Genomic DNA, 55,437 nt, shown 5'->3' on the forward strand with positions numbered 1-55,437 from the left:
GCGTGGTGCTTGTCGTGGTGCAGCTCCATGATCTTGCCGGAGATGTGCGGCTCGAGGGCGGCGTAGTCGTAGGGCAGTTCAGGCAGCGTGTAGACGGACATGGGTGTTCCTCTCGATGGCCCCGGCCGGGTCGCCGGCGGGTGGGTGGCGAATCAGATGTCGAGCGTGTGGAATCGGCGATCGAGGTAGATCAACGGTCGTGCGGGGTCGGTGACCGCGATGCTCAAGACCCGGGCGAGCACGAGCGACGACGTGCCTGCGGGCACGATCCGCTCGATGCTGCAGCGCAGGGCGGCCCGCGCGTCGGGCAGGTAGGGCTCACCGGTGTCGAGCACGGCCCACCGCTGTTCGTCGGAGAAGCGGGCGGTGCCCGGTCGCGCGAAGGTGTCGGCGATCTCCCGGTGGGTGTCCGCGAGCAGATGCACGACGACGGTCGGGGAGTCGAGAACCGCTGTGGCACTACGGGAGGCGTGCATGACCGAGAAGGCGACCGTCGGTGGGTCGATGCTCACCGACGTGACGCTCGACGCGGTCAACCCGACCGGTCCCGCAGGGGACGCCGCGGAGATCAGCGACACCCCCGCGGGGTGGTGACGGAACGCCGTCGCGAAGGCCTCCGCCGTCGCCGCGGAGAAGCCGCGGGTGTCGGTCCGGTCGGCGTCGCGGTGCCCGGTCGGCACTGCCGTGCGGTGCGGTGCGGTCATGGGTTCCTCCGTCGTGTCGATCACGAGGCCGACGCTAAAAGCTTAAGTGGACTTGAGGTCAAGGAGATGTGGTGGGACACACACGTCCGTCCGGGATCGTGGCCAAGATTGTTGGCAATTGTTCCCGGATCCGCCGCATGACTTCCGGCGGTCTCCAACTCGGCCGAAGTGGACCGGCGCCACTGACTGCCCGCAGCAGTGCAGGGTTCGGGTGTGCCCGGGGACGGGCTCACCCTGGCCAGAATCCCATCTCCATCGACCACGTCACCGGGTTGACGGCCATTCGTTCTACTGCCACATCAGCTCCATTTCATCGAGAGTTCGTGTGTGCCCGATCCTGGGGTCACCTTGGCGTGCAGCTCGATTCGCATCCCGCGTGCGCGGTGCGCCAGCGGGGTTCGCTTGACCGCGGACATGCCCGCTCGCGAGGTGGAGGTAATCCACTGCACTCTTGTGATCGGTGGCCGCTCGCCTGGACGGTGTGTTGAGGCCGGTCATAAATCGTTGGCGGGTACTGCTGCCTGGTGTTAGGGTCGAGCTTCCGAGTTTGAGTGGTGCGAGAGATGGGAGGTGAGTTGATGATCGCGGTGAAGACCGCTGCCCTGTGCAGCGCCCGGACCATCCTCACGTCCCGGGCTCCGGTCTGATCGATTCCCACCGCCGGTAGCGGCGCGAACCGCACGTCGGCTCGTGGCCGCGGTGGCTTCGGTGTCCGAACGGGGCCCCTTTCCCAAGGGTCTGACTATGCATTCATCTCAACCCCTCTCGTCCACGTTCGATCTGTCCTCGCTCGGTTGGGACGACTCGTTCGCAGCGCTGTTTGTCGAGCATGCGGCCGTCGGTCTCCTTCCGGCCCGCGTCGTGCGGGTCGACCGCGGCTGCTGTGACACGTTTACCGCATCGGGTCCCGTCCGCGCGGATAGCGGGGCGGTCACCTCCCTCGACCCGGCCCATACTGTCTGCACAGGTGACTGGGCGGCGCTGCGCCCGGGTTCGGAACCGGAACTGGTGGCACTGCTGCCACGGCGCAGCGCAATCACCAGGGCCTCCTCGGATCGCACCTCCCACCAGCAAGTGTTGGCGGCGAACGTCGACTCTGTCATCATCGCGGTATCGCTTGCGGCACCGCTGAACGCGGGCCGGGTGGAGCGGCTGCTCGCGCTGGCCTGGGACAGCGGCGCGAAGCCGGTCGTGGTGCTCACCAAAGCCGACGTCGTCGACGACCCAGGTGAGGCTCTGGCCGCCATCACCGACCTGGCTCCCGGTGTGGACATTGTCACCACCAGTTCCACGACAGGTGCAGGTCTGGACGTTCTGTCGGAGGTGGCGACCGGGACCGCGGTCCTGCTCGGCCCGTCAGGGGCAGGAAAATCCACCCTAGCCAACGCTCTCATCGGCCGAGAATATATGGGCACCAAAGCAATTCGGTCCAGCGACGGCAAGGGACGGCACACCACCGTGCACCGCGAGTTGCTGCCGCTACCCGGCGGCGGAGTGCTCATCGACACCCCGGGTTTGCGAGGTATCGGCTTGCAGGATGCCGCCGACGGAATCGAGCGGGTGTTCTCCGAGATCGAGAGCTACGCCCGGGACTGCGCCTTCGGTGACTGCGAACATCGCAGCGAACCCGGCTGCGCCGTACAGGAAGCCATCGTCGTCGGCATGCTGGATGTGGGCCGACTCGATCGGTACCGCAAGCTGCTGCGTGAAAGTGAGCGGGCGGCGGCCCGGGGGAGCGCCCGTCAGTCGAGCAAGGGCAGCAAGACCCAGAAGCAGATCACGCGGGACCTCCGCGCGACCTATCGATTCCGCGACCGCCAGCGCTGACGCCGCGGAAAGTGCACGCATCCGGGGGCCTCCCGGCGGCGTGTCCGTCGGCTTGCCGCAGGCACCTCCGCCAGCCAGCCTGCCGACGCCCGCACCGTGCAACTCGCCATCGCAAAAGGAGAAGAACCGCTTTGAGCACTCACACCAACTGGATCACTCGCGCCGAAACCGATGCCGACATTCCAGCAATCCGCGAGATCAACCTCGGCGCATTCGAAACCGCTGAGGAGGCCGACCTCGTCGATGCCCTGCGCGTCGATCCGGCGTGGATAGCCGACCTGTCCATCCTTAGCGCAGGCCCGGACGGCAAGCCCGTCGGGTACGCACTACTGACTCGCTGTCACGTCGACGACACCCCGGCACTGTGCCTTGGGCCGTGCGCGGTCCGGCCCGAGTACCAGAAGACCGGGGCGGGTTCCGCCGCGATCCGCGCCGCTCTCGAGGCCGCCGCGCAGGCGGGCGAGCGCTTCGTGATCGTTCTCGGGCATCCTGCCTACTACCCGCGGTTCGGCTTCACCCGCGCCTCGGAGCACCGCATACGGCTGAGTATCGATGTCCCCGACGAGGCATTGATGGCACTGAGCCTCGACTCCGAACGGCTGCCCAGCGGCACCGTCCGCTACGCAGCACCCTTCGGCATCTAACGAGCCGAATTCTGCACCCTGGGGTCGCCCGCAGTCACGCAGGCGAGCCCAGGGCCCGTCGATATTCCCTGCCTCCGCGGGGTTCCCGCGTGGCACAAGCCAGATCCGACCCCGTAGCGCTTTCGCTCTGCACCACAACCTGCGCCGGCAAGTTCGCGCTCGTCGGTGCCGTGCCGCTGAGCAACATGACTGGTCGATCGAGAGCCGACGCAACCTCAGCCTTGAGGCCACAGGTTCTGATCACTTCTCCACCGAAGGCCGTTCCACCGTAAGCGATTTGCGGATAGACGAGTGCCAGGTACGCAAGGATGTCGTCGCTGACGCGCGCTTCGGGAATCCGCCGCTGGGACTGGAACGCGATGTGCCAGCTCAGTGAGCGCGTTTGGTCAGCGCCCGGTGGTGGCGTCGATGAGTTCGCGGAGAATGTCGGCGTGGCCGGCGTGGCGGCTGGTCTCCTCGATCATGTGGGTCAGCGCCCAGCGGACACTGGGTGCGGGCCTGCTCGACTGCGGCCGAGGGACGGGTGCGCCGAGGTCGGTGCACCCGTCGAGAACTCTGTTCGAGGCCGCAACCGCTTCCTGGTAGCGGGCGATGACGTCGGCCACACTGTCTGTTGGTGAGGCCCGGAAGGTGGCCTGCCAATCGGTGACGTTGTCCCCGAGGAACATTGAGCGCTCGACGAACGTCAGGTGATTGAGCAGTCCGAGCAGGTTCGTGCCCGACGGCACTGCCGCTGTTCGAATCTGTGGTTCTGGGGCACCGTCGACCTTCGCGGCGACCGCCGATCTGAGGTAGTCGAGGAATCCTCGCAGGGTCTCGGATTCACTGTTCCCGGTGCGGGGCGGCGGGGTGTCACGGCGGCGCATGCGATGGGAGGTGGGCACGTGGTCTCCTTCGTCAGGTCTGGTCAGATGGCGCGGCGGATGAGCAGGACGTGGTCGGTCACCTCGGCGGTGCGCCCATCGGGTGCGGTGGCGATCCGTCGGCGTGCTTCGGCACGCTCGATCGTCCACCCAGCCGGTTCCAGATCGATCCCCGCGGCAACCTCCTGTGGGCTCGGGAATCGGTGGTCGGGATCCTGGCCCCATGACCACGGCGCGGTGGAGCCGTGGTCGACGACCAGCAGTCGCCCACTCGGACGCAGTGCGTGCGCGGCCGTGCGCAGGATGGAGCTCCTGTCCAGATCGAAGGGGGTGTGCAGGTAGTGGGCGCAGACCAGGTCGAATCGACCCTGTGGGAAGGATTCGTGCAGGTCGTAGCGCCCGGCGAGGACGCGGTCACCCAGACCGTGCGCGACGGCCGCATCTGCCAATCGGGCGACTGCCACGGCCGATATATCGACGGCGGTGACCCGCCATTTCTGCCGGGCGAGCCACAGCGCGTCGCCGCCGTCACCACATCCGAGATCCAACGCGAGGCCGGGGGACAGACCCTCGACCGTTTCGGAGAGGACTTGATTCGGTTGCGGATCAAGGGCTTTCGGACGGTGTCCATAGACCCCGTCCCAGAAGGTGACCGCATCGGTGGTACTCATCAAGGCTCCGTTTCGTTCGGTGCGCACAGTCTCGCCGCGCTCCCCACGACCTGGCACCAAAACTTGCGGTTCTGGCACGATGGTCTCGTGGATCGCGAAACGGAAGATGTGCTCGACGTGGTGGGCCCGCGGCTGCGTGCACTGCGCCGCGAGCGGGGCCACACCCTCGCTGACCTCGCGGTGAGGACCGGGGTGTCGGAGAGCACGCTGTCGCGCCTCGAGAGCGGACAGCGAAGGGTGACACTGGAGTTGCTGCTGCCACTCGCCCGTACCTACGACGTCCCGCTGGACGATCTCGTCGGTGCGCCACGCACCGGCGACCCGCGGATCCATCTGAAGCCGATCCGACGGTCCGGGATGACCTTCGTGCCGCTGTCGCGGCGGCCGGGTGGGGTGCAGGCATTCAAGATGATCATCCCCGCTCAGCCGACGCTGCTCGAACCGACGCCGCAAACCCACGACGGCTTCGAATGGCTGTACGTGCTCAACGGTCACCTTCGCCTCGTGCTGGGCGAGCGTGACCTGACGCTACCGCCCGGTGAGGCCGCCGAGTTCGACACGTCCTTGCCCCACTGGCTCGGCAGCGCAGACGGCGGTGTGGTCGAGCTGCTTATCCTGTTCGGTTCACACGGAATGCGTGCGCACGTGCGTGCCGACGCTGAATACTCGTCTCATCGCAAGGGACGGCGTTGAGCCAGGGCGCAGAAACCTCGACGGACCGGACCGCTACGGTCGCCGTCTCGAGGCTCCGCCGACCGCGAGGCGTGATCCGCGTGGGAAGTACCTTCCCGACGGGCGCCTCCGCAGGCCCTGTCGCAACCAGGTCACTCTCCGCGACCGCGCTTGACGGATTGACGCAGTGACTCGCTGTCCTCCTCGAGGCAGCGGAGATGTTCCAACGCGAAGGCGAGCAGCAGTCGACGCAACCGCTTGTGGGCACTGCTACAGTGGCGGCCATGCAGCGCGCATATTTCTGGTTTAGCAGGCCGGCCCCGGGTGGGTCGGTCGGCGTAACCACGCGCTGACCTCTCCACCCCGAGCCGGAATCGACCGGCTCGCGGATGCGTCACACGTCCTGGGTCGGCCGCAAGTCCGTCACCGACGAACAGGACACGCAATGACCCTCACGATCGACACCACCCGCGATCTCGACGACCAGCGGACCATCTCGATCTCCCCGCTGGCCGCGCCGAGTGTGATCCGCGGTGAGCACCCCGCCGATGACGCGGTCGCGGCCACGGTCCGGGCAGGTCGCGGCGCTACCGTCGACATCCTCACCGGCCGCGACGACCGGCTGATGGTCGTGGTCGGGCCGTGCTCCGTGCACGACACCGAGGCCGCCCTCGACTACGCCCGCAGGCTCGCGGCCAAGGCCGACGAGCATCGCGACACCCTGCACGTCGTGATGCGGGTGTACTTCGAGAAGCCGCGCACCACCCTCGGGTGGAAGGGATTGATCAACGACCCGCACCTGGACGGCACCTTCGACATCAACACAGGGCTGCGGATGGGCCGCAAGTTGCTCGTCGACATCACCGAGATCGGCCTCCCCGTCGGGTGCGAGTTCCTCGACCCGATCACCCCGCAGTACATCGCGGACCTGGTCAGCTACGGCTCGATCGGTGCCCGCACCGCCGCCAGCCAGGTGCACCGGCAGCTGTGCAGTGCGCTCTCGATGCCGGTCGGCATCAAGAACTCCACCGAGGGTGACGTGCAGGTCGCCGTCGACGGCACCCGCGCCGCCGGCGCCAGCCACGTGTTCCCGGGCACCGACCTGGGCGGTCAGTCCGCGCTGATCCGCACGGTCGGCAACCCGGACTGCCATGTCATCCTGCGGGGCAGCAGCGCCGGACCGAACTATGACCGCGAGTCGGTCGCGGACACCCTTGCGCGGCTTGCCAAGGCGGGTCTGCCCGAGCGAGTCGTCGTCGACGCCAGTCATGGCAACAGCCAGAAGAACCACGAGCGTCAGGTCGATGTCGTTACCGACATCGCCAACCGGATCGCCGGCGGCGAGAAGGGTGTCGTCGGGATCATGCTGGAGAGCTTCCTCGAGGCGGGTAGGCAGGACCTGACCCTCGGCCGCGCGGACGAGCTCGCCTACGGGCAGTCCATCACCGATGCCTGCCTCGACTGGGGCACCACGGCCGCGCAGCTGGACCGGCTCGCCGCGGCCGTGGTCAGCGCACGCCGCGCGTCCGGAACTGCACGCTGATTCGCGGACCGGTGGGGCGCGTCGTCTTCGGGACGGCGTGCTCCCAGGTGCGTTGACAGGATCCGCCCATCACGAGCAGGTCGCCGTGGCCGAGGGAGAACCTGGGAGCCTCGCCACCACCACTGCGGGGTCGCAGTGCCAGTGGACGCGCCGCACCGAGGGACAGGATCGCGACCATCGTGTCCTCGGTGGCGCCGCGCCCGATGGTGTCACCGTGCCAGGCGACGCTGTCGTGACCGTCCCGGTACCAGCACAGTCCGGCGGTGGTGAATGCTTCGCGCAGCTCCGGGCGGTAGTGCTCGCTGAGGAGGTCCCGCGCCCGAGCCAGCAACGGGTGGGGGAGTGCGACCTCCCTGTCGTAGAACGCGACCAGGCGCGGGACGCTGATCACGCGGTTGTACATTCGGCGTTGCTCCGCGCGCCACGCCGCCGAGGTCGTGAGGTGGGTGAACAGGCTGTCCGACCCGCTGAGCCAGCCGGGGAGCACGTCCACCCAGGCGCCGCCCGCGAGTTCGCGGCGGCGCACACCGGTCAGTGACGCGAACCGTGGACCGGCGGTGGGATCGTCGAACAGCGACGCCTGCAGGGCCTGTTCCATGCGACCGATGCTACCCCGATGCTCGAACAGATGTTCCCATTCTTGGGGCAGGCTCGGTGTCGTCGAAACGCGTGCGGGCCGATTCGATCGCGGGCAGGTGCTCGTCGGCCCATGCGAGCAGGACATCGACCGGGTGGCGCAGGGTCTTTCCGAGCGGCGTCATTCGGTACTCGACCGCCACCGGGCGGGACCCGATCACCGTGCGCTCGATGATGCCGTTGCGTTCGAGTCGCCGCAGGGTTGCCGTCAGTGACTTCTGGGTCACCGCCGGGATCGCGCGTCGCAGTTCGTTGAACCGGTGGGGGCTCTCGCACAGCTCGTTGCACACCGCCAACGACCACTTGTCGAGGACCTGGTCGAGCAGTTCGCGGTGCGGCGCGGTGACTCGCAGTTCGTCCGCGGGCGGTGGGGTGGTTTCGTGCATGCAACCTAGTCTCGTTGAAGTGCCCTTCGGGAACCAAGTATCACTGAGATACCAACCGGAGAATTCGAGGAGACAGCCATGACCGTTCGGTACCTCAGCCCCGAGGGCATGACCCGGCCCGCCCCCTATCACCACGTCGCGGTCGGCGTCGGCAGTCGCCACGTCCACGTCGCGGGACAGATCGCGCGACGTGCCGACGGCACGCCGGTGTCGCCGGGCAGCCTGGATGGGCAGGTCGCGCAGGCCTTGCGCAACACGGCCACCGGTCTGGCCGGCGCGGGAGCATCTTTCGCTGACGTTCTGCGACTGACCTTCTACGTCACCGGATGGGCGCCCGAGAGGATCGGTGACTTCATGGCCGGCGTGGAGCAGGTTGCCGCCGAAATCGGACTGCCGTCGCCGATGCCGCCTGCCTCGCTCATCGGCGTCGACTACCTCTTCGAGCCCGACGTTCTCGTCGAGGTGGAGGCGACAGCCGTCCTCGACTGAACCTCGGTCCTGTAACGGCCCGGGTTTCGCGAACGGTCCGGGTGAATCACGGCCGACCGGGGAGGAACGACACACGGACCCCGCCCCGGAGGGGCGCCGGGTGTCGTGGGCTCACACGGGACCGGCCTGCTCCCGTAGATGCACGATCGCCGCCGCCGTCGCCGCGACGGTCCGGTCGGCATCTCCGGTGAGTCGGAGCAGGGCCTGGTGTGCCGTGGTGCCGGGAGTCTCGGCCAACGCCTGCGTGATTCGGAGTCGGGTGGGTCCGTCGGCGGAGGAGTCGACGTCGCCCTGCAGGGCCCCGACGATCTCGTCGCCGACCCCCGCGACCTCCGCGAGCCGGCCCAGCACCTCCGCGGCCTCGACGTCACGACCACCGGCGACGACCATCCCGAGGAGGACGGGAATCGCGTCGACGCCACCGCGGGCGCCGAGTTCGAGGGCGGCGCGGCCGCGGACGGCACCGTCCGCGTCGCCGATCGCCCGCCGCAGTAGGGCGGTGGCCTCCGCGGCGGGTACCGACGCGATCGCCTCGACGGCGCGGCGCCGCACCTCGGCGGCGTCGGCGTCCAGACCGACTGCCAGCTCCGCCAACCCTCGACCGTCCGCCCGCGCCAACGACCACCTCAGCGCCCCCGCGACGTTGGCGTCCTCCTCGGTGAGCGCCGCCTCGGCCAGGGCCCGGGCGGGCACCGGCGCCTCGTGCGATAGCACCGCCTGCTGGCGGCGTCCCCCGGACTCCGATTCCAGCGCACGCAGCAGTGCGACCAGATGCAGGACATCACCCCACTGTGCAGGCGCGGCGGCGTCCACGCGTTCGAGCCTGGTGAGCAGTTCCTGCTCGGCAGCGATCCGCTGCCGGGTGTGCCGGATCAGCTCACCGACCAGGTCAGCGGGGGCGAATCCGGGCTCGTCGAGGGCCCGCCGTGTGTTGGTGAGGGATAGGCCGAGCGTCCGCAGGCTCTCGACGTGGAAGAGCCGGCGGATGTCGTCGGCGGAGTACTCGCGGTAGCCGCCCGCGGTGCGGCCGGTCGGCGTCACCAGCCCCAGCGCGTCGTAGTGCCGCAGCACGCGTGCGCTGAGGCCAGTGAGCCGCGAGACCTCTCCGATCAACATCGCGCCGCCCTATGCCTCGCGGCCGACCGCGACGCGTTTCGCCGCCGCGACCGAGACGGTGAAGCCGCTGTCCGGGTCGCGATGCAGCCGATCGGTGGCCTCCGCGTGCGCCCGGACCAGCGGATTGGTGCTCGTGGCCGCCTCACCCAGGACCGGGAGGATGGCGTCCCCGAGCGCCACCAGCGCGCGGCTCAGGCTCAGCTGCACGTCCCGGTCGCCGCGCCCCAGCGCCCGCGCCAGCGCGCCGGCGAGCCCGGCCTCGTCGCCGGGCGGGACGAGCGCGACCGCCGCCCGCCACGCGGCCCGCGCCACCTCGTCGTCATCGTCGTGCAGCAGACCCGACACCGCGGGCCAGGCCCGACGGTCCCCGACCTTGGACAGCGTGTGCAGCGCCTGGCTCCTGGCCTGCCCGAGGTCGGAGCCGAGTTCGCGGATCAGCAGGGGCACCGTGACGTCGGCGGGCAACCGGCACAACGCCCAGGTCAGCATGTCGCGGACGAAGAAGTCCGGTTCGACGGCACACCGCGCGATCAGGGCATCTGCCGTGCCGGGGTCGGGCTGGGTCCCGGCGGCGAGCGCGGCCCGCAGCCGCCGCGACGGGTGCGGGTCGGCGAGTACGCCGATCCCGGTGACGGCCTGCCCACCCCCGTCGGTGCTGGTCGTGTCGGTGCTGGTCGTGTCGGTGGTGTTCGGGTTGGTCGGGTTCACGTGCAACCACCTCCTTCGTCCGCCACTCCAGTCTCTGACACTGTGTCAGGGTCAAGGGCGCTGTGTCGCGGATCACCGAGAGTGTCGGTGTGGCGTCGTACCGTCCTCGCATGAGCTACGAAATTCAGGTGACGGTGGATTCGAGGCGGCCGCACGATCAGGCGAAGTGGTGGGCGCAGACCCTCGGCTGGCGGGTGGAGCCCAGCGACGAGGACTTCATCCGCGGGCTCGTGGCGGCCGGGCAGGCCCGTGAGGAGGACACCGAGGTCTACGACGGGGTGCTGGTGTGGCGGGTGGGGGCCGGGATCTCCGACCCCGCGCACCCGGACCGGCCGCGGGTGCTGTTCCAGTTGGTTCCCGAGGGCAAGACGGTCAAGAACCGGATGCACTTCGACGTCCGCGCCGGGGACGACCGGGAGGCCGTCGCGCAGGCGCTCGTCGCACGCGGGGCGGCGATCGCGCACCGTGGGGAGCAGGGGCCGTTCCGGTGGATCACGATGACCGACCCGGAGGGCAACGAATTCTGCCTCACCTAGCGAAATGCGCCCGGGGTGCTGCCGGTCCACCGCTTGAACGCGCGGCGGAACGCACTTGGCTCGGAGAACCCGAGCCGAGTCGAGATGTCGTCGACGGAGTCGCCGCGGGCGAGCCCGGAGATGGCGGCGTCCCGCAGCACCTCCTCGCGCAGCTGGTTCAGTGACGTCCCCTCGTGCCGGAGCAGCCGCCGCAGGTGGGCGGCGCTGATGGAGAGCATCTCGGCGATGTCCTCCGCCGTCGCCGCCCGCCCGGCCGCGCCGCGTTCGAGCGCCTTCCGGACCTGAGTTGCCGCGCTGCTGTCGTAATCGCGTTCGGAGAACAACAGATTCGGTGATTCGCGCAGGTACTCCTCGAGGGTTTCCTCGGTCTGGATGATCGGTGCCCGCAGCACCGCGTTGTCCAACTCGATCGCCGCATGGTCGGCACCGAAACTGACCCGCACCCCGAAGATCGCGTCGTAGCTGCGGGCCAGGGTCCGGTCCGGCTCCGGATACGGCAGCCGGACCGCCACCAGCTTCACGCGCCTGCCGACCAGCCATGCCGCGAACCGGTGCAGCAACATCAGAACGAAGTCGGTGAGCAGTTGATCGGCGGCGTCGGCGATCTCCGGCCGCAGCGCCGCGTCCCGTTGCGGGATCTCCACGTGCAGCACCGTGGTCGTCGGCGTGGCCTCCAGCCGCAGCGGCGATAGTCCCGGCAGCACCCGGATCACGTCGGCGAGCCGGTCCAGCGCGGCACCGAGGTCGGGACGGTGGATCAGGGTCAGGCACACCACACGGAACGTGCCGCGCGGCACCGGGGCGGTGCCGAGCCCGAACAATTCGTCGTCGGTCAGCCGCCACGCGGCCTGCGTGAACCGGGTCAGCTGCGCGGGCGTGATCCGGCCAGCGCCCTCACCGAGCACCGCAGGGGGGATGCCCGCCGCGGTCAGCGGCGCGCCCATGTCGAAACCGGCGCCAGCGGCGAGGGTGGCGGCGCGGCGGACGAAGTCCGCGGGGACGGTCCGCCCGCTCATCGGCCGGTCACCACCGTCCCGCCAGCTGGTGGAGACGGGCGATCGCCTCGGTCAGCACGTCGTCCCGCTTGCAGAAGGCGAAGCGCACCAGTCGGTTCCACGGCTCCCTGTGATCGGTGAACACGCTGACCGGCACCGCGGCCACCCCGACCCGCTCCGGAAGTGCGCGACAGAACTGCACGCCGTCGTCGATCCCCAACGGGGAAATGTCCGCGCACACGAAGTAGGTTCCCGCGCTGGCACGGACACCAAACCCGGCCTCGGCGAGTGCGGCCGACAACCGGTCACGCTTGTGCTGCAACACCGCTCGCTGCTCGGTCACCCAGGGCATTTCGAACCGAAGCGCGTGCGCGACCGCGGGCTGGAACGGGCCGCCGGCGACAAACGACATGAACTGCTTTGCTGTGCGCACCGCGTCGACGAGTTCCGCTGGGCCGCAGACCCATCCGGTCTTCCAACCGGTGACCGCGAACGTCTTCGCGGCACTCGACACCGTCACCGTCCGCTCCGCCATCCCCGGCAGCATCCCGATCGGGCTGTGGGCTGCGCCGTCGAACACCAGATGCTCGTACACCTCGTCGCTGAGCACCAGCACCTCGTGCCGGACCGCGAGCTCGGCGATCGCGGCCAGCTCGGCGTCGGACAGGACGGTGCCCGTCGGGTTGTGCGGGGTGTTCACCACGATCATCCGGGTCCGCGGCCCGACCGCCGCCCGCAACGCGTCCAGATCCAGCGCGAACCCGTCCCCGTCGGCAACCAGAGGCACCGTCCGCCGCACCCCGCCGGCGAGCGCGACGGCCGCGGCGTAGGAGTCGTAGTACGGCTCGATCAGCACCACCTCCTGACCCGGTTCCACCAGCCCGAGCAGCGTCGCGCTGATCGCCTCGGTCGCACCGACCGTGACCAGCACCTCGGTGTCCGGGTCGAAGACCTGCCCGTACCGGGCGGCGCGGTCCGCGGCGATCGCCTCCCGCAGCACCGGCATCCCCGGCCCCGGCGGGTACTGGTTCAGTCCGTCCGCGATCGCGGTGCGGGCGACCTCCAGCATCGCCGCAGGCCCGTCGGTGTCGGGGAAGCCCTGCCCCAGGTTGATCGCGCCGGTCCGCACCGCAAGAGCCGTCATCTCCGCGAAGATCGTCGAGGCGAACGGTTGCAGGCGGGTCACCGTCTGACTGTGGCGTGCGGCGGGCATTGCCCCAGCCTAGCGACGCGCACCCGAAACACTCGCCCCCGGTTGGGCTCGGCCGTACGGTGGTCGAATGACCCCGGCAATCGAAATTTCGAAGCTGGTCAAGACGTTCGGCCGGACCGCGGCGCTCGACGGGCTAGACCTGACCGTCGAGGCGGGGGAGGTGCACGGCTTCCTCGGGCCAAACGGGGCGGGCAAGTCGACAACGATCCGGGTGCTGCTCGGTCTGCTCCGCGCCGACAGCGGCACCGCCCGACTGCTCGGCGGCGACCCGTGGCGCGACGTCGCGGACCTGCACCGTCGGCTCGCCTATGTGCCCGGCGATGTGAACCTGTGGCCCAACCTGTCCGGCGGCGAGGTCATCGACCTGCTCGGGCGGCTGCGCGGCGGCCTCAACGAGGCCCGGCGGGCCGACCTGGTGGACCGATTCGACCTGGATCCGACGAAGAAGGGCCGCACCTACTCGAAGGGCAACCGGCAGAAGGTTGCGCTGGTCGCCGCGCTCGCCTCCGACGCGGAACTGCTGATGCTCGACGAACCGACGTCCGGGCTGGATCCGTTGATGGAGGCCGTCTTCCAGGAATGCATCGAGGAGGTCACCCGGCAGGGCCGCACCGTGCTGCTGTCGAGTCACATCCTCGCCCAGGTGGAGGCGCTCTGCGGTCGGCTCACCATCATCCGGTTGGGTCGGACGGTCGAGACCGGCTCCCTCGCCGAGCTGCGGCACCTGACCCGCACCTCGATCGCGTGCCAGACGGCCACCCCCGCCACCGGACTTGAGGCGCTCACCGGGGTGCACGACCTCGTCGTCGACGGCACCAGGGCGCGTTTCCAGGTGGACACCGCCGAGCTCGACGCCGCGGTCCGGCACCTGTCCGGGTTCGGCATCCGCACCCTCACCAGCCAGCCGCCGACACTGGAGGAACTGTTTCTGCGCCACTACGGGGACGAACTCGCCGCGGCGGGGGTCGACGAATCGTGAGCGCACTGGCCGGGACCGGCACCCTCACCCGGTTCGTGCTGCGCAGGGAACGCGTCGCGCTGGTCGGGTGGCTGCTCGGCGGCGTCCTCGTGTACTACTCACAGGCCGTCGGCGTGGACATCGCCTACCCGACCCAGGCCGACCTGGACGCCGTCGCCGCCAGCATGGAGAACAATGCCGCGATGATCGCGATGGCGGGCCCGCCGCGCGTACTGGACACCATCGGCGGCCAGGTCGCGTTCCAGGCCAGTGCCTTCGGGATGATCGTCGCCGCGTTGATGGCCATGTTCCTGATCGGCAGGCACACCCGCGCAGACGAGGAGAACGGCCGCGACGAGCTGATTCGCTCGGGCGTGGTCGGCCGGTACGCGCCGGTCGCGGCGGCGGTGATCGTGACCGCCGCGGCGTGTGTCCTGTACGGCGTCGTCGTCGCGGCAAGCCTGATCTCCTACGGGTTGCCGGTTGCCGGGTCGGCGGCGCTCGGGGTCGGTGCCACCTGCGCGGGACTGGTGTTCGCCGCGGTCGCGCTGCTGGCGGCGCAGGTCACCGGCAGTACTCGGACGGTATACGGGGCGACCGGTGCCGCGATTGCCGTCGCCTACGTGCTGCGTGCGGTCGGTGATGTCGGGGGAGGCACCCTGTCCTGGCTCTCACCCCTGGGGTGGGGTCAGGCGATGCGCCCCTACGACGGCGAGATCTGGTGGCCCGCAGCACTGTCGGTGGCGGTCGCCGCGCTCGTCGCCGGGCTCGCCCTCGCCGTGCTCGACCGCCGCGACATCGGCGCCGGGGTGCTGCCGCCGCGGCCGGGCCCCGCCCGCGGCGGCGCGAGCACCGCTGGCGCGGCCGGGCTGGCCTGGCGGCTCCAACGCGGCTCGCTGATCGGCTGGTCGATCGGGATGCTCGCCGCCGGGCTGGCATTCGGCACCATCGGCAACGACGTTGGCGACCTGCTCGGTGACGTGGACCTCGGGGAACTGCTCGGGCAGGCCACCGCGAGCCTGGTGGACGCGTTCTACGCGATGGCCGCGTCGATGCTCGCGATGATCGCGTCCGCATTCACCATCTCCTCGGCGCTGCGGCTGCGCTCCGAGGAGACCGCGGGCCACGCCGAACCGCTGCTGGCGACCACGCTGACCCGGGTCCGCTGGCTGGGGTCGCACGCCGGCGTGATGCTCGTCGGGTCGGCGCTGGTCGTCGCGCTCGGCGGGCTCGGCACCGGCCTGATGTACGGGGCGATCACCGGGGACCTCGCCGAGGTGCCGCGGCTGCTCGGCGCCGCGCTGGTGTACCTGCCCGCCGTGTGGGTGCTCGGCGGTCTCGCCCTGCTGCTGTTCGGCGCGGCCCCGCGGGCCACGGTCGTGGCGTGGCTCGCGTTGGCGTTCTGTTTCGTGGTGCTGATGTTCGGCTCCACCCTCAAGTTCCCGGAGTGGCTGATGGCACTGTCCCCGTTTCATCACCTGCCGCTGGTGCCCGCGGTCCCGGTCGACTGGGTGCCGGTGCTGGTCGTGACCCTGGTTGCGGCCCTGCTCTGCGCGGCGGGGGCGGTCGCGTTCCGCCGCCGCGACGTGGCCGCCTGACCGGCCCGCACCGCCGCCGGAACCTGCGTGTCACATTCCCCGCCCCCGTCTCGTCCAAGTCGACGAGAGGATGTTCGCCCACCGACAGCAAGGAGACGTCATGCCCCGCATCGCCCCGCTCGCGCCCTCCGACGCCGGACCCCTGGTCCGGCTCGCGTACCGCGTCATGGGCCGCCGCTTCGGATCCGTCCCGGAACCCTTCGCCGTCGTCGCCCATCACCGGAAGCTGTTCGTCGCGTCGTCCGTGCAGGAGCTCGCCGCCGAGAAGGCATCGACGGTGCTGCCCGCCGCCGTCCGCGAGATCGCGGTGTACCGGGTGGCGTGGACCGTCGGATGCTCCTGGTGCGTCGACTTCGGGTCGATGCTGATGCGTCTCGACGGCCTGGACATCGACCGGCTGCAGCACATCGAGGACTACCGCACCTCCGCGCTGTACAGCGACGACGAGCGCGCGGCCATCGACTACGCGGACGCGATGACCGCCACCCCCACCGAGGTGACCGACGAGCAGGTCGCCGACCTCGAACGCCGGTTCGGGAAGGCCGGTGTCGTCGAGTTGACCTACCAGATCGCGCTGGAGAATCAGCGGGCCAGGACGTACTCGGCCCTCGGCATCGTCGACCAGGGATTCAGCACGGATTCGTGTCGTGTCCCGTGGGCGGATCCGCAAGCCGACCCGGCTCCGTCGGGTCCGGCATCCTGACCCCGGACAACTTGGTGGGGTTCGCGAAGTCGTAGGCGGCCCACACCTTTCCGTCCCGAACGGTGAACCCGGCGACCCGGGCGGCGAAGCCGGGGTGGGTCTCGTCGCCCGGCGATCCGGGGGAGAGGATGCCGAGTCGGCCGTTGACCAGCGCGGGCCGGTACGTCAACAGCGCGTCCGGGCCGTACTTGGCGGCGAGGCCGAGGAAGAAGCGGGCGAACCGGTCGGCGCCGTGCAGGACGTTGACGGCGGTGCGGGTGGTCCCACCCGCATCGCCGATCACCAGCGCGTCCGGGTGCAGCGCGTCGAGGACCGCCTGCAGGTCGCCGCTCGCCAGCGCGACCAGCAGGTGCTCCACCGCGGCGTCGTGCCCGGGGTCCGGCGGGGGCACGTCCGCCGCGGCGACCGCCCGCCGCGCCCGGGACGCCAGCTGCCTGCTGCCCGCGACCGAGGTGCCGAGCACCTGGGCGATCGCGTCGAACGGCACGCCGAACCCGTCGTGCAGCACGAACGCCGTTCGCTGGTCGGGGCCGAGGGTGTCGAGGACGACGAGCGCCGCGATCCGGGCGTCCTCCCCCCGGACCACCGCGTCGAGCGGGTCCACCGGTGTGGCCCCGGCAAGCGGCGTCACCACCGGCTCCGGAAGCCATTGCCCCACATACGTTTCTCTGCGTACCGCGGCGCTGCGCAGGTGGTCGAGGCAGATCCGGCCGACCACGGTCGTCAACCACGCCCGCAGGTTCACGATGCGGTCGCGGTCCGTGTCCCGCAGCCGCAACCACGCCTCCTGGACGGCGTCCTCCGCGTCCGCGACCGAGCCGGTCAGCCGGTAGCCGACCGACAGCAGATGGCCGCGGTGCGCCTCGAACTCGTCCACCAGGATGTCCTGCACCGGGTCGAGTGTACGGGCGGCAGACTCCGAACGGCACCGTCGTCGATCCTGTCTCGGTACCGTTCCGTCCCATGCGATTCGGCATGTTCGTGCGTACGCGATGAGCTACCGGAACCCCGCCTACCTGGCGACGGTCGCCGCGACCGCCGACCTGATCTCCGGTGGCCGGATCGAGATGGGGATCGGTGCCGGATGGCTCGAACACCAGCGGCGGGCATCGCCCGGCGCACGGCGCCGGAGCCGACTCAGCGGATGTCGTCGGGGTCGACGGGCAGCTGCTGGTTCTTCGCGCGCGGCACATCGTCGGTCAGCGGGATCGACTTCGTCAGCAGCTTCCACTCCGCGTTCGGGATCTGCTCGATCGCGCGGCGGATCACCTTCGGGTCCCTGGTGCCCCACGCGACGGGCATCGGGCTGACCATCTGCCAGGTGTCCGCCGCCGAGTTGGTGGAGCGGTCGGAGAGCACCGAGATCGACGGCACCCGCTCCCCGACATTCGACATCGAGTGGCCGGGCAGGGTGCGGATGGTGCGGGTCACCAGCGCGTAGTGCGGCTGGCTCGCGCCCGGCTTCGCGGTGTTCACCAACGCAAGCAGCGTCGCACCCCTGGGGCGGGTGACCGCGACGATCGCGGGCACCAGCTCACCGTTGGCGTACAGGTCCTCCACCGACCCGACCTTGCGGGGCGCCCAGAACGCCATCCACACCGACGCCGCCGCGACCACCAGCGCGACCACGCCGAGAATGTACGACCACGGATGCGCAAGGACGATCAGCCAGACCCCGATCGCCACGAACAGCAGTCCGGTGATGATCGCGGCCCAGCGCAGGCGACGGACATCGCCGACCGTCTCGTTGACCGACGTGGCGTGGGCGGTGTCTACGTGGAACTCGAAGCGGCGCACACACCTATTCCTACCCGATCGCCGGTCCGAGCAGGTCGTCCGCGTCGGTGATCCGGTACGCGTACCCCTGCTCGGCCAGGAACCGCTGCCGGTGCGCCGCGTACTCGGCGTCGAGGGTGTCGCGGGCGACGACCGAGTAAAAGTGCGCCTGCCCGCCGTCGTGCTTGGGGCGCAGCAACCTGCCGAGCCGCTGCGCCTCCTCCTGCCGGGACCCGAACGTGCCCGACACCTGCACGGCGACCGACGCCTCCGGCAGGTCGATTGAAAAGTTCGCAACCTTGCTCACCACCAGCGTCGAGATCTCCCCGGCCCGGAACGCGTCGAACAGCTGCTCGCGTTCCTTCGTCTTCGTGGACCCCTTGATCACCGGCGCGCCGAGCGCCTCGCCGAGCTCGTCGAGCTGGTCGAGGTAGGCGCCGATCACCAGGGTCGGGGAGTCGGGGTGCCGGCCCAGGATCGACTTCACCACCGCGTTCTTGGTGTGCGCGGTGGAGCACAGCTTGTAGCGTTCCTCCGGTTCGGCGGTCGCGTACGCCATCCGCTCGGCGTCGGTCAGCGTCACCCGGACCTCGACGCAGTCGGCGGGCGCGATCCAGCCCTGCGCCTCGATGTCCTTCCACGGTGCGTCGTACCGCTTCGGCCCGATCAGCGAGAACACGTCGCCCTCCCGGCCGTCCTCCCGGACCAGCGTGGCGGTCAGTCCCAGCCTGCGCCGGGACTGCAGGTCCGCGGTCATCCGGAACACCGGCGCGGGCAGCAGATGCACCTCGTCGTAGATGACCAGGCCCCAGTCCCGGGAGTCGAACAGTTCCAGGTGCTTGTACTCGCCCTTCGACTTGCGGGTGATCACCTGGTAGGTGGCGATGGTGACGGGGCGGATCTCCTTCTTCTCGCCGGAGTACTCGCCGATCTCGTCCTCGGTCAGGGACGTCCGCGCGATCAGTTCCCGCTTCCACTGCCTGCCCGCGACGGTGTTGGTGACCAGGATCAGCGTCGTCGCCTTCGCCTTCGCCATCGCGGCGGCGCCGACCATCGTCTTACCGGCGCCGCACGGCAGCACCACGACGCCGGAGCCGCCCGCCCAGAACGAGTCCGCCGCCATCTCCTGGTAGTCCCGCAGGTGCCAGCCGCCGTCCGCGGACCCGGGAAACCGGCCGTCGTAGTCGAGTTCGATCGGGTGCGCCTCGCCGTCCACATACCCGGCGAGGTCCTCCGCCGGCCAGCCGATCTTGAGCAGCAGCTGCTTGAGGTGGCCGCGTTCGGACGGGTGCACGACGACGGTGTCCTCGTCGACCTGGGCGCCGAGCATCGGGGCGATCTTCTTGTGCCTGCGCACCTCGGTGAGCACCGCCCGGTCCAGGCTGACCAGCACCAGCCCGTGCGCCGGGTTCTTCACCAGCTGCAGCCGCCCGTACCGCGCCATCGTGTCGACGACATCGACCAGCAGCGGCTGCGGCACCGCAAACCGGGAGTAGGTGACGAGGGCGTCGACGACCTGCTCGGCGTCGTGCCCGGCGGCCCGCGCGTTCCACAGGGCGAGGGGGGTGACGCGGTAGGTGTGCACGTGCTCGGGTGCGCGTTCGAGTTCGGCGAACGGCGCGATCGCCTGCCGGGCCCGATCGGCCAGCGGATGGTCGACCTCGAGCAGCAGGGTCTTGTCGGACTGGACGATGAGCGGTCCGTCGGTCACGTGCGCCTCCTAGCGTGGACAACCACTCCATTGTCCACGCTGCGCGGAGGAGGCGGCGTGATCCGTCGTCGCGGGTGCCCGACCGCGCAGGAGCGAGCGGGCCACGGAGGACACGAGATCGCGCATGAACGGGGATCATTCCTCGGCCCACCGAATTCGCGATGTTTTCGGCGAAGGGTCGAGAATATTCACCGCCCGACCGTGAAATCCTGGCGAATTTCCCGCACCCGAATCAGGGCCTCGGAAATTCCGGCCCGGTATCCGGCCTCGCGTTCGGTGTGCCCCGACGTGGCGCCGAGTTCATTATCGAGGCGGTCTCTGATGCGATCAAGTGCCCGAAGTGTCTTCGTTCCGACGGTGCCCCCGGTTTGGGTCGGGTCGGGGACGGTCGCGAGGAGCGAGTCCCTGATGCACTCGTCGAGGACGAAGATTCGCGCCGACACCAGCGCGGCACGGTGGCCGCTGGAGTGGGGATTTGGCTGTGTCTCGTCGTCGGTGCGCGGGGACAGTTGGTGTACGAGGGTGTCGAGGATTCGGGTCGCCGCCGGCGCGGCCGCGTCGTGCTGCACGGTGCTCGTCCGTCAGTGTCGCTTACGTTTCCGGATGAATTCGCCGGAGTCTGCCGCTCGGTCCCGCTTTTCGGCGCGCCGTTCCTTCAAGGATTGAGTGGGTTTTCTTAGGCTCTTGCCCGGTTTCTTGTCGGCCATTGTCGCTCCTGAATTTCGAAGTGGCAATCACTGGGCCCGACCATACGTCATTACTCGGGAAAAGCCAGTCGTGCAGGCAGGCGGCTTTCTCGTTCTCGTGCGGCGTCCCGGTGCTGGTCCGGTCGCCTGGGTCCGGCCGCCTGGGTCCGGCCGCCGAGTGGCCCGGCGGTCGGGCGGCGTGAGTGAACGGATCATTCAGTCGATGTGATCGACTGAACGCTTCCGTTCAGTCGGCGGGTGCGCGGGTGGGCGGGTGGGCGGGGGCGCGGGGTGGGTTAGTCGACGAGTGACACCGACGTCACCCGGTGCAGGGTGAACCGTCGGATCGCGCCGTCGGCGGGGTCGAACGCGTCGAGCTGGCCGCCGCCGACGCTGACTGGGTCGACGATCCGTTCAGTCGCGATGCCCTGTGCGTCGACGTAGCCGATCCGGACGCTGCGCCCGACCTTCACCGCGAGCTGCAGCAGCGCCACCGTCGCGGCACTGCTCGCCCGGCTGCCGTCGGCGCGGACCGCGTCTCCGCGCGGGGTCGACGCGGCGCGCTGTCCGGCCCGCAACTGCCGGACCAGCAGGTCGAGTTGCTCGTCGCTGGGCGGGGCGGGCATCCGGCGCACCGGCCGGGCCCGCCGCTTCGGCACCCGCGCGCCCGCACTCCGCAGATCCACGATGGCGCCCGACGAGTCCTCGCCCGCCGGGGCGAACCCCGCCGCCCGCAGCCGGTCGAGCACCTCGCCCAGCGGAGCCTGCGACACCGCAACAGTCGGGGCGAGGGCCCGCAACGCCAGCGTCTCGGCGACCGTGGAGGACAGCACCTCCGCCAGCGTCGCCGGGTCGTCGCAGCGGACGAACGCCTGCGCGATGCCGACCCGCAGCCTGCCGTGCCTGCGGGCGACATCGTCGATCAGGTACGTCAACGCCTGCGGGACCGGCGTCCGCGAATGCGTGGCGAACAGGGCGTGCAGCTCGGCGGCGGTGCGCCCGGCGTCGAGGGCGCGTCGCACCCCGGCCTCCCCGACCCGGTAGACGGTGGCGGCGCCAGCGGATTCGACGTCGGCGACCAGTGTGATCTCGGCGAGGAGGCCGGGCACCAGCGGCCCGGGCGCGATCACCGTCAGGTCCGCCTGCACCAGCACGTGGTCGATCGGGGTCGGCAGCGCCGCGACCATCTCGGCGAGCACCGACTCCGGTGGGCCGTCGTGCAGCAGGCTGCGCCCCGGCGACGACAGCGCATCCCTGCCGATCAAGCCGACGGCGGCCGCCTCGGTGAGGGTCCGGTCGATCGCGGCGGCGCCGAGCCTGGCCGACCACCGCGGCCGACGCCAGGCCACCACGTCGGCGACCTGGGCGGCGCTCGCCCCGACCCCGGTACCGAGTTCGGCGACGATGTCGAGCAGGAATCGGCGTTCGCGGGGCGCCGCCGACGCGCGCGCCTCGTCGGACAGCGCCGCGATCGGCTTGTCATTCGGGTCCCGCAACCCCACCAGCCACGGCAGGCGCTGCAGGTTCAGCCACACCTGCGCGAGCAGTTGCCACCGATGCGCCGCGGCCGCGTCGAGCCAGCCGTCCGCGGCCGCGGTCGGCGCCCAGTAGTCCTCGCCGGTGTCGGCGGCGGGCGGCGGGTCGGGGAGACCGCTGGAGATCAGGCCCGCCCCGGCCTGCAACTCAAGCAGCAGCGCGAGCCGCGACTCGTCGACGCCGACGATCTTGGCCAGCCTGCGGATCTCCCGGACGCCGAGTCCGCCGGCCCGGAGGCTGGGCGCGGGGTGGTCGCCGAGCGCAACGAGGAGGCGCTCGCAGTGCCGGAGCAGTTCCAGCGCCTCGCCCGCGGCCGCGGCGTTTACCTCGGCGATCCGGTGTTTGCTGCCGCGGATCGTCGGCGGGGTCAGCGTGGTCGGGTCGGTGATGGTCTCGCCGCGCAACGCCTGCCCCACCTGGACGGGCAGTTCGACGGTCTGCTCGTCCCGCCAGGACAGTAGGCCCGCCGCGAGCAGCCGCTGCACGGGCCGATCCGGTGGGGTGCCCGGCGCGGCGTCACGGGTCCGGCCGACCGGGGAACTGTGCGCGAGGGTGTCCAGCAGTCGTCGCTCGTCCACGGTCAGCGCGTCGAGCGCGGCGGTGATCTGGTCGGGTGTCAGGGCCGTCGTTGCCGGGTCCAGCCGCCACGAGAGGGCCTCGACGGCCGCCGGGGTCACCCGCAACACCGTCGTCCCCCACACCAGGGCCCGCTGCCGCAGCGCGGCAAGGGCACGGTCAACGGCCCGGGCGGGTGCCCGCCCGGCCACCGCGTCCGCGAGCTGGTCCCGCCGCACCCCGGCCGCCGTCGCGCCGTCGCGGCCGAGCAACCCGAGCAGGGTGAGTTCGAGCACGTCGAGGTCGTCGGCGACGCGAAGCACCGAGACGCGCTGCTCCGCCCGGGACGCCAGCACCGTCAGGGTCGACGGGGGCGGGACGGCCAGGTCGGGGCGCAGCCGCAGCAGGTCTGCCAGCTCGGCGTCGGTGCGGGTGGCGAGCCAGGACGCGAGGCTGTCGGGGGCGGCGTCGGTGTCGGTCATCGCATCCAACATTAGTGACCTGGGCTGTACGGGATACGAGGTCGATGTCAAAATGGCCTCGTGGCTAACAATGCGAGCAAGCGATACGTCGACAACGGCTGGCCGGAGCACGTCAAGGAGGGCGACCACGCGGTCACCGAGCTCTCGTCGACGCGGTCCGGTGGGCTCTCCCCGTTCGGTGAGGAGACCGAGTTCCCGCGGCCGGTGTCCGAGCTGCCCTACGTCCATCCCGTCACCGTCATCAACCGCTGACGCCAAGGCGAGCAGCAGAAAGGCCCCGCACCGGTTTGGTGCGGGGCCTTTCTCGTGCACTGGCTAGCGCTGTGCGACCAGCGGCGCGTAGGTCTTGAGGAAGTCGATGACCTGCGGGTTGAGCTTCGCCTGCTCGTACAGGGACTCGACCTGCGGGTCGACGGCGATGCCCCGGGCCTTCACGGCCTGCAGGGTGCTGTCGAGCCGGTCGAACACATCGGCGGTGCCGTCGGTGGTGGGGATGCTGGTGACGTCGGGGGCCTCCGCGGCGGGCGCCGGCGCGGGGGTCTCGGCCGCGGCGGCCGGAGCGCTGCGCTGCGTCGGCGCGCTGGCCAGCCCGAGGCTGGACGAGCAGGACGGCCAGGCGCCCCACCCCTGCGAGGCGAGGACCTTCTCGGCGACGGCGATCTGCTGCTCGCGGCTGGCCTGGTTGGCGGTGGCCGCGTACTCGCCGCCGCCGTGGGAGGTCCACGTGCTGGGGGAGAACTGCAGCCCGCCGTGGTAGCCGTTGCCGGTGTTGATCGACCAGTTGCCGCCTGCCTCGCACTGCGCGAGACGGTCCCAGTCGGAGTCGGGGGCAGCGCTTGCGGGGGCCGCGAAGGCCGCGCCGGCAGCGCCGAAGACTGCGGTGGTGACGACGACCTTGGCTGCCGTCTTGCGGGTGTTCGTGGGCTTGCGATGGCGTCCAGCACTCATGGGGTTTTCCTCTCCGCACGCGCCTGCGAGGTCAGCTGTCGGGTTCGGGCTGAGAGGTCGCCCGGCCGTGTTCGCTCCGTGACCGGCGCAAACAGCGGCTTCACCCCAAGGGAGGCCTGGTGCATGCCTCCCGGTGTCCACTGGGGACGTGGGTCCCCCGTCCTTGTCCCTGGGTTGATCTGTGGGAATCCGTTCCGCGGGACAAGGTTTGGCGCGGCGGTTCGGACTGGCCGGAACACCGACCGGTGACGACCGTACGTGGCCGATCGCGGTGAGTCATCTCCTACGGGAACGGCGTGTTTCCCGCGGTTTCGGCCGACCGCACCGGCGTCTGTGCAGGTCAGCTGGTTGCGGCTCGGTCGAGACCCGGCTGTGACCCAACCGTTATGTGAGGCAGATCACATGGCTCCGCTGGTGTTTTCGGACCCGCCGCGGGGCCGGTCCGCGCCAACGCGACCAGGGTGGTCGCCGCGATCACCACGAACAGCAACGGGTACACCGCGGCGAAGATCGGTGCCAGCGCCGCGGGCGCAGGCACCATGAACAGCCCGATCCCGTACACGCCGTCCGGGAACCCGTGCGCCCAGATCAGTAGCGGAAGCGCGAGCGCGGCAGGCAGCAACCAGGCCACCGCGCGGCCGCTGCGCAACGCCCGATCCATCGCCAGGATCAGCAACGGCACGAACCACACCCAGTGGTGCCCCCACGAGAACGGCGAGACCGCGCACGACGTCAGGCCGCACAGCGTCACCGCGAGCAGCGCGTGCCCGCGCCGGTGCGCGAGGAGAGCCGCGGCAAGGCCGAGTCCGGCGAGGGCGACCGCGACACCGAGCCACAGCAGCCGCGGCGGCTCGGCAAGATGCAGCCACCGCGCCAGCACCCCCGAGGCGGATTGATTCGCAGGCCACGCCGTCTCGCCGATCCGCGTCGAATGCCAGATCACCCCGGTCCAGTAGGCCCGCGAATCGGAGAAGATCACCACACACCCGACCGCGACCGTCGCCGCGAAGCCCGCCACCGCGGTCGCCGCGGCCCGCCACTGCCGGGTGAGTAGCAGATGCACAACGAACAGCGCGGGCGTGAGCTTGATCCCGGCCGCGATGCCCACCCCGATGCCGCGCAGCCTGCTGCCGTCGGGCCTGCCGAGATCCCACACGATCAGCAGCATCAGCAGCAGGTTCACCTGACCCAGCCAGATCGTCGTCCGCACCGGCTCGATGACGCTCAGGACCACGGTCAGCAATCCGGTGGCGACGTACAGGGTGCGGTTGGCGCGGTACCCGAGCTGCCGCCAGCACAGCAGCACCACCAGGTACAGGGCCACGAAGTTCACCAGGTAGCCGAGCAGCGTCGTCATCTCCGGCGAGAACAGGCGCAGCGGCGCGAAGATCACCGCGGAGAACGGCGGGTACGTCCACCACATGCCGCCGTGCAGCGCGTGGTCGTAGAGACCGGCATCGGTCAGGACGGTGGCGCCGCCACTGCGATAGACGAGCAGGTCGAGACCGTTGCGGAAGAACCCCCACAGCGGCTGCCCCAGCGGAATCACCCGGTCGTGCGCGACGACGGTGGCGGCGGCAAGGACGGCGAGGACACCGAGAAACCATGGGCGCGCGGGGAGCGTCCGCCCGGCGCCGGTGCTCGAGGTCCGCTCCGCGTCCGCACTGGAGGGCCGCCCCGCGTCCGTGCTGGAGGCCCGCTCCGTCCCCGTGCTGGAGCTCCGCTCCGCGTCCGTGCGGGGCGGCACACTCATGCCGGATATCCCGCCTGATAGGTGCGGGTCGTCCCGACGTCGACGATGTCCTTGCCCAGCGGCATCAGCGAGATCGGCACCATCTTCAGGTTTGCGATGGCGAGCGGGATTCCGATGATCGTGATCGCCATCGCGACCGCGGTCACCACGTGCCCGATCGCCAGCCAGATCCCGCACAGCACCAGCCAGATCACGTTCCCGATCAACGACCCCACACCCGACGTCGGCTTGTCGACGACCGTCTTGCCGAACGGCCACAGCGCGTACAGGCCGATCCGGAACGACGCGATGCCGAACGGGATGGTGACGATCAGGATGCAGCAGATCACGCCGGCGAGGAAGTAGCCGAGCGCGAGCCACAGCCCGCCGAACACCAGCCAGATGATGTTGAGGACGATCCGCATCAGTGCTCCCCGCCTCGGGTGCGGCGACCCGCGAGCAGGGCCGCGCCGATCCCGCAGAGGAATCCGATCGGGCAGAGCAGGGCCAGCAGATACAGCGCGAGCCCGGGGGTGTGTCCGGTCGCCGCGATGACGAAGATCGCGACCACCGCGATCAGGCCTGCGAAGAACAGGACCATCGCGGTGCGGAACAACAGCCCGCCGCCGGACGGCGTGCTTGCTGGGGAATCGGTGCCGGGGGTTCGTGGTGCCACGCCTCCACGGTATCGCCAGCAAACCCGGGTGCCCGGCAGGGGCACGCGGAGGTAGACTGCGGGCATCGCGTCCCACGCTCGTGGGGCGCGTTCGTTTATGTGGTCGTTTTACGTGGATGAGCAGGTGACGCGGTGCCTACCGGCAAGGTGAAGTGGTACGACGCTGAAAAGGGCTTCGGCTTCCTCTCCCAGGATGAGGGGGAGGACGTCTACGTCCGGTCGTCGGCGCTGCCCGACGGGGTCGAGGCCCTCAAGGCGGGCCAGCGGGTGGAGTTCGGCATGGCCGCCGGTCGGCGTGGCCCCCAGGCGCTGAGCCTGAAGGTGCTCGACCCGGCGCCGAACCTGCGTCAGTCCGGGGCGGGTCGCCGCGACGACGCCGCGCGCAAGCACACCCCCGACGAGTTGCACGGCATGGTCGAGGACATGATCACCCTGCTCGAGGCGAAGGTGCAGCCGGACCTGCGCAAGGGTCGGTACCCGGACCGCAAGACCGCCCAGCGGATTTCCGAGGTGGTCCGGGCCGTCGCCCGCGAACTCGACAGCTGAGTCGCACACCCCCCCGTGGTGAGACGCGAGGAGCCCCCGGTCGTGACCGGGGGCTCCTCGCGTTGGTGCACCGCTCACTCGGCGGAGGGCGCGGCCTCCGGCAGATCCGGCAACGTCTGCAGCGCCCACACCGGCGCGAAGTCCCGGGACGACGGCTGCTGGATGATCACGCCGAGCAGCTGCTCGTTCTCTTGGGTCGGCACCGTCACCGAGTAGTTCTCGTCCGGGGTGTAGTCCCGGTAGCCCTCGAACACCTCGCCGGTGCGCGGGTCGCCGAACTGGACGTTGAGCCGCCACTCGCCGGCCGCGATGTCCCTCGGCAGGGACAGCTGCAGGGGGGAGCCCGCGGGCACCGGCAGGTACGCGACCGTGAGGTCGGCGCAGCGCATGGTCGAGTCGCAGACACCCGCCTCGACGTCGACGGTCTTGCCGTGCGCATAGGCGGTGATCGTGGGCAGGGTCTCCGGGGCGTCGCGGACGAGCAACGCGGTGACGGTGGCGAGACCGCCCGCGGCAACCAGCGCCACCACGACCACCGCCGCGAGGATCTTCTTCGTCCGGGCTTGCAAGCTCATAGTTTCCATTCTCGGTCGTCGGGCCCGCCCGGGGTGGCGGGATCGTGGTCAGGTGGTGCGGGCGCCGGGGCCGACGGGGGCCTCCTGGTGCGCGTGCTCGGGGCGCTTGCCGCCGAGTCCCGGCAGCAGCGTCCGGCCACGGTACGTGAGGACGGTCTGGGCCAGGCCGAGGGCCAGCACCACCGACACGACGGTGAAGCCGATCCAGTACTGGGTGGGCAGCAGGACCCCCAGTGCGCCGCCGAGGACCCAGCTCAGCTGCAGCACCGTTTCGGAACGACCGAATCCGGACGCGATGGACTCCTCGGGCAGGTCCTGTTGCAGCGAGGCGTCGAGCGACACCTTCGCCAGCGCGCTCGCCCCGGACGCGACGAGGGTGGCGAGTGCCGCGGTGAGCAGGCTATCGGTGACCGCGGCGACGACCGCGACCGCGGTCACCGCCGCCGTGCAGCGCAGCACGACGACGGCGGGCCTGCCCAGCTTCAGTCGGGCCCCGGTCGCGTTGCCCGCGAAGTTGCCGATGCCCGCCGCCGCGCCGACCAGGCCGAGCATCGCCGCCTGCATCCACGGCTCGTGTTCGGTGCGCGACTTCGCGACAAACGCGATGTACAGCGTCAGGAATCCGGTGAGCACACGGATGGTGCCGTTTCCCCACAGCCCGGTGATGGTCGCGCGGCCGAGCGGCTGCCGGCGCTTCTCGGGCGCGATCGCCTCCCGCTGCTCGCGGGTGATCACCTCGGTGACGGCGTCGTCGCCGTGGTAGGTGAGGGTCGCGGGCACCTCGCCCTCGGTGACCTCCACCCAGGCGGGGATGCGCATGCTCAGGTACGCGCCGAGGACGGTGAGCGCGGCGGTGAACCAGAGCACCCCGGTGGAGTGGAATGCGAATGCGATCGCGCCCGCTGCGCCGCCAGCGACGATGGTGCCGCCGATCAGTCCGAACACCGTCAACCGCGAATTGGTGCGGACCAGGTCGATGTCCGGGGGAAGCACGCGCGGGGTCACGGCACTCTTGAGCACCGAGAACGACTTGCTCAGCACCATCATCCCCAGCGCGCACGGGTACAGCGCCCAGCTGTCGAAGTTGAACACCAGCAGCACCGCAAGGACGGTCCGCAGCGCGAACGACGCGGCGAGCGCGATCCGCCGACCGCGCTGCAGCCGGTCGAGTGCCGGTCCGATCAACGGGGCGATGACCGCGAACGGGGCGATCGTGATCAGCAGATACAGTGCCACCTTCGTCTTGTCCTCGCCGGTGGCCGCGGAGAAGAACAGGGTGTTGGCGAGGGCGACGGCGAGCGCGGCGTCGGTCGCGAAGTTCGCCATCACCGCATACGTCAGGTGGGTCAGCCCCGACTTGTCGGCGCCGTCGGCGGTCGCGGCCCTGCGGAACGTCGCGATGCCGCGGTTGGTCAGTTCCCTGCTGCGCATCGCCGCGACCCGCGTGACCGTCAGTTTGCGTGGAATCGGTGGCGGCTTCGGGCCGCCCTGCCTCGGCGCCCGGACCTGCTCGGTCCGCTGGTCGTCGACCTCGTCGTCGGGGTGCGCTCCGAGGGGGGTCGTCGGGTGCAGGGGCGGCAGCGGCGCCCGGCGACCGGACGGTCGACCCGGCGGGTAGTTCGGGTAGCCGGGATGTCCCGACCCGCGCCCGGCGTCGGGCGCTGCCCGACGGCCCTCGGGTTCGGATGGGTGGTGCGGTCCGGTCACGGGTCCAATTCTGTCCCAGGAGTCGGACACAGGACCATAAGCCCCGGTGTGGCGGCGTGGTCAGGAGACGAAGCGCACATCGAAGATCGTCGGATACAGCTTCCCGGTGATCAGGAATCGGTCGGTGCCGGGGATCGCGGCGATGCCGTTGAGGACGTCGGCCTCGGCGGCCTCCGCCTCCGTCAGCAGGCCCGATGCGTCGATCACCGCGACCACCGCACCGCTCGCCGGGTCGATCCGCACGATGTCGGTGGTCTGCCACACGTTCGCATAAACCATCCCGTCGGCGGTGCACTCGAGTTCGTTGAGCCGGTCGACCCGGCGGTCGTCGAGGGTGACATCGACGGTGCCGCGCACGGCGAAGGTCGCCGGGTCACGGAAGGTGAGGGTCGAGCTGCCGTCGCTCATCACCAACCGGTCCGGCTGCGCGCACAGGCCCCAGCCCTCGCCGTCGTACGCGACCCTGGCACGTTCCCGGAGGGTGGTCCGGTCGCGGGCGAACGCGACCTGGTCCCGCCACGTCAGCTGCCACACGGTGTCACCGACCACGGTGATCCCCTCACCGAACATGGTGGCGGGCAGGTCGGCCCGCGCCAACTCGGCACCGGTGTCGAGGTCGCGGGCGGTGACATACGACCGGCCGACCAGCCCGGTCCCCTCGAGCAGCGCCCCATCCGCGATCTCGAGACCCTGGGTGAATGCGGTGGGATCGTGGGGTCGGCGGTCGAGGACGTCGACGCGCAGGGTCGGCACCGACCCGGACGAGCCGAGACCCGAGGAGCCGGGGTCGTCGGAGGACCCCGCCGCGCAGCTGCCGAGGGTAAGGACGGTCGCCGCGACGGCGAGGCCGAGCAGTCGGAACCGGGTCACGATGCAAGCATCGCAGCCCGAGCGGGTGCACGCCGCACGCAATGCGGCAAAATGAAGATGTGAGTCTGTCATCTGCCCCCGAGCTTGCCCCCGTGCGTCCCCTTCTTGCCGAGGCCGTGGAGTTCGCGCGCAGGGCGTTGACCGACCTCGGCGAGGTGCAGGTCGGCGCGCACCTCGGCGTGACCGCCGAGGACGAGAACACCGCGACGCACCGCTTCGAGGCGACGCTGCCCGGCTACCACGGCTGGCAGTGGGCGGTGGTGCTGTCCGCGCTGCCCGATTCGGATCGGGTGACCGTCAACGAGTCCGCGCTGCTGCCCGGCCCGGACGCCCTCGTCGCGCCGGACTGGCTGCCGTGGGATCAGCGGGTGCGTGCCGGCGACCTGTCGCCGGGCGACCTGCTCGCCCCCCGCGCCCAGGATCCGCGGCTCGCGCCGGGATACGTGGCGACCGGTGACCCGGTCGTCGACGACGTGGCCCGCGAGGTCGGGCTCGGCCGCCAGCAGGTCCTCAGCCGTGAGGGTCGTCTCGACGCCGCGCAACGCTGGCGCGACGGCGACTTCGGACCCGACTCGGAGATGGCGAAGGCCGCCCCCTCCACGTGCGGGCTGTGCGGGTTCTACCTGCCGCTCGCCGGCACGCTGCGGGCGGCGTTCGGGGTGTGCGGCAACGAACTGTCCGCCGACGGGCACGTGGTGCACGCCGAGTACGGCTGCGGCGCCCACTCCGACACAGAACTGCCTACCGGTGCGGGCACCCCGCGTTACGACGCCTACGACGACGGCGCGCTTGAGGTCGTGACGCTGCCGCAGCCGACCGCGGCGGCGGTCGAGACGGTCGCGGGCGAGCCCGCTACCGCGACGGAGCCGACCACGAACGAGCGGCCCGACGCCGAGACGGACGCGGCGCCGACCGAGTGACCGACCCCTTCGGCACCGAGGCGCTCCGCGCGGCGACCCTGCTCGCCTGGACCTCGTCGCCGACGCGGCTGCGGGAGGACGCGGTCACCGAGGCAGACTTCGTCCGCGGCGGCTACCGCGACCGGATCCTCACCGAACTCGCGCAGAACGCGGCCGACGCCGCGGCGGCCGCCCGCGTTCCCGGGCGGCTCGACGTCCGGCTCGACGGCCGGATGCTGCACATCGCGAACGTCGGCTCCCCCCTGGATGCGGCCGGTGTGCAGGCACTGGCCGCGCTGCGGGTCTCCGGCAAACGTGAAGGGGTCGGCAGGTTCGGGGTCGGGTTCACGGCGGTCCTCGCCGTCGCGGACGAGGCCGAGCTGCGGTCGGTGACCGGGTCGGTGGTGTTCTCCGCCCGCCGCACCCGCGCCGAGATCACCCGGGCCGGGCTGCCCGAACCCGACGCCGGGGTGCCGGTGCTGCGGCTGGCGTGGGCCAGCGACGCGGCCCCCGCGCCGGGCTTCGACACCGAGGTCGTGCTGAGGTTGCTGCCCGACGTCGACGGCGCAGCGCTGCTGGCCGCGATGACCGCCGAGGCGGTCGACCTGCTGCTGGAACTTCCTGCGTTGCAGTCGATCCGGATCGGCGACCGGGAGTTCACGCGCACCGAACGGGATCTCAGTGATGGGGTCGGTGAGGTCGTCGTCGGGGACCGGACCTGGTGGCAGTACGCGGGACCGACGGCACGATTCCTGGTGCCGGTCGCCGGGGGGGTGGTGCGGCCGCTGGCCAGCGACGTCCTGCGGGCCCCGACCCGCTCCGACGAGGAGCTCTCGCTGCCGGCGATGGTGATCGCGGACGCCGAGCTGCAGCCGGACCGCCGTCGCATCCTGCCCGGCGCCGCGATCGCACACCTCGCCGACGGATACGCAGAGTTCGTTGCGTCCCTGCCTGTTTCGCAGCGGATCGCGCTTCTTCCCACCCCCGGCTTTGCGCGTGGCGAGGTGGACGAGCAGTTGCGGGAGGCGGTGCTGCGGCGCCTCGCCGACCATCCCTGGCTGCCCGGCGCCGCAGGCGGAATCCTGCGCCCCGGCGACGCAGCCGTGCTGCCCGGGCTCGACGACGATCTCGGCGACCTGCTCGCCGACGTGGTCCCGGGACTGCTCACCGCCGAGATGTCCGGCGTCGCGGCGGCTCGCGCGCTCGGCGCGGTCGGGGTGCACCGGCTCGGGTTGGCGCGGCTCGCCGAACTCCTCGCCGGACTGGACCGGGATCCCGGCTGGTGGGCCCGGCTGTACGACGCGCTCCTCCCGCTCGTCGTCGACCCCCTCGCGGCCGAGGAGTTGGCCGCGATCCCGGTTCCGCTCACCGACGGCCGGACCGTGACCGGCCCGCGCACCACCCTCCTCGGCCACGACCTCGGCGCGGCCGGACGCGGGGTGGACTGGATCCGACTGGTCCATCCGGACGCGGCGCATCCGCTGCTGACCCGGCTCGGCGCCACCACGGTCGGGGTGCTCGACGTGCTCGGCGACCCGGCACTGCGGGAACGGATCGAGTACGACGACGACGGCTGGCTCGACGACCGTGACGGTGCCGCAACGGAACTCGTGGACGTCGTGCTGCCGCTGGTGGCGGCCGCGGCCGGGCAGGGGCCGCTGCCCGGCTGGCTTGGTGCGCTGCCATTGCCCGACGAGGCGGGCGACCTGCGTCCCGCCGACGAACTGCTGCTCCCCGGTGCGCCGCTGGCCGCCGTGCTCGACGAGGACTCACCGTTCACCACCGTTGCCGCCCGGGTCGTCGACGCCCACGGCTCCGACGCGCTGCTGGCGCTCGGCGTCGGATGGGGCTTCACGGTGGTGCGTGAGGAACTGCCGACCGGCCCCGACCACCACCTGGACCGCGAATCCGAGTGGTGGGCAACGTTGCCCGATGACCCGGAGGTACTGCTCGCGGTCCGGGACCTCGACCTCGTCGCCCCCGGTGCGTGGCGGCAGGCGCTGACCCTGCTCGCCGCCGGGCCCGAGACCGCCGCCCTGCTCGCCGACCGGGGCGGCTACACCGCGTGGTGGTTGCGACGGCACGCTGGCGTGGACGGTGTCCCGTTGGGGTCGCTGCGTTCCCCCGACGACCCGACCTTCGAGGGCCTGCTCGACCCGCTGGACCATCCCGACGCCGCGGCACTGGCGGGCGCGTTGGCCGCGGACCGCGTCGACGACCAGGCCCTCGCCGACCTGCTGATCGAGCGGCTCGCCGACCCGGACCGGGTCGCAACCCCCGCGGTGACGGTGCGCACCCACCGGCTGCTGGCGGAGGCAACCGCGGCGGGCCTGCTCGACCTGGACGCGTTGCCGCCCCCCACCCGGGTCCGCGCCGTCGACGGCGCCGTCGCGGACCCCGCCGACGCGATGGTGCTGGACCGGCCGTGGCTGGCGGCCGCCGTCCCGGCCGGGCGGCTGGTGGTCGGCGACCTGGCGTCCGCCGGGGCGCTCGCGGACCTGCTGGACCTGCCGCCCGCGTCGGAGGCGGTGCGCGGGGAGGTGCTCGGGACCGGGCGCACCGTCGACCCGGCGCGCGAGGCGGGCGCGGTGCTCGCCGCGGTCACGTCCGGTCGGTCGCTGCCTGCCGGGGTCCTGGTGCTGCACGAGACGCTGACGGTGCGACTGTCCGGGGCGGTCGAGGCCGACGTCGAGGTGCCGTGGTGGGTGGACGGGGCGGGTCGCACCCACGCCGACGCCCGCAGGCTCGGGCCGGGGCCGACCGGTGGTTGGTGACCCGATCGACGGGGCGGTCCTCGACCAGGTCCTGCACTGGCGGACGCCCTGGCTGACCGAGGTCGTCACCGTGATCACCCACCTCGGCGACACGGTCGTCGCGGCCGCGATCACCGCCGCTGTCATGCTCGCGCTGCTGGCCCGCGGACGCGGCGTCGATGCCGTGCTCGTCGCGGGCGCGATGGTCAGCGGATTCCTGCTGATGAGCGCGTCGAAGCTGGTGGTCGGCCGGGCGCGACCGCCGTTCCCGGACCGTCTGGTCGACGAGCTGACCGATTCGTTCCCGTCCGGGCACGCGATGATGTCGGCGATCCTGGTGTGCGTGCTCGGCGCGGTGCTGGTCCGCACCAGAGGCGCACTCGGACCGCTCCCGGCGACGCTGCTCGTGCTGTGGACCGCCGGGATCGGGCTGTCCCGGGTATACCTTGCCGCGCACTGGCTCACCGACGTGCTGGCGGGCTGGCTGCTCGGGGTGGCATGGGCGGCGCTGTGGATCTGGGCCACTGCCCGGTATGCCGCGCGACGAGCCGTGGTTAGCTGAGCCCGCGTTGCGCGGTCCGGCTGCCGCGCCGCGCCGCGCGCCGCTGGGCAAGGAACAGTGCCGACCCGAGCGCCCCGAACGCGAGTCCGGCCAGGCAGATCGGCAGCAGCGGCTCCCACCGGTCGCCGACCAGCAGCACCAGAATCGTCGCCGTCATCCAGGCCGCGGTGCCCAGTGCGAGCACCGGGCGGGGGTCGATCAACCGGGCGGGAAGCAGGGGATCGTTGCGGGGCGTGCTCACCGACACAACGGTACCGGCCACCGGGCCCGATCGCGCCGAATGCCCTAGTCTCTCCGAAGGCGCGAACGGTGCGTCGCACCCTGGGCAACTGAGGACGGGACGATGGCGGGCACCCCGCGGATACTCGACAACTACTTCAAGATCACCGAGCGTGGATCGACGCTGAGCAAGGAGATGCGCGGCGGTCTCGTCACATTCGTGGCGATGTCGTACATCGTGGTGCTGAACCCGCTCATCCTCGGCAGCTTCTCGCCGGACGACGCGTCCGCCAAGACCGATGTGCTCGGCAACATCCTGCCGGTGAGTCAGGTCGCGGCGGTGACCGCGCTCGTCGCGGGCGTGATGAGCATCGCCTTCGGCATCATCGCGAACTATCCGTTCGGCATCGCGGCGGGCCTCGGCATCAACGCGCTGCTCGCGGTGACCATCGCGCCGCAGGTGACCTGGCCGGAGGCGATGGGCCTGGTCGTGATCGACGGCCTCATCATCGTGGCACTGGCGGTGTCGGGCTTCCGAACCGCGGTGTTCAACGCGGTGCCCGATGCGCTGAAGTCGGCGATCGTCGCAGGCATCGGCATGTTCATCGCGTTCATCGGTTTCGTCGATGCCGGCTTCGTCCGGCGCATCCCGGACGTGGCAGGCACCACCGTGCCCGTCGGGCTCGGCATCGGGGGATCCATCGCGTCGTGGCCGACGGTCATCTTCGTGTTCGGCGTGCTGCTGATGGGAGTCCTGGTGGCGCGGAAGGTGCGCGGTGGCCTGCTCATCGGCATCGTCGTCACCACCGTGCTCGCCGCGATCCTGGAGGCCGTCTTCGACGTCGGTCCGTCCAAGGGCGTCGACCCCAAGGGCTGGAATTTGAGCGTGCCCGGACTTCCGGACGTGCTCACCCAGATGCCGGACCTGAGCCTCGTCGGTGACGTCAACCTGTTCGGGGCGTTCACCCGGATCGGTGTGTTGGCCGCCAGTTTGCTGGTGTTCACGCTGGTGCTCGCCAACTTCTTCGACGCGATGGGCACAATGACCGGCCTCGGCAAGGAGGCCGGGCTCACCGACGAGCACGGCAACCTGCCGGGGATCGGGAAGGCCTTCGTCGTCGAGGGCGCGGGCGCGATCGTCGGCGGCGGTGCCTCCGCCTCCTCCAACACCGTCTTCGTCGAGTCCGCCTCGGGTATCGCCGAAGGGGCGCGCACCGGCCTGGCGAACGTCGTGACCGGGGTGCTGTTCCTCGCCGCGATGTTCCTGACCCCGCTGTACGAGATCGTGCCGATCGAGGCGGCCGCGCCCGCGCTGGTCGTGGTCGGCGCGCTGATGATCGGGCAGGTCCGGGACATCGACTTCACCCGGTTCGACATCGCGCTGCCCGCGTTTCTCACGATCGTCGTCATGCCGTTCACCTACTCGATCGCAAACGGGATCGGTGTCGGGTTCATCGCCTGGGTGGTGATCGGAGCGGCGAGCGGCAAGGCGAAGCAGATTCATCCGCTGCTGTGGGTTGTCGCCGCCCTGTTTGTCGCGTATTTTGCTGTCGGCCCCATAACCGACGCGATTACCTGAAATAGTTGCGGGCCAGTGCCGTATCCTCCGTGAGTGACCTTGGATACCCGCTCACTCGCCAGCGATCTCTCCCTGGCCGTCGTGCGTCTGTCGCGGCATCTGCGTGGCCGCCGGGCAGATTCCCCGGTGTCGCTGACGCAACTGTCCGCCCTGGCCAGCCTCGACGAGCACGGACCGATGACACCCGGCGGGCTCGCGTCGAAGGAGCGGGTGCAGCCGCCGTCGATGACCCGTGTCATCGCGTCGCTGGCGGAGGGGGGAATGGTCTCCCGCACCCCGCACCCCACCGACGGCAGGCAGATCATCGTCTCCCTGACGGATGCGGGCCACGCGCTGCTCGCCGACGAGACCAGCGCGCGGGAGAAGTGGATGACCGATCAGCTGGCCGGACTCGACCCGGAGCAGCTGGCCGTGCTGCGGCGCTCGATCGACATCATCGGCGGATTCGTCACCAACTCCGATTAGGGCAGGTGCAGCGGGCCCGGTCGCGGCGCGGCGGAGGCGCCCTTTCTGCCCTGCGGCAAGATGGTCGGGTGGCTGACGTAATCGACATCGACGACCCGGCGGATCCGAGGCTGGACGACTTCCGTGATCTGAACTCCTCCGACCGTCGACCCGACCTCCCCGAGGGCAAGGGGCTGGTCATCGCCGAGGGGGTTCTCGTTGCGCAGCGGCTGTTGTCGTCCCGGTTCCAGCCAATCAGCCTGCTCGGTGTCGACCGCAGGCTCGGTGAGCTGTCCGCGGACCTCGCCGGCGTCGACGTGCCGTTCTACCGCACGTCGGCGGAGGTGATGGCTGCGGTGGTGGGGTTCCACCTCAACCGTGGTGTGCTGGCCGCTGCGCATCGCCCGCCGCCGCTCGACCTCGATGGGGTGCTCGCGGGGGCGCGGACCGTCGCGGTCCTCGAGGGGGTCAACGATCACGAGAACATCGGCTCGATGTTCCGCAACGCGGCCGGCCTCGGGGTGGACGCCGTGCTGTTCGGCGACCGATGCGCCGACCCCCTGTACCGCCGGGCCGTTCGGGTGTCGATGGGGCACGTGCTGCGGGTGCCGTTCGCTCGGGTTCCGGAGTGGCCGCACGGATTGCAGCACTTGCGGGACAATGGTTTTCAGCTCATCTCGCTGACCCCGAATCCGGCCGCGGACACGCTGGCCGAGGCGATGACGGGGGAGAAGGTGGCGCTGCTGCTCGGGGCGGAGGGGCCGGGGCTGTCCGAATACACGATGCGCAAGACCGATGTCCGGGCCCGCATCCCGATGGCGCCCGGCACCGATTCGCTCAACGTGGCGACCGCGGCGGCGATGGCGTTCTACGAGCGGGTCCGGCTCGGATGAGCGGTCCGGCGCTGGTCGTCGCCGGGTTCTCCGCGGTTCTGGTCACGGTGGCGGTGATTGCCTGTGGCGCAGCGATGATCGCGGTGCACCCGCTGCTCGCGCTCGTGGTGAACGTGGTCGTGGTGGCGGGGGTCGCGCCGACCGTCTGGCAGTGGCGTGCGGTCCCGGTGTGGCGGTGGGTGGTGTACGGCGCCGCGGCGGGGGTGGTGCTGGGGTGGGTCGCCCTGCTGCTGGGGGCCCGCTGACACCTGGTCCGCCGAACGGTCAGCCTGCGCGCCTGCGCCACCATCCGCGCAGGCCCCGGTGCTCGGGCTCCGCGGGCGGGGCGACCGGTTCCGTGCCTGCCGCGTAGAGGGTGAATCCGCAGAGCGCCACGTCGGCGACACCGGTCGCGTCGGCCGCGGCGGGCGCCGAATGGCGGAAGCCGAGCCAGTGCAGGTTCGCCGCGTCGGCGAACTCGCCGGGGTCGAAGGGGAGTGTCTGCGGATCGGGCAGCACGTCGATCGGGCGCTCGGCGGGGTGCTCGCCGCCCCAGAACTCGCGTTCCCACACCAGGGGCAGGCCGATGTTCTCGTGGATGAACGCCGATGTCGCACTGAACGACCTGCGCAGCTCGCCGCGTTCCCAGCACGCGAACGCACCCCACGGGGTCGTGTCCTCGGCGCAGACCAGGTAGGTGTTTTCGGATTCGAGTCGGCTGGTCCAGGATTCGTCGATCAGCGATGGCCGGTTCACGGCCAGGGTCGGCTCGCACACCACGGTCACCCCCGGGTAGCTGCCGATGAACACCTGCCGCCCGGCCGGCGCGGCCGAATCGGCCAGCGTTCCGGATTGCAGTGGTACCGCAACGGTTTCGGGGTACAGGCGGGATGCGAGCGCCCGGGCCGCGTCGGCGTCGGGGGCGGGGCGGTCGCGGAGCACCGCGGCGGGGTCGGGGATGTCGACGTACCAGATCGTTGATGCTCTCGGCCCCACCGGTGCACCCCGCTTCCGTCGGCTTTCTACGAGGGTACGACGCTCGCGGTCGATTCCGGGTCGGCGCACCGTGCGTCGGCCGGGTCGTGCGAAACCGAACCGAGGAACTCGTCGATAATCGGCCAGGTGGTGTCCCGCGCTCCGGGACCGGCCACGAGACCGAGATGGCTGCCCGCGACCGCCTCGAAGCGGACATAGGGCGATCCGGTCAGCAGATCGGTGATCGGTTCGACCGCAGCGGCGGGTGCGATCACATCGGTGGTTCCGCCGACCCCGAGCACCGGAACCCGCACGTCCGCGAGTCGAACCGCGTGGGTGCCGTAGTTGAATTCTCCTGCTGCCAAATGGTTTCCAAGAATCAGCTGGGAGCACATCTGGTCGAAGACCCGGGCCGGGTAACCGGGCATCTCCGCCATGAACCGGTCAATGGCCTCCATTCGGGCGAGCGACTCGGTGTTGCGCAGGTTCCGGGCGATGAACCACGGCTTGAACAGTTCCCGGTGCGGTGCGGTGACCCGGTACGAGGCCTGGACGATCGGGGCAGGCAGCCCGCCGAGTCGTCGGGTGACCGCGGTCAGCGGGCGCTCGGTCGTGACCCTGCCGATCATCCGCAGCGGGCTGATGACCGGGATGCGGGTGTAGTCGAGGGGGGTGCCGATCGCGGTGACGGAGCGGATCGGGAGGTCCGGTTGGCCCGCGGCGGTGAGCAGCGAGATGGTTCCGCCGAGGCTCCACCCGATCAGGTCGACGGCGGCGCCGTCGTGGCGTTCGCTGATGTGCCGCACCGCGTCCGGGACGATGTCCTCGGCCCACGACTCGAACCCCAGGTCGCCGTCAGCCGAGGTCATGGTGCCGTAGTCGAGGAGGTGGGTGGCGTGCCCCCGCTCGACGAGGTGTGCGGCCAGGCTCTGGCCCGGGCGCAGGTCGTAGCAGGAGGCGGGGACCGCCAGCGGCGGAACCAGCAGCACCGGGCGGGCGTCCCGGGCCGGGGGAGGTCCGAACCGGTAGAGGTCCCGGTGCGGTCCGCCGCGCAGCAGCTCGGACGGGGTGGGGTCGGCGGGGGCGACGCCACCCCCGACCGTGAGCGCCCAGGCGTTGCGGGCGGCGACGGCGACGTCGTCCCGGCTTGGCAGGGCGTCGGTCAGTTTGGTCAAGTCGAGCGTCAGCACGTGGTCCCCCTGGCCATCCTTCGATATGTGTTACCAAAGGTTACTGTAAGCCGGGGGTGGCGGGTGCGGCGGGCTACCCGCGCCCGCTGCTGCGGACCCCGAGCAGGACGTCGTCCCACGACGGGAGATGCGGCTTGCCGCGCTTGTCCTTGCCGCCCTGTTGCTGGGGTGCCTGCTTCGGCTCGGTCTCCGTCGCGAGGTCCGGAATAGGTTCCGGCTCCGGCTCGGCGGGGGGCTCGACGACCTCCTCGACCTCGACTTCGGCGTCGACGGCCGGGGAGAGGGCAAGCGGGGCGAGGCTCCGCAGCGGCCGACCGAAGTCGGGATCGATCAGGTCCGTTGCTGCGGAATCGAGGGCGGCAATGGTGCCGCCGTGCGAGTCGGGCTGGAACCGCCAGTGCGCGGCGTTGCGGGTGCGCCCGGCCTGCCACTGCAGCTGGGCAACCCAGTGCCCCTCCTCGTCGCGCCAGGCGTCCCAATCCGCGTCGTCGAGATCGTGCCCGCGGGCGCGGAAGGCCATCGACACGATCTCGGCGAGGGTCTGCACGGTCGGACCGTTCTCGCGGACCGGGTGGCCACCCTGGGCGAGTTCGGCGGCGCGGGCACGTTCGAGCAGGACCGGGTGAGCGAATCGCTCGATCCGCTTGGCCGACACTCCGGCCTCCTCGGCGACCTGCTCGATCGTGGCGCCGCCGCGGATGCGGGCCTGGATCTCGCGGGGCCGCATTTGGCTTTCCGCCTCGATCTCGATCTGGCCGAACCGAGCGATGTCGCCGCGGGACGCGGCGCGTAGCTTGTCGTCGGCGGGAATCCGGAACCGTTCGCCGGTGTCGGGATCCGCACACACCACGTGCGATCCGCCGGGCTCGAGTCCGATCACGGAGAGCTCGCGCACATTGACCTCCTCATCGCGTCGATTTCGCGATATTGCCCGGGCTGACTGTAATCCACCCGTGATTCCGGCGGGGGGACGACACGCCTGCCCGGTGCCGTCGATCCACCTGCCTCGGGTTATAGTCTCTAGTTCACCTTGAGGGTTTACGGATCTGTGTCCGAGCCGCCGGGAAATCCGGCCACCGGATCCGTCGCATTAGGCCGATTCGCGCCCTCGCGCGGCGATATGCTGCGGTTCGATGCTCCGCGCACCCAGTGGCCGATGGCGAGGGAAGAGCGATGGTGGGAAACGTCGAACGGGTGTCCGCCTCGGACGGATCCGGACCCCAAGCGAACCGATTCGACCGCGGGGACGCCACGGCGGGACCGCCATCCACTCCGGCCCGCCGGGCGTTCGAGGCGTTCGCGTCCCTGCTCGACGGTCCGCTGACCGGGCTGGCGCCGTGGATCGTGCTTGCGGTCTTCCAGGGTCCCGGGCGTCTCGAGGTCGCCGCCGGTGTCGCGCTGGCGATGTCCGTTGCGTTCCTGATCGTCGACCGCGTCCGTGGTCGGTCGGTGAAGCTGCTCGGCGTCATCGACGTGCTCTTCTTCGCGGCGCTCGTCGTCGCGCACTTCGTGGTCGACGAGGCAGGCGAGGAGTGGATGGAGACGTGGATCGGGGAGATCGCGAACATCACGCTGTTCCTGATCGCCGTTGGGTCGATGATCGCCCGAATGCCGTTCACGCTCCAATACGCCCGCGAGGAGGTCGAGGAGCAGTACTGGGACAGTCCAGCGTTCATCAGGGTGAACTACGTGATCACCGGCGCGTGGGCGCTCGCGTTCCTCGTCGCCACCGGCGCCGGCTTCTACGGCGACGCGGTCCTGCACGACGCCGACAACATCTGGACCGGCTGGGTGATCCAAACCGCGGCCATCCTGTGCGCACTGCAGTTCACCCAGTGGTACCCGGACGTCGCCACCGCCCGCGCCGCGGCAGCGGCAGGGCAGCCCTCCGCGCGGGCGCCGGGACTGACCGACCTGATCGCTCCGCTCGCGACCTGGTTGATCCCGATCGGTATCGTCACCCTCGCGATGGACGGTGGGCCGACCTGGCTTGGCATCGCCTTCATCGTCGCGGGAATCGGCGCGAATGCGTTGGTGCGCAAGAACGGAACCATGGAGGGAGCGACCGCGTGACCGGACCGGATAGCACCGACATCCGTCACCTGCGCAGGGCGATCGCGCTGGCGGTCGAGACCGGCGACGCGGGGAACCGACCGTTCGGGGCCGTGATCGTCGACGCCGCAGGGGCCGTGGTCAGCGAGGGCGCGAACTCGGTGGCGACGTCGGGCGACGTGACCGGGCACGCCGAACTCGACGCGATCACCACCGCCTGCGCGGAGGGCAACACGGAGCGGATGGCCGGCGCGGTCGTGTATGCGTCCGGTGAGCCGTGCCCGATGTGCGCGGCCGCGATGGTGTGGGCCGGAGTGCGCCGGGTCGTGTTCGGTGCGGCAGCAACGCAGTTCGGTGCGATTCTCGCGGACGACGGGCCCCGCTTCGCGCTCGGCTGTGCCGACGTCGTCGGCTCCGCTGGCGTCGGGATCGAGGTGAGCGGTCCGCACCTCGACGACGAGGCACTCGAGCCGTTCCGCCGCTTCGTCGCCGAGCAGCACACCCGCCGCTGACGCCGCCGTCGGGCGGCCTGACACAATCCACGGAATGTCGAATCGAAACAACATCTCGTCCGGCTCCGACTGGGAAGCGAAGATCGGGTACTCGCGGGCCGTCCGCATCGGCGCGCAGGTGTCCGTGTCCGGCACCACCGCGTCGGGGCCCGACGGGCCGGTCGGCGGCGACAGTCTCGCCGAGCAGACCCGCGAGGCGCTGCGCCGCATCGTCGCCGCCCTCGCCGAGGCGGGCGCGCGCCCCCAGGACGTCATCCGCACCCGCATGTTCCTCACGGACATGAGCCGCTGGGAGGAGGCGGGACTCGCGCACGGCGAGGTGTTCGGCGAGATCCGCCCCGCCACCACCATCCTCGAGGTCAGCAAGCTGATCGACGCCGACCTGCTGATCGAAATCGAGGCCGACGCGATCGTCGCGGACTAGCCACCCGCCGCCGCCCCGCCCCGCCCCCCGCCGCTGACCGCCCCGAACCCGCCCCGCCGCTGACCGCCCCGCCGCTGACCGAATGTGGGATTCGGTCACTTGGTGTGACCCAATCCCACATTCGGTCAGCGGTCGGGAGCGGAGTGCCACCGGTCGGGAGCGGAGTGCCACCGGTCGGGAGCGGAGCCGGGAGGGAACAGCACGGGGGCGACGGCCCGTTCAGGCGGTGGGAGCCTTCTTCGGCCGGAGGCGGACATTCGGTCGGGGTCTCGACCGGGCCAAGTCATAGTTTTCCCGTAGCTGCTGAAGGACCAGGGCCGGCTTCTCGCTGATTGCTCGGGGCAGGTGGGTGAGCACGATGATCCCGTGGCTCTGCATTCGGGCCCGCCGCTCGAGGGTGCGTTCATGATCGAAGGTCGTGTAGTGATGCTTGATCGAGTCGATCTCCCACACCATCGCCACGTCGTCGATCCACCCATCGGGGGAGGCGATGAATTCGCCGGACGCGGTCTCGACCGCCCGGTTGTGCTTCATGGTGGGGAGTCCGCTCCGGGCGTAGAGCTGCTGCGCATCGATTTCGGCGACGGAGTGTGCGTCGGCTCCCAGTTCCCGGAGCACTGACCGGGGCAGCGCCGTGCCGCGGCAGGATCCTTCGGCGAGTTCGATCGCCAATTCGTCGACCGTCGTGCCCCCGGTCTGGATAGCGTCCGCGAGCAGCGCGCGACAGTCGTTCGTCACGCGAGTACGCCGCGCTGCGTCGAGGACGGCCCTCGTGATCGGCGCGCACCGAAGCGTCCCGCGGATCACGGGTTCCGGCATGCGCCACGTCCGTTCGACACGGACGAAGGCATTCGACTGCCGATAGTGGTCGGCGGGGATCAACAGCAGGACGTCGCTCATCGATGCCGACCGCTGGTATCCGTGCGCTGCGAGCGCCGCGTGTGCGGTCAGCATGCTGTCGCGCCCGCCATACATCAGCGCCGCGGTGTTGCGCTGAAGTCTTGTGGGAGAACTGTTGTGCAGAAGGATGATCCCCGGCAGCAGGCGCTGCCAGCGCCCGCCCGGCCTGCAGCGGCCGGTGATGGTGCCCGGCGACACCCCAAGTGCGCGTAGGTGCGAGGTGCGGATGACTCCGTTCCTGCTGTGTGAGGTCAGGAATTCGACGTCGGTGGCCCACTCTCCGCGCTTCATGCAGACATCGTCGGTGGCGGTCACGTCCCCGAGGCCGGTCCAACCCGCGATATTCGGAGACCTGTGGACGGTTGCGCGCCCTGTGGATAACCCGTCGCGACGGCCCTGGCGACCCGCTCCTCCCTGACCGAATGTGGGATTCGGTCACACCAAGTGACCGAATCCCACATTCGGTCAGGGAGGGGGGAGGGGGTGGAGCCAGGGGAGGGGATGCGGGAGGGGCGGGGGTGCGGTCAGGGAGGGGTGCGGTCGGTCAGCTGAACTGCATGACGCCGTCGTCCAGGGTGCGGTGCCGCAGGGTGACGAGGTCGTGGACATAGCTCATGCCGAGCTGCCAGGGTGCCCGGGAGCCGGACCGGGGGAACCGGTCGACCGAGCGCTGCACGTAGCCTGCCTCGAAGTCGAGCAGTGGCCGGGTGGTGAGCGTCGGGTCGTCGTTGACCGGAACGCACACCGTCTCGCCGTTGGCGTCCATCCGGGTGAGCAGGCGGCAGAAGTACTCCGCGACCAGATCGGCCTTGAGCGTCCATGAGGCGTTGGTGTAGCCGATGGTGAATACAAAGTTCGGGACGCCGCTGAGCATCATTCCCTTGTAGGCCAACGTGTCCGGGAGCGCCACCGGTTCCCCGTCGAGGCACAGTTCGGCGCCGCCGAAGATCAGCAGGTTCAGCCCGGTCGCGGTGACGACGATGTCGGCGTCGAGTTCCTCGCCGGACTCCAGCGCCAGACCGCGCTCGGTAAACGTGGCGATCCGGCCGGTGACGATGGACGCCGTGCCGCGGCGGATCGCGCGGAACAGGTCGCCGTCCGGTACCAGGCACATGCGCTGGTCCCACGGGTCGTAGCGGGGGGTGAAGTGGGTGTCGATGTCGTAGCCCGCGGGCAGCTGCCGCTGCTGCGCCTTGCGGAGATACGTCTTGACGACTCCGGGAAGCCGTTGGCTCAGCTGATAGGTGACCGTGGAGAACGCGACGTTCTTCCAGCGGGTGATCGGGTAGGAGATCCGGTCGCCGAGCACCCGTCGCAGGGTGTTGGCGATGGGATCCTTCGCGGGCAGGGCCGCGATGTAGGTGGGCGAACGCTGCAGCATCGTGACGTGACCGGCGTCGGCGGCCATCGACGGGACCAGGGTGACCGCGGTGGCGCCGCTGCCGATGACGACGACCTTCTTGCCGGTGTGGTCGAGGTCCGCCGGCCAGTGCTGCGGGTGCACGATCCGTCCGCCGAAGCGGTCGGTGCCCTCGAATGCCGGGGTGAAGCCCTCGTCGTAGCGGTAGTAGCCGGTGCAGGCGTACAGGAAGCGGGAGGTGAGGGTGACGGTCTCGCCGTCGTGCTCGGCGTCCACCGTCCACAGCTGATCGCTGCTCGACCAGTCCGCCCGGATCATGCGGTGCCCGAATCGGATTCGATTCTCGATGCCCGCCTCGGCTGCGGTGTCGCGGACGTACTGCAGGATGGCGGGTCCGTCGGCGATGGACTTCTCGTCGGTCCACGGGCGGAACCGGTAGCCGAGTGTCTGCATGTCGGAGTCGGAGCGGATCCCGGGGTACCGGAACAGGTCCCAGGTGCCGCCGATCGCGTCCCTGGCCTCGAGGATCGTGTAGGTGCGATCCGGGAACGCGTCCTGGAGATGGTGGGCCGCGCCGATGCCGGACAGTCCGGCGCCGATGATCAGGACGTCCACGTCCGGCCGTGTCCTGCTCATGACTGACCTCCGGTGTGCTGCGGATGTGTGTGAAGGACGGTACCACTCACATTCGGTCCGTGAACGCGAACAGCCCCCGGCAGGGAGCCGGGGGCTGTTCGCGTGGTCATGACGCCGTGGTGACGGAACTCAGAGCTGAGCGACGACCCAGTCGATGGACTTGGTCAGCTGGGTGATGTCCTCGGGGTCGATCGCCGGGAACATGCCGATGCGCAGCTGGTTGCGCCCCAGCTTGCGGTACGGCTCGGTGTCGACGATCCCGTTGGCGCGCAGGATCTTCGCGACCGCCGCGGCATCCACATCGTCGTTGAAGTCGATCGTGCCGACGACCTGCGAGCGCAGCGCCGGATCCGTCACAAACGGGGTGGCGAACGCGGACGCCTCGGCCCACTCGTACAGCCGCGACGACGAGTCCTTGGTGCGGGCGGTGGTCCATTCCAGACCGCCGTTGCCGTTCATCCACTCGATCTGGTTGGCGAGCATCAGCAGCGTCGCCAGCGCGGGGGTGTTGTAGGTCTGGTCCTTGAGGGAGTTGTCGACCGCGATCGGCAGCGACAGGAATTCCGGGGTCCAGCGACCCGAGTCCTTGATCTCCGCGACCCGCTCAAGCGCCTTCGGGCTCATCAGCGCGATCCACAGGCCGCCGTCCGCGGCGAAGGACTTCTGCGGGGCGAAGTAGTAGACGTCGGCGTCGGTGATGGTCACCGGCAGCCCGCCCGCACCGGAGGTGGCGTCGATCGCGATCAGCGCGTTCTCCGATCCCGCGAGGCGGGACACCGGCACCGCGACACCGGTCGAGGTCTCGTTGTGCGCCCACCCGATCAGGTCGACCGAGCCGTCGGCCACGAGCTCCGGTGCGCTGCCCGGATCGGACGAGACGACGACCGGGTCACCGATGAACGGGTTGCCCTTGGCCACCGACGCGAACTTCGACGAGAACTCGCCGTAGGTGAAGTGCTGCGATCGCTCCCGGATCAGGCCGAACGCGGCGGCGTCCCAGAACGCCGTCGAGCCGCCGTTACCGAGGATGACCTCGTAGCCCTCGGGCAACGAGAACAGGTCGCGGAGGCCGGAACGGACCCGACCCACGACGTCCTTGACCGGCTTCTGACGGTGGCTGGTGCCGAACACGGAGGCGCCGACGTCGACGAGCGACTGCAGCTGCTCGGGGCGGACCTTCGAGGGGCCGCAGCCGAAGCGGCCGTCGACGGGCTTGAGGTCGGCGGGGATGATCGGGGTGCTCATCAGCGATGTGTCCTTACTGCGTTGGGTGACGAGGCGGGAAGGTTAGCGGGCGACCTTGTCCCAGCCGGCGACGGACTCGGGGGTGCGGGGTTCCGGTCCGGTGTAGATGGCGGCGGGCCGGACCAGCTTGCCGAGACGCTTCTGCTCAAGGATGTGCGCGCACCAGCCCGCCGTGCGGCCGCAGGTGAACATCGCGGGCATCATCGCGGCCGGGACCTCGGCGAAGTCGAGGATGACCGCGGCCCAGAACTCGACGTTGGTCTCGATCGCGCGGTCCGGGCGACGCTCACGCAGCTCGGCGAGCGCGGCCTGCTCGAGCGCGGCAGCGACCTCGTAGCGCGGCGCGTTCAGCCGCTTGGCGGTGTTGCGCAGCACCCGGGCCCGGGGGTCCTCCGCGCGGTACACGCGGTGACCGAAGCCCATCAGCTTCTCCTTGCGGTCGAGGATGCCCTTGACCAGTGCGCGGGCGTCGCCGGTGCGCTCGGTCTCCTCGATCATCGGCAACACGCGGGCGGGGGCGCCGCCGTGCAGCGGGCCGGACATCGCGCCGACCGCACCGGACAGCGAGGCGGCGACGTCGGCGCCGGTGGACGCGATGACGCGGGCGGTGAAGGTGGAGGCGTTCATGCCGTGTTCGGCGGCCGAGACCCAGTAGGCGTCGATCGCGGCGACGTGCGCCGGATCCGGCTCGCCCTTCCAGCGGATCATGAACCGCTCGGTGACCGTCCGGGCCTCGTCGATCCGCTGCTGCGGGACGGCGGGCTGGTAGATGCCGCGCGCGGACTGCGCGACATAGGACAGGGCCATGACGGCGGCGCGGGCGAGGTTCTCGCGGGCGGTGGCGTCGTCGATGTCGAGCAGCGGCTCGAAGCCCCAGATCGGGGCGAGCATCGCCAGGCCGGCCTGCACGTCGACGCGGACGTCGCCGGTGTGGATGGGGAGCGGGAACGGTTCGGCAGGGGGCAGGCCCTTGCCGAACTCGCCGTCGACGAGCAGCGCCCAGACGTCACCGAACGTCACGCCCTGCTCGACGAGGTCCTCGATGTCGACGCCGCGGTAGCGCAGCGCGCCACCGTCCTTGTCGGGTTCGGCGATGTCACTGGTGAAGGCGACGACGCCCTCGAGCCCTGCGACGAAATCCTCGGGTACTGCCGCGCTGGATGCCATTTCTCGTGGATTCTCCTCGTCTTCAGTGCCGCCGGTCCGGGCCGCACAAAGCCATCACCGCCGGGCGGGGTGTGCGTGCCGGGTGTGCAGCACGTGTCGCCGCGGTCACCGATGAACTCTAGCCCGTCGGTCCGCCGCCGTTGAGCAGGGCATACCCGGGAGTAACGTGATCGGGTGTGTCGCCCGATGCCGAACCTCCCGCCGCGGAACCCGTCGACCTCGCCGCCATGCGGGTCGCGTACGCGGCGCAGGGCGTGAATTCGCCTGCCCACGAACTGAACCTGGACGTGGCGACCGTCGCCGACGGCTGGTTGCCGCTGCTGCAGCGGTGGATCGATCAGGCGCGGGAGGCGGGGACGCCCGAGCCGAACGCGATGGTGCTGGCGACCGTCGACGCGGACGGCTGCCCGGCGTCGCGGACCGTGCTCTGCAAGGGCGTTTCCGAGGACGGCCTGGTCTTTTACACGAACTATCGGTCGAACAAGGCTCGCCAGCTGGACCGCTCCCCGCACGCGTCGGCGACCTTCGCGTGGACCGCGTTCGCGCACCAGGTCACGGTGCGCGGTGAGGTGACGCGGGTACCGGACGCGGTGACCGAGGAGTACTGGCGGACCCGGCCCCGAGGGTCGCAGCTCGGTGCGTGGGCGTCGGATCAGTCCGCGCCGATCGAGTCGCGGGCGGCGCTCGATGCCCGGCTGGTCGAGGTCACCGAGCGGTTTGCCGACCACGACGAGATCCCGCGACTGCCGGGCTGGGGCGGATTCCTGCTCCGGCCGCGGACCGTCGAGTTCTGGCAGGGCCGGGCCAACCGGATGCACAACCGGGTGCTGGTCACCCGCGCTGGCACCGGCTGGACCGCTGAGCGCCTGCAGCCGTGACGGAACTGCGGAAACGTCGGCTGCTGGCCGACGTCACCCCGCTGCGCGAGCCGCACTACCGCCGACTCTGGGTCTCCGGCATCGTCACGGTGATCGGTGCGCAGCTCAGTGTCGTCGCGGTGCCGCAGCAGGTGTACGAGATCACCCGCAGTTCCGCGTACGTCGGGTTGACCGGCGTGTTCGGGTTGGTGCCGCTGATCGTGTTCGGGCTGTGGGGCGGCGCGCTGGCGGACGCGATGGATCGCCGCCGCCTGATCACGATCACCACGCTCGGGCTGATCGTGACGTCGGTGCTGTTCTGGGCCCAGGCAGCGGCAGGGCTCGACAACGTGTGGCTGGTCCTCGGCCTGTTCGCGCTGCAGCAGGCGTTTTTCGCGGTGAACCAGCCGACCAGGGCGGCGATCATCCCGCGCCTGATCCCCGGCGAGCAGCTTCCCGCCGCGAACTCGCTGAACATGACGGTGGTGCAGTTCGGGGCGATCGCGGGGCCACTGCTCGCCGGGGTGCTGATTCCGTCGGTCGGGCTGGCCAGCCTGTATCTGATCGACTCGATCGCGCTGCTGGCCACGCTGTGGGCGGTGCTGGCACTGCCCGCGCTGCCGCCGCTCGGCGCGACGACGCGGGCGGGGCTGCGGTCGGTGCTCGACGGCTTCGCCTACCTGTCCACGCAGAAGGTGCTGCTCGCATCGTTCGTCGTCGACATCATCGCGATGGTGTTCGGCATGCCGCGGGCGCTGTTCCCGCAGATCGCGCACGAGACGTTCGGTGACCCGGTGTCCGGCGGGGTCGCGCTCGGGCTGCTGTTCGCGGCGATGTCCGCGGGCGCCGTGGTCGGCGGGGTCTTCTCCGGGTGGCTGCCCCGGGTCAGCTACCAGGGTCGCGCTGTGGTGGTGTGCATCGCGCTGTGGGGTGTCGCGATGATCGGCTTCGGGGTTGCCGTCGGACTCGAGGATCCGGACGGCGGACCGTTGCTGCTGTGGATCGCGCTCGCGTTCCTCGCCCTCGGTGGCGCGGTGGACATGATCTCGGCCGCGTTCCGGTCGACGATGCTGCAGCAGGTCGCCCCCGACGACATGCGCGGACGGTTGCAGGGCGTGTTCATCGTGGTCGTCGCGGGTGGCCCGCGGATCGGTGACGTGCTGCACGGCGCCGCCGCGTTCGCGTTCGGGACCGCGGTCGCGGCCGCGGGCGGGGGCGTGCTGGTCGTCGTCGGCGTGGCGATCGCGTGCCTGCTGCTGCCCGCCTTCCTGCGGTATCGGGTGAAGCGACCGCGGCCCGTGTGAGTCCGCGGTGTCGGATCATGCGTGCCGCCGGCACGAAACCGGTGGCGCGGTCCCGCATTTCATGGACACTGGGGCCCATGCAGTCGCCCGGGTACGAGATCAGGTTCGGTGACCACCGCGCGGAGGTGGTCGCGCGGGGCGCCGGGCTGCGGATGCTCACCCACCGGGATCGGGCGTTGACCGAGACGTGGACCACCCCGGATCCGCCGCTATCCGCGGGCCAGGTCCTTGCGCCGTGGCCGAACCGGATCCGCGACGGCCGGTTCCGCTTCGACGGCGTCGACCATCAGCTGGCCGTGACCGAACCGGCGCGCGAGAACGCCATCCACGGGCTCGTCCGCCGCGACGACTGGCAGCTCGTCGCGCAGTCCGAGCGACGCGTCGAGCAGACCATCCGGATCGGACTGCACAAGGGGTGGCCGTATCCGCTGCAGCTGACCGTCGTGCACGAACTCGGTCCGGACGGACTGACCGTCACCCACACCGCGACCAATGTCGGTGCGACCCCCGCGCCGTTCGGGCTGGGAGTGCACGCCTACCTGCGGGTCGGTGACGTCCCACTCGACGAGTGCACGCTGCGGCTTGCCGCGGGCACCCGGTTGCCGCTGGACCCGGAGCGGCTGCTGCCGAACGGGCCGTCGCGGTCGGTGTACGACACCGACTACGACTTCACCGCGGCCCGGCCCCTCCGCGGGGTCGTCCTCGACGCGCCGTTCAGCTCGATCGTGCCCGACCCGGACGGTCGGGCCCGGCACGAGTTGCTGGCCCCCGACGGGTCCGGTGTCGTGCTGTGGACCGACAACAAGTTCGGGTGGGTTCAGGTGTTCACCGCGGACCCGGCGCAGGGGCACGGCTATCCGGGTCGGGGCCGGGCGCTCGCCGTCGAACCGATGACCTGCCCACCGGACGCGTTCAACTCCGGGATCGACGAGGTGGTGCTGGTGCCCGGCCAGAGCTGGTCGGGCAGCTGGGGCATCGGCGCGGTCTAGTCAATCGCCTGGTCAGGACATTTCGTTACGGTGCGGGTCGCGCGAAACCGTGACCCACCCTGGGCGGCTGCGGGCAACTGCGACTAGGTTCTCTAGACGACTGACTATTGCAACTCGCATAGCCTCGAGTTTGAGAGGGATCCTCCGTGCCCGCTGTCGATGACACCACGCCCACACTCAGCTACCCGGGTGGCGCACACTCGATGTCCATTGCCAAAGCAACCGAAGGCAACGACGGCATCGAGCTGGGCAAGCTTCTTTCCGCGACGGGGTACACCACCCTCGATCCGGGATTCGTCAACACCGCCTCCACCAAGTCGGCGATCACGTACATCGACGGTGACCAGGGGATCCTGCGCTACCGCGGGTACCCGATCGAGCAGCTCGCGGAGGGGTCGACCTTCCTCGAGGTCAGCTACCTGCTGATCTACGGTGAGCTGCCGACCGCCGACGAACTGGCTGCCTTCACCACCCGCATCCAGCGGCACACCCTGTTGCACGAGGATCTCAAGCGGTTCTTCGACGGCTTCCCCCGCAACGCGCACCCGATGCCGGTGCTGTCGTCCGCGGTGAACGCGCTGTCCGCGTACTACCAGGATTCCCTCGACCCCGACGATCCGGAGCAGGTGGAACTGTCCACCACCCGGCTGCTGGCGAAGCTGCCGACGATCGCCGCCTACGCGTACAAGAAGTCCGTCGGGCAGCCGTTCCTATACCCGGACAACTCGCTGTCGCTGGTGGAGAACTTCCTGCGGATGACGTTCGGCTTCCCCGCCGAGCCGTACGCGGTGGACCCGGAGGTCGCCAAGGCGCTCGACATGCTGCTGATCCTGCATGCCGACCACGAGCAGAACTGCTCGACGTCGACGGTGCGGATGGTCGGCTCGTCGGACGCCAACCTGTTCACCTCGGTGTCCGCGGGCATCAACGCGCTGTGGGGCCCGCTGCACGGCGGCGCAAACCAGGCCGTCCTCGAGATGCTCGACGAGATCAAGGCGGGCGGCGGCGACGTCAAGGAGTTCGTCCGCAAGGTCAAGAACAAGGAAGACGGCGTGAAGCTGATGGGCTTCGGGCACCGCGTCTACCGGAACTACGACCCGCGCGCGGCGATCGCCAAGAAGTCGGCGGACACCATCCTCGCCAAGCTCGGCGGCGACGACGAACTGCTCGACATCGCGAAGGCCCTCGAGGAGGCCGCGCTCACCGACGAGTACTTCATCGAGCGCAAGCTGTACCCGAACGTGGACTTTTACACCGGTCTGATCTACCGCGCGTTGGGCTTCCCGACGCGCATGTTCACCGTCCTGTTCGCGATGGGCCGGCTGCCCGGCTGGATCGCGCACTGGCGGGAAATGCACGAGGATCCGGCCACCAAGATCGGCCGTCCGCGGCAGATCTACACGGGCTACACCGAACGCAACTACGTCGAGCTGGGGAACCGCTGACCATGAGCAATGCACCCGAAATTGAGCCCTGGGACGGCCCGGCACCGACCGAGCTGGTCATCGAGGACATCACCGTCGGCGACGGCGCCGAGGCGACGCCCGGCGCGAAGGTCGAGGTCAACTACCACGGTGTCGAACTCGACAGCGGCGAGGTCTTCGACTCCTCGTTCCTGCGCGGCGAGTCGATCACGTTCCCGCTCGCCGGCCTGATCGCCGGCTGGCAGGAGGGCATCCCCGGCATGAAGGTCGGTGGCCGCCGCAAGCTGGTCATCCCGCCGGAGCTGGCCTACGGTCCGGCCGGGTCCGGCCATCAGCTGTCCGGTCGGACGCTGATCTTCGTGATCGACCTGCTCGGTGTCGTCGTCCCGCCGCCGGTCCCCGAGGTGGAGCCCGCGTCCGGCCCGGCGCCGACCGAGCTGGTCGTCGAGGACATCACCGTCGGTGACGGGCCCGAGGCGCAGCGTGGCGGCGTCGTCGACGTGCACTACCACGGCGTCGAGTACGACACGAACGCCGTGTTCGACTCCTCCTTCCAGCGGGGTGACTCGGTGAAGTTCCCGCTCGGGCGCCTGATCCCGGGCTGGCAGGAGGGCATCCCCGGCATGAAGGTCGGTGGCCGCCGCAAGCTGACCGTGCCGCCGGAGCTGGCCTACGGTCCTGCCGGGTCCGGCCATCAGCTGTCGGGCAAGACGCTGGTCTTCATCATCGACCTGCTCGGCACCAACTAGATCCACCCGCACGGGGGCCCCGAGTCGCGAACGCGACGCGGGGCCCCCGTCGTCTCACACCCCGTCCACCCCCACCCCACCCCCGCCCCCGTGTCCGTTGAATGGGGGTTCATGTGCGAGTTCGGGCTTGCGGATGACGCATGAACCCCCATTCAATGCTTGTCGGGCGGGAGTCAGGGGCGGGCCGGGAACTCGAACACCAACCGGGCCCCGCCGAGCGCGCCGTCCTCGAACCAGGCTCGGCCACCGTGCAATTGGGCCTGCTGCTCCACCAGCGCCAGGCCGAGCCCCGAGCCGCTCGCGGTGGCGGCGGCGCCGCGCCGGAACCGTTCGAAGACGACCTCGCGTTCCGCCTCGGGGAGGCCGCGGCCGTTGTCGTCGACGGTCAACCGGACGGTGCCGTCGCCGTCCCGGTGCACCGCGAGCACCACGTCGGTGGCCCCGCCGTGCCGCACTGCGTTCGCGATCGCGTTGTCGATGGCCAGCCGCATGCCGGCAGGTAGACCGGGGATCACCAGCGACGGGCCCGCCTCGACCCGGACCGTCACGTTCGGGTGCTGCCGCTCGGCGTCGTGAGCGGCGGCATCGCACAGCTCGACGAGGTCGGTGGGAACGTGGTCGCGGTCGCTGGACAGTTCACCGGAGGCGAGCCGTTCGAGTGCGGACAGGGTGGACTCCACCCTGCCCTGGGTCCGCTCCAGGTCGCCCAGGATCTCCCGCCGCTGCGACTCGTCGAGCTCCAGGGTGGTCAGCACCTCGATGTCGGTGCGCATCGCGGTCAGCGGGGTCCGCAGCTCGTGCGCGGATGCGGCGGCGAAGTCGCGGGCCGTCTCGAGTGCCGCCTCCGTCCGGTGCTGTGCTTCGGCGATCCGGCCGAGCATCTTCTCGATCGCCATCGCCAGTTCCTCGGCCTCCCGGACACCCGACACCTTCGCGGGTTGCGGTGCGTCCCTGGCGATCTGGTTCGTCAACTTCACGATCGGGCGGACCGCCCGTCCACCGAACACCCAGCCGAGCCCGGTCGCGGCCGCGATCGCGAACACCCCGGCGATCAGCACCCACTTCCGTTGATCGGTCGTCACGTCCCGTGCCTCGGATGCGGGGACGGCGAGCGACATCAGCATCGGCGAGTGCGGGATCGGGGTGGTGTCGACGCGGTAGTCGGTGCCGTCCACCCGGACCGTCGCGGCGCCCTCGTCGAGGGCGGGCATCCGGGTGGGGGTGCTGGCGATCACGTCCCCCGTTCCGGTGGACCGGATGGTGACGGCAAAGGCGCCGCCGTCACCGAACGACGACAGCACCGCCGCCGCGGTCGCGACATTGGGGACCAGCACGCTCGACGCGGTGTCCAGCCTGCGGTCCAACTGCGCGATGTTGTTCCGCGAGATCGCGAACGAGGTGAAGATGCCAAGCAACGCGACGATGACGGTGGCGCCGAGCGCGGCGGCAGCGGCGACGCGGGCGCGCAGGGAATACGAGCGGCGGCGGGGCATCGCGGATCAGGCCGGGTCGCGGAGGACGAAGCCGACACCGCGGACGGTCTGCAGGATCCGCGGATGCCCGTGCGCCTCGAGCTTGCGGCGCAGGTACCCGACGAACACGTCGACGACATTGGTGTCGGCGACGAAGTCGTAGCCCCACACCAGCTCCAGCAGCCGCTCCCGGGTCAGCACGACGCCGTGATTGCGGACCAGCACCGCGAGCAGCTCGAATTCCCTTTTGGTGAGGTCAATCTCGTGGCCGCCGAGCACGGCCCGACGCCCGGGCAGGTCCATCACCAGCTGCCCGACGGTGAGGGTGCCGGGGACGCTGCCGGACGACTCTGCGGGAGCGACCGGGGCGGCGCGCCGACGCAGCATCGCGTTGATCCGGGCGACCAGTTCCGCGAGGACGAACGGCTTGACGAGGTAGTCGTCGGCACCGGCCTCAAGTCCGGCCACCCGATCGTCCACCGAGGCGCGCGCGCTGAGCACACAGATCGGGATGTCGTTGCCCATCGCCCGCAGCGCCGTCACGACGCTGGCGCCGTCGAGGACCGGCATGTTCATGTCCAGCACCACCGCGTCCGGCGAACGATCCGCGACAACGGCGAGGGCCTTCGCCCCGTCGGTGGCGGTGAGGATGGTGAACCCGGACAGCCGAAGTCCCCGACGCAGCGAGGCGAGCACGTCCTCGTCGTCGTCGACCACCAGGACGGTTGCGGATGAGGTCTCGGTCACCCCGCCATTGTGCCTGCAGGCGGCGGGGTGGCTGTGCCGGTCGT

58 protein-coding genes, 4 pseudogenes and 1 riboswitch (1 of these 63 only partly in view) are annotated in these 55,437 nt (G+C 70.5%); of the genes and pseudogenes, 29 read left to right on the forward strand and 33 right to left on the reverse strand.

Features of this window, described 5'->3' with window-relative positions:
* Positions 1–101, reverse strand: a pseudogene (locus ACWF62_RS15210) (superoxide dismutase); the annotation flags it as partial.
* 51 nt (positions 102–152) lie between these two features.
* Positions 153–728 carry a flavin reductase family protein gene (locus tag ACWF62_RS15215; protein WP_452630547.1) on the reverse strand — a complete coding sequence of 192 codons (576 nt, stop codon included), beginning with the start codon at positions 726–728 and terminating at the stop codon, positions 153–155.
* A 720-nt stretch (positions 729–1,448) separates the two neighbouring features.
* On the opposite strand from ACWF62_RS15215, the gene rsgA reads away from it, so the two are divergent.
* Positions 1,449–2,531 (forward strand): ribosome small subunit-dependent GTPase A, encoded by a 1,083-nt coding sequence (gene rsgA, locus ACWF62_RS15220; protein ID WP_452630548.1) that lies wholly within the window; start codon positions 1,449–1,451, stop codon positions 2,529–2,531.
* Positions 2,532–2,662: 131 nt separating this feature from the next.
* Positions 2,663–3,175 carry a GNAT family N-acetyltransferase gene (locus ACWF62_RS15225; protein WP_378570168.1) on the forward strand — a complete coding sequence of 171 codons (513 nt, stop codon included), beginning with the start codon at positions 2,663–2,665 and terminating at the stop codon, positions 3,173–3,175.
* Positions 3,176–3,561: 386 nt separating this feature from the next.
* On the opposite strand, the gene ACWF62_RS15230 is transcribed toward ACWF62_RS15225, so the two are convergent.
* Both ACWF62_RS15230 and ACWF62_RS15235 read right to left on the reverse strand, forming a co-directional pair.
* Complete coding sequence (locus tag ACWF62_RS15230; protein ID WP_378570169.1) at positions 3,562–4,059, reverse strand: DinB family protein; 498 nt, start codon at positions 4,057–4,059, stop codon at positions 3,562–3,564.
* A gap of 23 nt (positions 4,060–4,082) precedes the next feature.
* On the reverse strand, positions 4,083–4,787 hold the full coding sequence (locus ACWF62_RS15235) for a class I SAM-dependent methyltransferase (protein WP_452630549.1): 705 nt from the start codon (positions 4,785–4,787) through the stop codon (positions 4,083–4,085).
* 9 nt (positions 4,788–4,796) lie between these two features.
* On the opposite strand from ACWF62_RS15235, the gene ACWF62_RS15240 reads away from it, so the two are divergent.
* Complete coding sequence (locus ACWF62_RS15240) at positions 4,797–5,402, forward strand: helix-turn-helix domain-containing protein (RefSeq protein WP_452630550.1); 606 nt, start codon at positions 4,797–4,799, stop codon at positions 5,400–5,402.
* Positions 5,403–5,415: 13 nt separating this feature from the next.
* Here ACWF62_RS15240 and ACWF62_RS15245 read toward each other — a convergent pair.
* Positions 5,416–5,541 (reverse strand): annotated as a pseudogene (locus tag ACWF62_RS15245) (MarR family transcriptional regulator); the annotation flags it as partial.
* Between the two features lie 285 nt (positions 5,542–5,826).
* Between ACWF62_RS15245 and ACWF62_RS15250 the strand changes: the two are divergent.
* Complete coding sequence (locus tag ACWF62_RS15250) at positions 5,827–6,924, forward strand: 3-deoxy-7-phosphoheptulonate synthase (protein WP_452630551.1); 1,098 nt, start codon at positions 5,827–5,829, stop codon at positions 6,922–6,924.
* Here the strand turns inward: ACWF62_RS15250 and ACWF62_RS15255 are convergent.
* Positions 6,890–7,522 carry an alpha-ketoglutarate-dependent dioxygenase AlkB gene (locus ACWF62_RS15255; protein ID WP_378570173.1) on the reverse strand — a complete coding sequence of 211 codons (633 nt, stop codon included), beginning with the start codon at positions 7,520–7,522 and terminating at the stop codon, positions 6,890–6,892. The genes ACWF62_RS15250 and ACWF62_RS15255 overlap by 35 nt on opposite strands.
* Before the next feature lie 10 nt (positions 7,523–7,532).
* A complete protein-coding gene (locus ACWF62_RS15260) occupies positions 7,533–7,946 on the reverse strand; it encodes a winged helix-turn-helix transcriptional regulator (protein ID WP_378570174.1) in 414 nt (137 codons plus the stop codon).
* A 78-nt stretch (positions 7,947–8,024) separates the two neighbouring features.
* Between ACWF62_RS15260 and ACWF62_RS15265 the strand changes: the two genes are divergently transcribed.
* On the forward strand, positions 8,025–8,435 hold the full coding sequence (locus ACWF62_RS15265; RefSeq protein ID WP_378570175.1) for a RidA family protein: 411 nt from the start codon (positions 8,025–8,027) through the stop codon (positions 8,433–8,435).
* A 111-nt stretch (positions 8,436–8,546) separates the two neighbouring features.
* Here ACWF62_RS15265 and ACWF62_RS15270 read toward each other — a convergent pair whose 3' ends face one another.
* The gene (locus ACWF62_RS15270; protein WP_452630552.1) at positions 8,547–9,551 is read right to left on the reverse strand and encodes a MerR family transcriptional regulator; all 1,005 of its coding nucleotides are present in this window, start codon (positions 9,549–9,551) and stop codon (positions 8,547–8,549) included.
* Positions 9,552–9,560: 9 nt separating this feature from the next.
* Positions 9,561–10,175 (reverse strand): HEAT repeat domain-containing protein, encoded by a 615-nt coding sequence (locus tag ACWF62_RS15275; protein ID WP_378570198.1) that lies wholly within the window; start codon positions 10,173–10,175, stop codon positions 9,561–9,563.
* A gap of 194 nt (positions 10,176–10,369) precedes the next feature.
* On the opposite strand from ACWF62_RS15275, the gene ACWF62_RS15280 reads away from it, so the two are divergent.
* On the forward strand, positions 10,370–10,795 hold the full coding sequence (locus ACWF62_RS15280) for a VOC family protein (protein WP_378570177.1): 426 nt from the start codon (positions 10,370–10,372) through the stop codon (positions 10,793–10,795).
* On the opposite strand, the gene ACWF62_RS15285 is transcribed toward ACWF62_RS15280, so the two are convergent.
* Positions 10,792–11,811, reverse strand: coding sequence for an AraC family transcriptional regulator (locus tag ACWF62_RS15285; protein WP_378509035.1), 1,020 nt, complete (start codon positions 11,809–11,811; stop codon positions 10,792–10,794). The two genes, ACWF62_RS15280 and ACWF62_RS15285, sit on opposite strands and share 4 nt — an antisense overlap.
* 7 nt (positions 11,812–11,818) lie before the next feature.
* Entirely contained in the window at positions 11,819–13,003 is a 1,185-nt protein-coding gene (locus ACWF62_RS15290) for a pyridoxal phosphate-dependent aminotransferase (RefSeq protein ID WP_378570178.1), read from the reverse strand.
* A 67-nt stretch (positions 13,004–13,070) separates the two neighbouring features.
* Between ACWF62_RS15290 and ACWF62_RS15295 the strand changes: the two genes are divergently transcribed.
* From ACWF62_RS15295 to ACWF62_RS15305, 3 genes are all read left to right on the forward strand, one after another.
* Positions 13,071–13,982: an ABC transporter ATP-binding protein gene (locus ACWF62_RS15295; protein ID WP_378509033.1), complete on the forward strand. Its 912-nt coding sequence runs from the start codon at positions 13,071–13,073 to the stop codon at positions 13,980–13,982.
* A complete protein-coding gene (locus tag ACWF62_RS15300; RefSeq protein WP_378570179.1) occupies positions 13,979–15,559 on the forward strand; it encodes an ABC transporter permease in 1,581 nt (526 codons plus the stop codon). Before ACWF62_RS15295 ends, ACWF62_RS15300 begins: the two co-directional genes overlap by 4 nt.
* A 100-nt stretch (positions 15,560–15,659) precedes the next feature.
* Complete coding sequence (locus ACWF62_RS15305) at positions 15,660–16,262, forward strand: carboxymuconolactone decarboxylase family protein (protein ID WP_378570180.1); 603 nt, start codon at positions 15,660–15,662, stop codon at positions 16,260–16,262.
* Here the strand turns inward: ACWF62_RS15305 and ACWF62_RS15310 are convergent.
* Positions 16,189–17,154 (reverse strand): sigma-70 family RNA polymerase sigma factor, encoded by a 966-nt coding sequence (locus ACWF62_RS15310; RefSeq protein WP_378570181.1) that lies wholly within the window; start codon positions 17,152–17,154, stop codon positions 16,189–16,191. The two genes, ACWF62_RS15305 and ACWF62_RS15310, sit on opposite strands and share 74 nt — an antisense overlap.
* A 97-nt stretch (positions 17,155–17,251) precedes the next feature.
* Here ACWF62_RS15310 and ACWF62_RS15315 point away from each other — a divergent pair.
* A pseudogene (locus tag ACWF62_RS15315) lies at positions 17,252–17,371 on the forward strand (LLM class flavin-dependent oxidoreductase); the annotation flags it as partial.
* 28 nt (positions 17,372–17,399) lie between these two features.
* On the opposite strand, the gene ACWF62_RS15320 reads toward ACWF62_RS15315, so the two are convergent.
* Positions 17,400–18,059: a DUF3239 domain-containing protein gene (locus ACWF62_RS15320; RefSeq protein ID WP_378570182.1), complete on the reverse strand. Its 660-nt coding sequence runs from the start codon at positions 18,057–18,059 to the stop codon at positions 17,400–17,402.
* Between the two features lie 10 nt (positions 18,060–18,069).
* A complete protein-coding gene (locus ACWF62_RS15325; RefSeq protein ID WP_378570183.1) occupies positions 18,070–19,749 on the reverse strand; it encodes a DNA repair helicase XPB in 1,680 nt (559 codons plus the stop codon).
* Between the two features lie 161 nt (positions 19,750–19,910).
* On the opposite strand from ACWF62_RS15325, the gene ACWF62_RS15330 reads away from it, so the two are divergent.
* On the forward strand, positions 19,911–20,429 hold the full coding sequence (locus ACWF62_RS15330) for a hypothetical protein (RefSeq protein ID WP_452630553.1): 519 nt from the start codon (positions 19,911–19,913) through the stop codon (positions 20,427–20,429).
* Between the two features lie 302 nt (positions 20,430–20,731).
* Here the strand turns inward: ACWF62_RS15330 and ACWF62_RS15335 are convergent, their stop codons facing one another.
* Positions 20,732–23,008 (reverse strand): helicase-associated domain-containing protein, encoded by a 2,277-nt coding sequence (locus ACWF62_RS15335; RefSeq protein WP_452630554.1) that lies wholly within the window; start codon positions 23,006–23,008, stop codon positions 20,732–20,734.
* Positions 23,009–23,068: 60 nt separating this feature from the next.
* Between ACWF62_RS15335 and ACWF62_RS15340 the strand changes: the two genes are divergently transcribed.
* Entirely contained in the window at positions 23,069–23,260 is a 192-nt protein-coding gene (locus tag ACWF62_RS15340) for a hypothetical protein (RefSeq protein WP_378509025.1), read from the forward strand.
* Positions 23,261–23,323: 63 nt separating this feature from the next.
* On the opposite strand, the gene ACWF62_RS15345 is transcribed toward ACWF62_RS15340, so the two are convergent.
* From ACWF62_RS15345 to ACWF62_RS15360, 4 genes are all read right to left on the reverse strand, one after another.
* On the reverse strand, positions 23,324–23,956 hold the full coding sequence (locus tag ACWF62_RS15345; protein ID WP_378509024.1) for a transglycosylase family protein: 633 nt from the start codon (positions 23,954–23,956) through the stop codon (positions 23,324–23,326).
* A gap of 4 nt (positions 23,957–23,960) precedes the next feature.
* A riboswitch (cyclic di-AMP (ydaO/yuaA leader) is annotated at positions 23,961–24,147 on the reverse strand.
* 149 nt (positions 24,148–24,296) lie between these two features.
* Positions 24,297–25,709 (reverse strand): glycosyltransferase 87 family protein, encoded by a 1,413-nt coding sequence (locus tag ACWF62_RS15350; protein WP_452630555.1) that lies wholly within the window; start codon positions 25,707–25,709, stop codon positions 24,297–24,299.
* A complete protein-coding gene (locus ACWF62_RS15355) occupies positions 25,706–26,113 on the reverse strand; it encodes a YccF domain-containing protein (protein WP_378509022.1) in 408 nt (135 codons plus the stop codon). Before ACWF62_RS15355 ends, ACWF62_RS15350 begins: the two co-directional genes overlap by 4 nt.
* Positions 26,113–26,364 (reverse strand): hypothetical protein, encoded by a 252-nt coding sequence (locus tag ACWF62_RS15360; protein ID WP_378509021.1) that lies wholly within the window; start codon positions 26,362–26,364, stop codon positions 26,113–26,115. Before ACWF62_RS15360 ends, ACWF62_RS15355 begins: the two co-directional genes overlap by 1 nt.
* A 132-nt stretch (positions 26,365–26,496) precedes the next feature.
* Here ACWF62_RS15360 and ACWF62_RS15365 point away from each other — a divergent pair, with 132 nt between their 5' ends.
* Complete coding sequence (locus ACWF62_RS15365) at positions 26,497–26,910, forward strand: cold-shock protein (RefSeq protein WP_378509020.1); 414 nt, start codon at positions 26,497–26,499, stop codon at positions 26,908–26,910.
* Between the two features lie 74 nt (positions 26,911–26,984).
* Here the strand turns inward: ACWF62_RS15365 and ACWF62_RS15370 are convergent, their stop codons facing one another.
* The 3 genes from ACWF62_RS15370 to ACWF62_RS15380 are packed head-to-tail and all read right to left on the reverse strand — an operon-like array spanning position 26,985 to position 30,062.
* Positions 26,985–27,485: a DUF2771 family protein gene (locus ACWF62_RS15370; protein ID WP_378509019.1), complete on the reverse strand. Its 501-nt coding sequence runs from the start codon at positions 27,483–27,485 to the stop codon at positions 26,985–26,987.
* 48 nt (positions 27,486–27,533) lie between these two features.
* On the reverse strand, positions 27,534–29,192 hold the full coding sequence (locus ACWF62_RS15375) for an MFS transporter (protein WP_378509018.1): 1,659 nt from the start codon (positions 29,190–29,192) through the stop codon (positions 27,534–27,536).
* A 60-nt stretch (positions 29,193–29,252) separates the two neighbouring features.
* Positions 29,253–30,062: a glutaminyl-peptide cyclotransferase gene (locus tag ACWF62_RS15380; RefSeq protein WP_378570187.1), complete on the reverse strand. Its 810-nt coding sequence runs from the start codon at positions 30,060–30,062 to the stop codon at positions 29,253–29,255.
* Positions 30,063–30,103: 41 nt separating this feature from the next.
* On the opposite strand from ACWF62_RS15380, the gene ACWF62_RS15385 reads away from it, so the two are divergent.
* The 3 genes from ACWF62_RS15385 to ACWF62_RS15395 are packed head-to-tail and all read left to right on the forward strand — an operon-like array spanning position 30,104 to position 34,276.
* On the forward strand, positions 30,104–30,982 hold the full coding sequence (locus ACWF62_RS15385; protein WP_452630556.1) for a DUF3027 domain-containing protein: 879 nt from the start codon (positions 30,104–30,106) through the stop codon (positions 30,980–30,982).
* Positions 30,979–33,735, forward strand: coding sequence for a sacsin N-terminal ATP-binding-like domain-containing protein (locus tag ACWF62_RS15390; protein ID WP_452630557.1), 2,757 nt, complete (start codon positions 30,979–30,981; stop codon positions 33,733–33,735). The genes ACWF62_RS15385 and ACWF62_RS15390 overlap by 4 nt, the downstream gene beginning before the upstream one ends.
* Positions 33,725–34,276: a phosphatase PAP2 family protein gene (locus ACWF62_RS15395; RefSeq protein WP_452630558.1), complete on the forward strand. Its 552-nt coding sequence runs from the start codon at positions 33,725–33,727 to the stop codon at positions 34,274–34,276. Before ACWF62_RS15390 ends, ACWF62_RS15395 begins: the two co-directional genes overlap by 11 nt.
* Here the strand turns inward: ACWF62_RS15395 and ACWF62_RS15400 are convergent.
* Complete coding sequence (locus ACWF62_RS15400; RefSeq protein ID WP_378509013.1) at positions 34,269–34,517, reverse strand: DUF2530 domain-containing protein; 249 nt, start codon at positions 34,515–34,517, stop codon at positions 34,269–34,271. The two genes, ACWF62_RS15395 and ACWF62_RS15400, sit on opposite strands and share 8 nt — an antisense overlap.
* Before the next feature lie 102 nt (positions 34,518–34,619).
* On the opposite strand from ACWF62_RS15400, the gene ACWF62_RS15405 reads away from it, so the two are divergent.
* From ACWF62_RS15405 to ACWF62_RS15420, 4 genes are all read left to right on the forward strand, one after another.
* Complete coding sequence (locus ACWF62_RS15405) at positions 34,620–36,074, forward strand: NCS2 family permease (RefSeq protein ID WP_378570188.1); 1,455 nt, start codon at positions 34,620–34,622, stop codon at positions 36,072–36,074.
* 33 nt (positions 36,075–36,107) lie between these two features.
* A complete protein-coding gene (locus ACWF62_RS15410; protein ID WP_378509011.1) occupies positions 36,108–36,539 on the forward strand; it encodes a MarR family winged helix-turn-helix transcriptional regulator in 432 nt (143 codons plus the stop codon).
* A 68-nt stretch (positions 36,540–36,607) separates the two neighbouring features.
* The gene (locus ACWF62_RS15415) at positions 36,608–37,411 is read left to right on the forward strand and encodes a TrmH family RNA methyltransferase (RefSeq protein ID WP_378570189.1); all 804 of its coding nucleotides are present in this window, start codon (positions 36,608–36,610) and stop codon (positions 37,409–37,411) included.
* Positions 37,408–37,656: a DUF2537 domain-containing protein gene (locus ACWF62_RS15420; RefSeq protein ID WP_378570190.1), complete on the forward strand. Its 249-nt coding sequence runs from the start codon at positions 37,408–37,410 to the stop codon at positions 37,654–37,656. The genes ACWF62_RS15415 and ACWF62_RS15420 overlap by 4 nt, the downstream gene beginning before the upstream one ends.
* Before the next feature lie 19 nt (positions 37,657–37,675).
* On the opposite strand, the gene ACWF62_RS15425 is transcribed toward ACWF62_RS15420, so the two are convergent.
* The 3 genes from ACWF62_RS15425 to sepH all read right to left on the reverse strand — a co-directional run bounded on the left by ACWF62_RS15425 (position 37,676) and on the right by sepH (position 40,450).
* A complete protein-coding gene (locus ACWF62_RS15425) occupies positions 37,676–38,386 on the reverse strand; it encodes a DUF6928 family protein (protein ID WP_452630559.1) in 711 nt (236 codons plus the stop codon).
* A gap of 26 nt (positions 38,387–38,412) precedes the next feature.
* Positions 38,413–39,519, reverse strand: coding sequence for an alpha/beta hydrolase (locus ACWF62_RS15430; protein WP_452630578.1), 1,107 nt, complete (start codon positions 39,517–39,519; stop codon positions 38,413–38,415).
* 109 nt (positions 39,520–39,628) lie between these two features.
* The gene (gene sepH / locus ACWF62_RS15435; RefSeq protein ID WP_452630560.1) at positions 39,629–40,450 is read right to left on the reverse strand and encodes a septation protein SepH; all 822 of its coding nucleotides are present in this window, start codon (positions 40,448–40,450) and stop codon (positions 39,629–39,631) included.
* A 278-nt stretch (positions 40,451–40,728) separates the two neighbouring features.
* Between sepH and ACWF62_RS15440 the strand changes: the two genes are divergently transcribed.
* Genes ACWF62_RS15440 through ACWF62_RS15450 form a run of 3 tightly spaced genes read left to right on the forward strand, consistent with a single transcriptional unit; the run spans position 40,729 to position 42,543 of the window.
* Complete coding sequence (locus ACWF62_RS15440) at positions 40,729–41,628, forward strand: hypothetical protein (RefSeq protein WP_452630561.1); 900 nt, start codon at positions 40,729–40,731, stop codon at positions 41,626–41,628.
* Positions 41,625–42,119: a nucleoside deaminase gene (locus ACWF62_RS15445; protein WP_452630562.1), complete on the forward strand. Its 495-nt coding sequence runs from the start codon at positions 41,625–41,627 to the stop codon at positions 42,117–42,119. The genes ACWF62_RS15440 and ACWF62_RS15445 overlap by 4 nt, the downstream gene beginning before the upstream one ends.
* A gap of 34 nt (positions 42,120–42,153) precedes the next feature.
* Positions 42,154–42,543: a RidA family protein gene (locus ACWF62_RS15450; protein ID WP_378570194.1), complete on the forward strand. Its 390-nt coding sequence runs from the start codon at positions 42,154–42,156 to the stop codon at positions 42,541–42,543.
* A 219-nt stretch (positions 42,544–42,762) separates the two neighbouring features.
* Here the strand turns inward: ACWF62_RS15450 and ACWF62_RS15455 are convergent, their stop codons facing one another.
* The 4 genes from ACWF62_RS15455 to ACWF62_RS15470 form a co-directional block, all read right to left on the reverse strand.
* Positions 42,763–43,734, reverse strand: a complete 972-nt coding sequence (locus ACWF62_RS15455; RefSeq protein WP_378509093.1) for a hypothetical protein — start codon at positions 43,732–43,734, stop codon at positions 42,763–42,765.
* Positions 43,735–43,987: 253 nt separating this feature from the next.
* Complete coding sequence (locus ACWF62_RS15460; RefSeq protein ID WP_452630563.1) at positions 43,988–45,439, reverse strand: flavin-containing monooxygenase; 1,452 nt, start codon at positions 45,437–45,439, stop codon at positions 43,988–43,990.
* 129 nt (positions 45,440–45,568) lie between these two features.
* Positions 45,569–46,684 (reverse strand): phosphoserine transaminase, encoded by a 1,116-nt coding sequence (serC, locus tag ACWF62_RS15465; RefSeq protein WP_452630565.1) that lies wholly within the window; start codon positions 46,682–46,684, stop codon positions 45,569–45,571.
* Between the two features lie 42 nt (positions 46,685–46,726).
* Entirely contained in the window at positions 46,727–47,851 is a 1,125-nt protein-coding gene (locus ACWF62_RS15470; RefSeq protein WP_378570796.1) for a citrate synthase 2, read from the reverse strand.
* 176 nt (positions 47,852–48,027) lie between these two features.
* Between ACWF62_RS15470 and pdxH the strand changes: the two genes are divergently transcribed.
* The 6 genes and pseudogenes from pdxH to ACWF62_RS15500 all read left to right on the forward strand — a co-directional run bounded on the left by pdxH (position 48,028) and on the right by ACWF62_RS15500 (position 53,174).
* Positions 48,028–48,729 carry a pyridoxamine 5'-phosphate oxidase gene (gene pdxH, locus ACWF62_RS15475; protein WP_378509000.1) on the forward strand — a complete coding sequence of 234 codons (702 nt, stop codon included), beginning with the start codon at positions 48,028–48,030 and terminating at the stop codon, positions 48,727–48,729.
* Positions 48,726–50,012: an MFS transporter gene (locus ACWF62_RS15480; RefSeq protein WP_452630566.1), complete on the forward strand. Its 1,287-nt coding sequence runs from the start codon at positions 48,726–48,728 to the stop codon at positions 50,010–50,012. Before pdxH ends, ACWF62_RS15480 begins: the two co-directional genes overlap by 4 nt.
* 77 nt (positions 50,013–50,089) lie before the next feature.
* Complete coding sequence (locus tag ACWF62_RS15485; protein WP_378570794.1) at positions 50,090–51,001, forward strand: aldose 1-epimerase family protein; 912 nt, start codon at positions 50,090–50,092, stop codon at positions 50,999–51,001.
* A 146-nt stretch (positions 51,002–51,147) separates the two neighbouring features.
* Positions 51,148–52,446, forward strand: a complete 1,299-nt coding sequence (locus ACWF62_RS15490; protein WP_452630568.1) for a citrate synthase — start codon at positions 51,148–51,150, stop codon at positions 52,444–52,446.
* A 2-nt stretch (positions 52,447–52,448) separates the two neighbouring features.
* A pseudogene (locus tag ACWF62_RS15495) lies at positions 52,449–52,805 on the forward strand (FKBP-type peptidyl-prolyl cis-trans isomerase); the annotation flags it as partial.
* Positions 52,794–53,174, forward strand: a complete 381-nt coding sequence (locus tag ACWF62_RS15500; protein WP_378509092.1) for an FKBP-type peptidyl-prolyl cis-trans isomerase — start codon at positions 52,794–52,796, stop codon at positions 53,172–53,174. The pseudogene ACWF62_RS15495 and the gene ACWF62_RS15500, both read left to right, overlap by 12 nt.
* Before the next feature lie 173 nt (positions 53,175–53,347).
* On the opposite strand, the gene ACWF62_RS15505 is transcribed toward ACWF62_RS15500, so the two are convergent.
* The 3 genes in view from ACWF62_RS15505 to ACWF62_RS15515 are tightly spaced (at most 43 nt apart) and all read right to left on the reverse strand, a layout consistent with a single transcriptional unit that may run on beyond the window.
* Positions 53,348–54,667, reverse strand: coding sequence for a sensor histidine kinase (locus ACWF62_RS15505; RefSeq protein WP_378508996.1), 1,320 nt, complete (start codon positions 54,665–54,667; stop codon positions 53,348–53,350).
* 6 nt (positions 54,668–54,673) lie between these two features.
* Entirely contained in the window at positions 54,674–55,393 is a 720-nt protein-coding gene (locus ACWF62_RS15510; RefSeq protein ID WP_378570787.1) for a response regulator transcription factor, read from the reverse strand.
* A gap of 43 nt (positions 55,394–55,436) precedes the next feature.
* Position 55,437: a 1-nt sliver of a propionyl-CoA synthetase gene (locus ACWF62_RS15515; protein ID WP_452630569.1), read on the reverse strand. 1,901 nt of this gene lie beyond the right edge of the window; just 1 of its 1,902 coding nucleotides falls inside the window; its start codon lies off the right edge, out of view; only part of the stop codon is in view: it crosses the right edge, with 1 base visible at position 55,437.

The organism is Rhodococcus sp. NPDC054953, assembly GCF_053609225.1.

Bases quoted from the DNA above. Each gene is read 5' to 3' on its own strand.
- rsgA (WP_452630548.1), top strand. From the start codon at position 1,449: ATGCATTCATCTCAACCCCTCTCGTCCACGTTCGATCTGTCCTCGCTC.
- ACWF62_RS15250 (WP_452630551.1), top strand. From the start codon at position 5,827: ATGACCCTCACGATCGACACCACCCGCGATCTCGACGACCAGCGGACC.
- ACWF62_RS15255 (WP_378570173.1), bottom strand. From the start codon at position 7,522: ATGGAACAGGCCCTGCAGGCGTCGCTGTTCGACGATCCCACCGCCGGT.
- ACWF62_RS15260 (WP_378570174.1), bottom strand. From the start codon at position 7,946: ATGCACGAAACCACCCCACCGCCCGCGGACGAACTGCGAGTCACCGCG.
- ACWF62_RS15265 (WP_378570175.1), top strand. From the start codon at position 8,025: ATGACCGTTCGGTACCTCAGCCCCGAGGGCATGACCCGGCCCGCCCCC.
- ACWF62_RS15270 (WP_452630552.1), bottom strand. From the start codon at position 9,551: ATGTTGATCGGAGAGGTCTCGCGGCTCACTGGCCTCAGCGCACGCGTG.
- ACWF62_RS15280 (WP_378570177.1), top strand. From the start codon at position 10,370: ATGAGCTACGAAATTCAGGTGACGGTGGATTCGAGGCGGCCGCACGAT.
- ACWF62_RS15285 (WP_378509035.1), bottom strand. From the start codon at position 11,811: ATGAGCGGGCGGACCGTCCCCGCGGACTTCGTCCGCCGCGCCGCCACC.
- ACWF62_RS15290 (WP_378570178.1), bottom strand. From the start codon at position 13,003: ATGCCCGCCGCACGCCACAGTCAGACGGTGACCCGCCTGCAACCGTTC.
- ACWF62_RS15295 (WP_378509033.1), top strand. From the start codon at position 13,071: ATGACCCCGGCAATCGAAATTTCGAAGCTGGTCAAGACGTTCGGCCGG.
- ACWF62_RS15305 (WP_378570180.1), top strand. From the start codon at position 15,660: ATGCCCCGCATCGCCCCGCTCGCGCCCTCCGACGCCGGACCCCTGGTC.
- ACWF62_RS15330 (WP_452630553.1), top strand. From the start codon at position 19,911: ATGTTTTCGGCGAAGGGTCGAGAATATTCACCGCCCGACCGTGAAATC.
- ACWF62_RS15335 (WP_452630554.1), bottom strand. From the start codon at position 23,008: ATGACCGACACCGACGCCGCCCCCGACAGCCTCGCGTCCTGGCTCGCC.
- ACWF62_RS15345 (WP_378509024.1), bottom strand. From the start codon at position 23,956: ATGAGTGCTGGACGCCATCGCAAGCCCACGAACACCCGCAAGACGGCA.
- ACWF62_RS15350 (WP_452630555.1), bottom strand. From the start codon at position 25,709: ATGAGTGTGCCGCCCCGCACGGACGCGGAGCGGAGCTCCAGCACGGGG.
- ACWF62_RS15355 (WP_378509022.1), bottom strand. From the start codon at position 26,113: ATGCGGATCGTCCTCAACATCATCTGGCTGGTGTTCGGCGGGCTGTGG.
- ACWF62_RS15370 (WP_378509019.1), bottom strand. From the start codon at position 27,485: ATGAGCTTGCAAGCCCGGACGAAGAAGATCCTCGCGGCGGTGGTCGTG.
- ACWF62_RS15385 (WP_452630556.1), top strand. From the start codon at position 30,104: ATGCGGCAAAATGAAGATGTGAGTCTGTCATCTGCCCCCGAGCTTGCC.
- ACWF62_RS15405 (WP_378570188.1), top strand. From the start codon at position 34,620: ATGGCGGGCACCCCGCGGATACTCGACAACTACTTCAAGATCACCGAG.
- ACWF62_RS15420 (WP_378570190.1), top strand. From the start codon at position 37,408: ATGAGCGGTCCGGCGCTGGTCGTCGCCGGGTTCTCCGCGGTTCTGGTC.
- ACWF62_RS15440 (WP_452630561.1), top strand. From the start codon at position 40,729: ATGGTGGGAAACGTCGAACGGGTGTCCGCCTCGGACGGATCCGGACCC.
- ACWF62_RS15450 (WP_378570194.1), top strand. From the start codon at position 42,154: ATGTCGAATCGAAACAACATCTCGTCCGGCTCCGACTGGGAAGCGAAG.
- ACWF62_RS15455 (WP_378509093.1), bottom strand. From the start codon at position 43,734: ATGAAGCGCGGAGAGTGGGCCACCGACGTCGAATTCCTGACCTCACAC.
- ACWF62_RS15460 (WP_452630563.1), bottom strand. From the start codon at position 45,439: ATGAGCAGGACACGGCCGGACGTGGACGTCCTGATCATCGGCGCCGGA.
- serC (WP_452630565.1), bottom strand. From the start codon at position 46,684: ATGAGCACCCCGATCATCCCCGCCGACCTCAAGCCCGTCGACGGCCGC.
- ACWF62_RS15470 (WP_378570796.1), bottom strand. From the start codon at position 47,851: ATGGCATCCAGCGCGGCAGTACCCGAGGATTTCGTCGCAGGGCTCGAG.
- ACWF62_RS15485 (WP_378570794.1), top strand. From the start codon at position 50,090: ATGCAGTCGCCCGGGTACGAGATCAGGTTCGGTGACCACCGCGCGGAG.
- ACWF62_RS15505 (WP_378508996.1), bottom strand. From the start codon at position 54,667: ATGCCCCGCCGCCGCTCGTATTCCCTGCGCGCCCGCGTCGCCGCTGCC.